This is a genomic window from Pseudomonas citronellolis (genome assembly GCF_900112375.1).
GTDB classification, from domain to species: Bacteria; Pseudomonadota; Gammaproteobacteria; order Pseudomonadales; family Pseudomonadaceae; genus Pseudomonas; species Pseudomonas citronellolis.
The window spans coordinates 57,390-112,846 of sequence record NZ_FOLS01000025.1; the positions used below are offsets into that span (position 1 = coordinate 57,390).

General features: G+C 67.8%; 50 protein-coding genes, 1 tRNA gene and 2 pseudogenes (2 of these 53 cut by a window edge). 31 read left to right on the forward strand and 22 right to left on the reverse strand.

Annotated features, from left to right (window positions below):
- From BM060_RS22085 to pcaC, 6 genes are all read left to right on the forward strand, one after another.
- Window positions 1–690 carry the 3' portion of a helix-turn-helix domain-containing protein gene (locus tag BM060_RS22085; RefSeq protein ID WP_043272423.1) on the forward strand. It extends 183 nt beyond the left edge of the window, so only the last 690 of its 873 coding nucleotides appear in the window; the start codon falls outside the window, past its left edge; it ends in the stop codon at window positions 688–690.
- Window positions 687–1,616, forward strand: a complete 930-nt coding sequence (gene pcaQ, locus BM060_RS22090) for a pca operon transcription factor PcaQ (protein ID WP_074983011.1) — start codon at window positions 687–689, stop codon at window positions 1,614–1,616. Before BM060_RS22085 ends, pcaQ begins: the two co-directional genes overlap by 4 nt.
- Before the next feature lie 120 nt (window positions 1,617–1,736).
- Window positions 1,737–2,456, forward strand: coding sequence for a protocatechuate 3,4-dioxygenase subunit beta (pcaH, locus tag BM060_RS22095; RefSeq protein ID WP_009618056.1), 720 nt, complete (start codon window positions 1,737–1,739; stop codon window positions 2,454–2,456).
- A gap of 11 nt (window positions 2,457–2,467) precedes the next feature.
- Complete coding sequence (pcaG, locus tag BM060_RS22100) at window positions 2,468–3,073, forward strand: protocatechuate 3,4-dioxygenase subunit alpha (protein ID WP_074983014.1); 606 nt, start codon at window positions 2,468–2,470, stop codon at window positions 3,071–3,073.
- Window positions 3,074–3,178: 105 nt separating this feature from the next.
- A complete protein-coding gene (locus BM060_RS22105) occupies window positions 3,179–4,528 on the forward strand; it encodes a 3-carboxy-cis,cis-muconate cycloisomerase (RefSeq protein WP_074983016.1) in 1,350 nt (449 codons plus the stop codon).
- Window positions 4,529–4,557: 29 nt separating this feature from the next.
- Window positions 4,558–4,953, forward strand: coding sequence for a 4-carboxymuconolactone decarboxylase (gene pcaC, locus BM060_RS22110; protein WP_058072711.1), 396 nt, complete (start codon window positions 4,558–4,560; stop codon window positions 4,951–4,953).
- 569 nt (window positions 4,954–5,522) lie between these two features.
- Here pcaC and BM060_RS22115 read toward each other — a convergent pair.
- Complete coding sequence (locus BM060_RS22115; protein ID WP_074983018.1) at window positions 5,523–6,929, reverse strand: DUF2252 domain-containing protein; 1,407 nt, start codon at window positions 6,927–6,929, stop codon at window positions 5,523–5,525.
- Between the two features lie 132 nt (window positions 6,930–7,061).
- On the opposite strand from BM060_RS22115, the gene BM060_RS22120 reads away from it, so the two are divergent.
- Together BM060_RS22120 and BM060_RS22125 are read left to right on the forward strand one after the other, a co-directional pair.
- On the forward strand, window positions 7,062–8,195 hold the full coding sequence (locus BM060_RS22120; protein WP_245322966.1) for a DUF1615 domain-containing protein: 1,134 nt from the start codon (window positions 7,062–7,064) through the stop codon (window positions 8,193–8,195).
- 75 nt (window positions 8,196–8,270) lie between these two features.
- The gene (locus BM060_RS22125) at window positions 8,271–9,050 is read left to right on the forward strand and encodes an SIR2 family NAD-dependent protein deacylase (RefSeq protein WP_074983021.1); all 780 of its coding nucleotides are present in this window, start codon (window positions 8,271–8,273) and stop codon (window positions 9,048–9,050) included.
- 20 nt (window positions 9,051–9,070) lie between these two features.
- Here the strand turns inward: BM060_RS22125 and BM060_RS22130 are convergent, their stop codons facing one another.
- The 5 genes from BM060_RS22130 to BM060_RS22150 form a co-directional block, all read right to left on the reverse strand.
- Window positions 9,071–9,742 carry a DUF2931 family protein gene (locus BM060_RS22130; RefSeq protein ID WP_083426812.1) on the reverse strand — a complete coding sequence of 224 codons (672 nt, stop codon included), beginning with the start codon at window positions 9,740–9,742 and terminating at the stop codon, window positions 9,071–9,073.
- Entirely contained in the window at window positions 9,729–10,400 is a 672-nt protein-coding gene (locus tag BM060_RS22135; RefSeq protein WP_083426813.1) for a DUF2931 family protein, read from the reverse strand. Before BM060_RS22135 ends, BM060_RS22130 begins: the two co-directional genes overlap by 14 nt.
- Window positions 10,387–11,013, reverse strand: coding sequence for a DUF2931 family protein (locus tag BM060_RS22140; protein WP_074983024.1), 627 nt, complete (start codon window positions 11,011–11,013; stop codon window positions 10,387–10,389). The genes BM060_RS22135 and BM060_RS22140 overlap by 14 nt, the downstream gene beginning before the upstream one ends.
- On the reverse strand, window positions 11,010–12,905 hold the full coding sequence (locus BM060_RS22145) for a type VI secretion system family protein (protein WP_074983027.1): 1,896 nt from the start codon (window positions 12,903–12,905) through the stop codon (window positions 11,010–11,012). The genes BM060_RS22140 and BM060_RS22145 overlap by 4 nt, the downstream gene beginning before the upstream one ends.
- Window positions 12,906–13,034: 129 nt before the next feature.
- A complete protein-coding gene (locus tag BM060_RS22150; RefSeq protein WP_074983030.1) occupies window positions 13,035–14,579 on the reverse strand; it encodes an MFS transporter in 1,545 nt (514 codons plus the stop codon).
- Between the two features lie 142 nt (window positions 14,580–14,721).
- On the opposite strand from BM060_RS22150, the gene BM060_RS22155 reads away from it, so the two are divergent.
- Entirely contained in the window at window positions 14,722–15,606 is an 885-nt protein-coding gene (locus BM060_RS22155) for a LysR family transcriptional regulator (RefSeq protein ID WP_074983033.1), read from the forward strand.
- Here the strand turns inward: BM060_RS22155 and BM060_RS22160 are convergent.
- The 3 genes and pseudogenes from BM060_RS22160 to BM060_RS22170 form a co-directional block, all read right to left on the reverse strand.
- Window positions 15,580–15,720 (reverse strand): annotated as a pseudogene (locus BM060_RS22160) (GNAT family N-acetyltransferase); the annotation flags it as partial. The gene BM060_RS22155 and the pseudogene BM060_RS22160 sit on opposite strands and share 27 nt — an antisense overlap.
- Before the next feature lie 343 nt (window positions 15,721–16,063).
- The gene (locus BM060_RS22165; protein ID WP_074983035.1) at window positions 16,064–17,104 is read right to left on the reverse strand and encodes an aldo/keto reductase; all 1,041 of its coding nucleotides are present in this window, start codon (window positions 17,102–17,104) and stop codon (window positions 16,064–16,066) included.
- A gap of 138 nt (window positions 17,105–17,242) precedes the next feature.
- On the reverse strand, window positions 17,243–17,680 hold the full coding sequence (locus BM060_RS22170) for an Lrp/AsnC family transcriptional regulator (protein ID WP_009618069.1): 438 nt from the start codon (window positions 17,678–17,680) through the stop codon (window positions 17,243–17,245).
- A 135-nt stretch (window positions 17,681–17,815) separates the two neighbouring features.
- On the opposite strand from BM060_RS22170, the gene BM060_RS22175 reads away from it, so the two are divergent.
- Entirely contained in the window at window positions 17,816–18,736 is a 921-nt protein-coding gene (locus BM060_RS22175) for a DMT family transporter (RefSeq protein ID WP_074983036.1), read from the forward strand.
- A 60-nt stretch (window positions 18,737–18,796) separates the two neighbouring features.
- Window positions 18,797–19,198, forward strand: coding sequence for a hypothetical protein (locus BM060_RS22180; protein ID WP_009618073.1), 402 nt, complete (start codon window positions 18,797–18,799; stop codon window positions 19,196–19,198).
- A gap of 609 nt (window positions 19,199–19,807) precedes the next feature.
- Here BM060_RS22180 and BM060_RS22185 read toward each other — a convergent pair.
- From BM060_RS22185 to BM060_RS22200, 4 genes are all read right to left on the reverse strand, one after another.
- Window positions 19,808–20,617: a gamma-glutamyl-gamma-aminobutyrate hydrolase family protein gene (locus tag BM060_RS22185; protein ID WP_074983038.1), complete on the reverse strand. Its 810-nt coding sequence runs from the start codon at window positions 20,615–20,617 to the stop codon at window positions 19,808–19,810.
- Window positions 20,618–21,020: 403 nt separating this feature from the next.
- Window positions 21,021–22,238: a GGDEF domain-containing protein gene (locus BM060_RS22190; RefSeq protein WP_009618077.1), complete on the reverse strand. Its 1,218-nt coding sequence runs from the start codon at window positions 22,236–22,238 to the stop codon at window positions 21,021–21,023.
- A 313-nt stretch (window positions 22,239–22,551) separates the two neighbouring features.
- The gene (locus BM060_RS22195; RefSeq protein WP_074983041.1) at window positions 22,552–23,652 is read right to left on the reverse strand and encodes a polyamine ABC transporter substrate-binding protein; all 1,101 of its coding nucleotides are present in this window, start codon (window positions 23,650–23,652) and stop codon (window positions 22,552–22,554) included.
- Window positions 23,653–23,867: 215 nt separating this feature from the next.
- Window positions 23,868–24,431 (reverse strand): COG3904 family protein, encoded by a 564-nt coding sequence (locus BM060_RS22200; RefSeq protein ID WP_074983044.1) that lies wholly within the window; start codon window positions 24,429–24,431, stop codon window positions 23,868–23,870.
- Between the two features lie 162 nt (window positions 24,432–24,593).
- On the opposite strand from BM060_RS22200, the gene BM060_RS22205 reads away from it, so the two are divergent.
- Window positions 24,594–24,667: transfer RNA gene (locus BM060_RS22205), tRNA-Gly, on the forward strand.
- 310 nt (window positions 24,668–24,977) lie between these two features.
- Here BM060_RS22205 and BM060_RS22210 read toward each other — a convergent pair.
- From BM060_RS22210 to BM060_RS22220, 3 genes are read right to left on the reverse strand one after another with little or no spacing between them, the layout of a single operon-like run.
- Complete coding sequence (locus BM060_RS22210; RefSeq protein WP_074983046.1) at window positions 24,978–25,265, reverse strand: hypothetical protein; 288 nt, start codon at window positions 25,263–25,265, stop codon at window positions 24,978–24,980.
- Complete coding sequence (locus BM060_RS22215; RefSeq protein ID WP_074983049.1) at window positions 25,262–25,978, reverse strand: N-acetylmuramoyl-L-alanine amidase; 717 nt, start codon at window positions 25,976–25,978, stop codon at window positions 25,262–25,264. Before BM060_RS22215 ends, BM060_RS22210 begins: the two co-directional genes overlap by 4 nt.
- Entirely contained in the window at window positions 25,975–26,520 is a 546-nt protein-coding gene (locus tag BM060_RS22220) for a PAAR domain-containing protein (protein ID WP_074983051.1), read from the reverse strand. Before BM060_RS22220 ends, BM060_RS22215 begins: the two co-directional genes overlap by 4 nt.
- Before the next feature lie 356 nt (window positions 26,521–26,876).
- On the opposite strand from BM060_RS22220, the gene BM060_RS22225 reads away from it, so the two are divergent.
- The 4 genes from BM060_RS22225 (at window position 26,877) to BM060_RS22240 (ending at window position 31,220) form a co-directional block, all read left to right on the forward strand.
- Window positions 26,877–28,292 (forward strand): amino acid permease, encoded by a 1,416-nt coding sequence (locus BM060_RS22225; RefSeq protein ID WP_074983055.1) that lies wholly within the window; start codon window positions 26,877–26,879, stop codon window positions 28,290–28,292.
- Between the two features lie 125 nt (window positions 28,293–28,417).
- A complete protein-coding gene (locus BM060_RS22230; RefSeq protein ID WP_009618259.1) occupies window positions 28,418–28,954 on the forward strand; it encodes a 2,4'-dihydroxyacetophenone dioxygenase family protein in 537 nt (178 codons plus the stop codon).
- A gap of 56 nt (window positions 28,955–29,010) precedes the next feature.
- The gene (locus tag BM060_RS22235; RefSeq protein WP_074983057.1) at window positions 29,011–29,916 is read left to right on the forward strand and encodes a LysR family transcriptional regulator; all 906 of its coding nucleotides are present in this window, start codon (window positions 29,011–29,013) and stop codon (window positions 29,914–29,916) included.
- Between the two features lie 62 nt (window positions 29,917–29,978).
- Entirely contained in the window at window positions 29,979–31,220 is a 1,242-nt protein-coding gene (locus tag BM060_RS22240; RefSeq protein WP_074983060.1) for an aspartate aminotransferase family protein, read from the forward strand.
- 556 nt (window positions 31,221–31,776) lie between these two features.
- On the opposite strand, the gene tatA is transcribed toward BM060_RS22240, so the two are convergent.
- Window positions 31,777–32,001 carry a twin-arginine translocase TatA/TatE family subunit gene (gene tatA / locus BM060_RS33605; RefSeq protein ID WP_074983062.1) on the reverse strand — a complete coding sequence of 75 codons (225 nt, stop codon included), beginning with the start codon at window positions 31,999–32,001 and terminating at the stop codon, window positions 31,777–31,779.
- 331 nt (window positions 32,002–32,332) lie between these two features.
- Here tatA and BM060_RS22250 point away from each other — a divergent pair, with 331 nt between their 5' ends.
- Window positions 32,333–33,238, forward strand: coding sequence for a SphA family protein (locus tag BM060_RS22250; protein ID WP_009618267.1), 906 nt, complete (start codon window positions 32,333–32,335; stop codon window positions 33,236–33,238).
- 380 nt (window positions 33,239–33,618) lie between these two features.
- Here the strand turns inward: BM060_RS22250 and BM060_RS22255 are convergent, their stop codons facing one another.
- Window positions 33,619–35,469 carry a sigma-54-dependent Fis family transcriptional regulator gene (locus tag BM060_RS22255; RefSeq protein ID WP_074983064.1) on the reverse strand — a complete coding sequence of 617 codons (1,851 nt, stop codon included), beginning with the start codon at window positions 35,467–35,469 and terminating at the stop codon, window positions 33,619–33,621.
- Window positions 35,470–35,998: 529 nt separating this feature from the next.
- Between BM060_RS22255 and BM060_RS22260 the strand changes: the two genes are divergently transcribed.
- From BM060_RS22260 to BM060_RS33760, 6 genes and pseudogenes are all read left to right on the forward strand, one after another.
- Window positions 35,999–37,474, forward strand: a complete 1,476-nt coding sequence (locus BM060_RS22260; protein WP_074983066.1) for an aldehyde dehydrogenase family protein — start codon at window positions 35,999–36,001, stop codon at window positions 37,472–37,474.
- A 44-nt stretch (window positions 37,475–37,518) separates the two neighbouring features.
- Window positions 37,519–37,854, forward strand: coding sequence for a c-type cytochrome (locus BM060_RS22265; protein ID WP_009618272.1), 336 nt, complete (start codon window positions 37,519–37,521; stop codon window positions 37,852–37,854).
- Window positions 37,855–37,864: 10 nt separating this feature from the next.
- Window positions 37,865–38,551, forward strand: coding sequence for a hypothetical protein (locus BM060_RS22270; RefSeq protein WP_064582160.1), 687 nt, complete (start codon window positions 37,865–37,867; stop codon window positions 38,549–38,551).
- Window positions 38,552–38,564: 13 nt separating this feature from the next.
- On the forward strand, window positions 38,565–40,133 hold the full coding sequence (locus BM060_RS22275; protein ID WP_074983068.1) for an FAD-binding oxidoreductase: 1,569 nt from the start codon (window positions 38,565–38,567) through the stop codon (window positions 40,131–40,133).
- Between the two features lie 117 nt (window positions 40,134–40,250).
- Window positions 40,251–41,321, forward strand: a pseudogene (locus BM060_RS33755) (methyl-accepting chemotaxis protein); the annotation flags it as partial.
- Complete coding sequence (locus BM060_RS33760; RefSeq protein WP_439895981.1) at window positions 41,316–42,179, forward strand: methyl-accepting chemotaxis protein; 864 nt, start codon at window positions 41,316–41,318, stop codon at window positions 42,177–42,179. The pseudogene BM060_RS33755 and the gene BM060_RS33760, both read left to right, overlap by 6 nt.
- Before the next feature lie 32 nt (window positions 42,180–42,211).
- Here BM060_RS33760 and BM060_RS22285 read toward each other — a convergent pair whose 3' ends face one another.
- The gene (locus BM060_RS22285; RefSeq protein ID WP_074983072.1) at window positions 42,212–43,486 is read right to left on the reverse strand and encodes an HD-GYP domain-containing protein; all 1,275 of its coding nucleotides are present in this window, start codon (window positions 43,484–43,486) and stop codon (window positions 42,212–42,214) included.
- 286 nt (window positions 43,487–43,772) lie between these two features.
- Between BM060_RS22285 and BM060_RS22290 the strand changes: the two genes are divergently transcribed.
- From BM060_RS22290 to BM060_RS22300, 3 genes are all read left to right on the forward strand, one after another.
- Window positions 43,773–44,564, forward strand: coding sequence for a response regulator transcription factor (locus tag BM060_RS22290; RefSeq protein ID WP_074983074.1), 792 nt, complete (start codon window positions 43,773–43,775; stop codon window positions 44,562–44,564).
- A complete protein-coding gene (locus BM060_RS22295; RefSeq protein WP_074983077.1) occupies window positions 44,554–47,229 on the forward strand; it encodes a hybrid sensor histidine kinase/response regulator in 2,676 nt (891 codons plus the stop codon). The genes BM060_RS22290 and BM060_RS22295 overlap by 11 nt, the downstream gene beginning before the upstream one ends.
- A gap of 74 nt (window positions 47,230–47,303) precedes the next feature.
- Window positions 47,304–48,116: a response regulator transcription factor gene (locus tag BM060_RS22300; RefSeq protein WP_074983080.1), complete on the forward strand. Its 813-nt coding sequence runs from the start codon at window positions 47,304–47,306 to the stop codon at window positions 48,114–48,116.
- Between the two features lie 18 nt (window positions 48,117–48,134).
- Here BM060_RS22300 and BM060_RS22305 read toward each other — a convergent pair whose 3' ends face one another.
- From BM060_RS22305 to BM060_RS22315, 3 genes are all read right to left on the reverse strand, one after another.
- A complete protein-coding gene (locus BM060_RS22305; protein ID WP_159458839.1) occupies window positions 48,135–48,947 on the reverse strand; it encodes a response regulator in 813 nt (270 codons plus the stop codon).
- A gap of 41 nt (window positions 48,948–48,988) precedes the next feature.
- Entirely contained in the window at window positions 48,989–49,447 is a 459-nt protein-coding gene (locus tag BM060_RS22310) for a response regulator (RefSeq protein WP_009618285.1), read from the reverse strand.
- A 169-nt stretch (window positions 49,448–49,616) separates the two neighbouring features.
- Complete coding sequence (locus tag BM060_RS22315) at window positions 49,617–49,805, reverse strand: Flp family type IVb pilin (protein WP_074983083.1); 189 nt, start codon at window positions 49,803–49,805, stop codon at window positions 49,617–49,619.
- Between the two features lie 203 nt (window positions 49,806–50,008).
- Between BM060_RS22315 and cpaB the strand changes: the two genes are divergently transcribed.
- The 5 genes in view from cpaB to BM060_RS22340 are tightly spaced (at most 35 nt apart) and all read left to right on the forward strand, a layout consistent with a single transcriptional unit that may run on beyond the window.
- Entirely contained in the window at window positions 50,009–50,926 is a 918-nt protein-coding gene (cpaB, locus tag BM060_RS22320) for a Flp pilus assembly protein CpaB (protein ID WP_074983085.1), read from the forward strand.
- 35 nt (window positions 50,927–50,961) lie between these two features.
- On the forward strand, window positions 50,962–52,230 hold the full coding sequence (locus BM060_RS22325; protein WP_083426816.1) for a type II and III secretion system protein family protein: 1,269 nt from the start codon (window positions 50,962–50,964) through the stop codon (window positions 52,228–52,230).
- A complete protein-coding gene (gene tadZ, locus BM060_RS22330; RefSeq protein WP_074983088.1) occupies window positions 52,230–53,474 on the forward strand; it encodes a type 4b pilus Flp biogenesis protein TadZ in 1,245 nt (414 codons plus the stop codon). The genes BM060_RS22325 and tadZ overlap by 1 nt, the downstream gene beginning before the upstream one ends.
- Window positions 53,471–54,712: a type 4b pilus Flp biogenesis ATPase TadA gene (gene tadA / locus BM060_RS22335; protein WP_009618290.1), complete on the forward strand. Its 1,242-nt coding sequence runs from the start codon at window positions 53,471–53,473 to the stop codon at window positions 54,710–54,712. Before tadZ ends, tadA begins: the two co-directional genes overlap by 4 nt.
- On the forward strand, window positions 54,709–55,457 hold the 5' portion of the coding sequence (locus BM060_RS22340) for a type II secretion system F family protein (RefSeq protein WP_074983089.1). 148 nt of this gene lie beyond the right edge of the window; only the first 749 of its 897 coding nucleotides appear in the window; it begins with the start codon at window positions 54,709–54,711; its stop codon lies beyond the right edge, outside the window. Before tadA ends, BM060_RS22340 begins: the two co-directional genes overlap by 4 nt.

Below are 55,457 nucleotides of genomic sequence, written 5' to 3' on the forward strand. Positions count from 1 at the left end.
GAAGCCGAGCTGGAAGTGGAGGGCAGCGTCACCCGCGTGCGCGAGGCCACAGTGCAGGTCTCGCCGCCCCTGTGCGTGCACGGCTTCCGCTTCACCGCGCAGATCGACGGCTACGTCCTCAGCCTGGCCCAGCCCTTCGCCGAGGAACTGCTGCGCCAGTTCGACCGCGCCGTGCTGGAACAGCCGCAGTGCTACGCGGTGGGTGAGGACGAGCGCTACCTGAGCACCCTGTTCGACTCCATCGAGCGTGAATACGCACGCCAGGAGCCGGGCCGTGAGCTGATGCTGCGCTCGCTGGTCAGCGCCCTGCTGGTGTGGCTGGGGCGCCGCCACCTGCAGGCCAGCCACGCCGCCAGCGCCGCGCCGGACCGTGGCCGCGAGCACCTGCAGGCGTTCCGCCGGCTGGTGGAGAAACACTTGCGCGAGCACCTGCCGATCGAGCGCTACGCCGAGCGCCTGGGCATCAGCGCGGCGCACCTCAACGCCCTGTGCCGGCGCCTGGCCGGCGTTTCGGCGCTGCAGCTGATCAGCCAGCGCCTGCTGCTGGAGGCCAAGCGCAACCTGGTGTACACGGACATGACCGTGCAGGAGGTCTCCGACCAACTGGGCTTCTCGGAGCCGGCGTATTTCTCGCGATTCTTCAAGCGCGGCACCGGGCAGTCGCCCAGGGCCTTCCGGGGTAACCGATGAACATCGACTCACGCATCAAGTTCCGCCACCTGCTGTGCTTCCTCGAAGTGGCCCGCCTGGGCAGCCTGGCGCGCGCCGCCGACCGCCTGGCGGTGAGCCAGCCGGCGGTGTCGAAGACGCTCAAGGAGCTGGAGGAAGTGCTCGACGCCAGCCTGTTCGAGCGCGGCAAGGGCGGCGCCGTGCTGACCGAGGCCGGCATCGCCTTCCTGCGCTATGCCGGGCCCTGCGTGCAGGCCCTGCGCGACGGCGTGGAGAGCCTGCGCGGCGGCGAATACGCGGCCAGCAGCGCGCGCCTGGGCGTGCTTTCCACGGTGGAGGGCGCCTTCCTCCCGGAAGTGGTGCGGCGCCTGCACGCGCGCCACGGGGCGCTGGTGGTCAGCGTGGTCACCGGGCCCAGCGCGCACCTGCTCTCGCAACTGCGCGTCGGCGAGCTGGACCTGGTGGTCGGGCGCATGACCGACAGCCCGCAGATCCAGGGCCTGACCTTCGAGCACCTGTACAACGAGCCGCTGACCCTGGTGGTGCGCGCCGGCCACCCGCTGCTGGGCCGGCCGCTGGACGCGGCGGAGCTGGAGGAATACCCGCTGGTGCTGCCCACCGCCGGCACCACCATCCGCAAGCGCGTCGACAGCCTGTTCGTCGAGCACGGCCTGCGCCAGTCGTCGCGGCGCCTGGAAACCCTCTCGCTGAGCCTGAGCCGGCGCTACGTCGATGACAGCGACGCAGTGTGGATGGCGCCGCTGGACGCGGTGCGCGCGGCCCTGGGCAAGGACGAGCTGGCCGAGCTGGCGCCGCAGTTGCAGGAGGCCGGCGGCTCGGTGGGCATCTGTAGCAACGCCTCGCTGCCGCTGTCCCTCGGCGCGCACTGGTGCCAGGAGGTGCTGCGCGAGGTGGGCCAGGAGTACCGCGAAGGAGTTTATCCATAACCATTTGGTTAAGGATGGCGGGCAGCTTTTCAATTTTCCTGCGCGCTGAGCTGGCGGAAACTGCGGAGCACATGCCTGATGCTCTACAGGCTCCTATAACTCCAACAACAGGAGACCGCCATGTCCGAAGTGGACAACAGCCGGTTCGTCATCCGTGACCGCAACTGGCACCCCAAAGCCCTCACCCCCGACTACAAGACCTCCGTCGCCCGCTCCCCGCGCCAGGCGCTGGTGAGCATCCCACAGTCGATCTCCGAGACCACCGGCCCGGACTTCTCGCACCTGAAGTTCGGCGAGCACGACAACGACCTGCTGCTCAACTTCAACACCGGCGCGCTGCCCATCGGCGAGCGCATCGTCGTCCACGGCCGCGTCGTCGACCAGTACGGCAAGCCGGTGCCCAACACCCTGGTGGAAATGTGGCAGGCCAACGCCGGCGGCCGCTACCGGCACAAGAACGACCGCTACCTGGCGCCGCTGGACCCGAACTTCGGCGGCGTCGGCCGCGCCATCACCGACAGCGACGGCCGCTACATCTTCCGCACCATCAAGCCCGGCCCCTACCCGTGGCGCAACGGCCCCAACGACTGGCGCCCGGCGCACATCCACTTCTCCATCAGCGGCCCATCCATCGCCACCCGGCTGATCACTCAGCTGTACTTCGAGGGCGACCCGCTGATCCCCATGTGCCCCATCGTCAAGTCGATCGCCAACCCCGAGGCGGTGCAGAGCCTGATCGCGCGCCTGGACATGGGCATGGCCAACCCCATGGACTGCCTGGCCTACCGCTTCGACATCGTCCTGCGCGGCCAGCGCCAGACCCACTTCGAGAATCGCTGAGGAGCTTCGCCATGCCCGTTCAACTGCTCCCCGAAACCCCCTCGCAGACCGCCGGCCCGTACGTGCACATCGGCCTGGCCCTGGAAGCGGCCGGCAACCCGACCCGCGACCTGGAAATCTGGAACCAGATGGCCAAGCCCGGTGCCGCCGGCGAGCACATCCTGCTGCTGGGCCACGTCTACGACGGCAACGGCCACCTGGTGCGCGACTCCTTCCTGGAGTTCTGGCAGGCCGACCACGAAGGCCACTACGACAGCCGCTACGACGCGGAGAAGGCGTTCAACGGCTTCGGCCGCACCGCCACCACCTTCGATGCCGGTGAGTGGACGCTGAAGACCATCAAGCCGGGCGTGACCAAGGCCGCCGACGGCCGCCCGCAGGCGCCGCACATCAACGTGTCGCTGTTCGCCCGCGGCATCAACATCCACCTGCAGACGCGCCTGTACTTCGAGGACGAGGCCGAGGCCAACGCCAAGGACCCGGTGCTCAACCTGATCGAACAGGCGCCGCGCCGCGAGACCCTGGTGGCCCGCCGCTGCGAGGTGAACGGCCAGCTGGCCTATCGTTTCGACATCCGCATCCAGGGCGAAGGCGAGACGGTGTTCTTCGATTTCTGATGCGTTCCGACGCCTGAGCGGGCGGGCCGCGCGAGCGGTCCGCCCGTCGGCGTTCACGGCATGGCGTAGGCTGTGCCTGATGACGAAGAAAACTGGAGCCCTTGCGTGAGCAACCGACTTTTCGACGCCTACTTCACCCAGCCGGCGATGCGCGAGCTGTTCTGCGACCGCGCGCGCCTGCAGGGCATGCTCGACTTCGAGGCCGCCCTGGCCCGCGCCGAGGCGCGCTGCGGGGTGATCCCGGCCAGCGCGGTGGCGCCCATCGAGGCCGCCTGCCGCGCCGAGCTGTACGACTTCGACGCCCTGGCCACGGCCATCTGCAGCGCCGGCAACTCGGCCATCCCCATGGCCAAGGCGCTGGGCCGCCAGGTCGCCGCGACGGACGTGGAGGCCGAGCGCTACGTGCATTTCGGCGCCACCAGCCAGGACGCCATGGACAGCGGCCTGGTGCTGCAACTGCGCGCCGCCGTCGGCCTGCTGGAAGACGACCTGGCGCGCCTGGGCGCGGCCCTGGCCGAGCAGGCGCGCCAGCACGCCGACGTGCCCATGGCCGGGCGCACCTGGCTGCAGCACGCCACCCCGGTGACCCTGGGCATGAAGATCGCCGGCTGGCTCGGCGCGGTCACCCGCCACCGCGAACGCCTGGCCGAACTCAAGCCGCGCCTGCTCAGCCTGCAGTTCGGCGGCGCCTCCGGCAGCCTGGCGGCGCTGGGCGACGACGGCTTCGCCGTGGCCGAGGCGCTGGCCGAGGAACTGCGCCTGCAACTGCCGGAACAGCCCTGGCACACCCAGCGCGACCGCCTCGTCGAATTCGCCGCCTGGCTCGGCCTGGTGGCCGGCAGCCTGGGCAAGCTCGGCCGCGACCTCAGCCTGCTGATGCAGACCGAGGCCGGCGAAGTCTTCGAACCTTCCGCGCCGGGCAAGGGCGGCTCCTCGACCATGCCGCACAAGCGCAACCCGGTGGGCGCCGCCGTGCTGATCGGCGCCGCCACCCGAGCGCCGGGCCTGGTGGCGACGATGCTGAGCGCCATGCCCCAGGAGCACGAGCGCAGCCTCGGCCTGTGGCACGCCGAATGGGAAAGCCTGCCGGAACTCTGCTGCCTGGTCTCCGGCGCGCTGCAGCAGGCGCTGCTGGTGGTGCCGGGCCTGGAAGTGGACGCCCAGCGCATGGCCCGCAACCTCGACCTGACCCGCGGCCTGGTGCTGGCCGAGGCGGTGAGCATCGCCCTGGCCCGGCGCATCGGCCGCGACGCCGCGCACCACCTGGTGGAGCAATGCTGCCGCCAGGCCGTGGCCGAAGGCGCGCACCTGCGCCAGGTGCTGGGCGGCAACGCCGAGGTCCGCGCGCAATTGAGCGAAGCCGAGCTGGATCGACTGCTCGACCCGGCCCATTACCTGGGCCAGTGCCGCCGCTGGGTGGAACGCGCCCTGGAAGAACACGCGCGCCTCGGCTGAAGCGCGACAGACAAGCGAGAGAGAACCCGATGGACGAGAAACAACGCTACGAAGCCGGCATGCAGGTCCGCCGCGCGGTGCTGGGCGACGCCCACGTCGACCGCAGCCTGCAGAACCGCACCGCCTTCAACGAAGAATTCCAGGAAATGATCACCCGCCACGCCTGGGGCGACATCTGGACCCGCCCCGGCCTGCCGCGCCATACCCGCAGCCTGGTGACCATCGCCATGCTCATCGGCATGAACCGCGAAGGCGAACTGAAACTGCACCTGCGCGCCGCCCGCAACAACGGCGTGAGCCGCGAGGAGATCAAGGAAGTGCTGCTGCAGAGCGCGATCTACTGCGGCATCCCGGCGGCCAACGCTACCTTCCACCTGGCGGAGGAAGTGTGGAACGAGCTGGGGACGGAGTCGCTGGAGGGGTGAGCCTGATCTAACGGCGTATAACCGCGAACGGTTATACGCCCTACGCTATGGCGCTTTTCGTAGGAGCGAGCTTGCTCGCGAATGGAGTTTGTCGGTGGCTGCGGTGTTGGGTTCAAGAGCACCCTCTCCCCGGCCCTCTCCCTGAAGGGAGAGGGGGCTTGTCCGTGCCGGCGGAGGCTATGGCGTTCGCCGGCTATTTCCGCAACTGCCGGCTAACTCCAGCGTTCCCGTTTCTGCCCAACGGTCCCCTCTCCCTTCAGGGAGAGGGTCAGGGAGAGGGCGTTCTTGAGGATGCGCTCCGGACCTCCCGGTAGAACTCCATTCGCGAGCAAGCTCGCTCCTACAACCACCAATCCCCCTCACGGCATCCGATCCGCCACGAAATCCGCCTTCGAACGCGCCTCCAACTCCACAACTGCCGGCTAACTCCAGCGTTCCCGTTTCTGCCCAACGGTCCCCTCTCCCTTCAGGGAGAGGGTTAGGGAGAGGGCGTTCTTGAGGATGCGCTCCGGACCTCCCGGTAGAACTCCATTCGCGAGCAAGCTCGCTCCTACAACCACCAATCCCCCTCACGGCATCCGATCCGCCACGAAATCCGCCTCCGAACGCGCCTCCAACTGCCCCTTGCGGCAAGCGCGCTGGAACCGCTCGAAGTCCCGCTCGTTCTGCAGCGCATAAGCCTTGGCGTAATGCACCAGCGCATCGTTCAGCGCATCGCTCTTGCCGATGTAGCCGGCGATCCGCGCCGCCTGGCCGCCGGACTTGGCGTGGGCGCACGCCAGGGCGCGGCCGCAGACGCGAGCGTAGGCGAGGAAGGCGTTTTCGTCGAAGGTCTCCAGTTCCGCCGAAACCTTCATGTCGCGCAACTGGCGCACGTAGAAGTGGCGGCCGCCGGGGCCGGTGGTCCAGCCGAGGAAGAGGTCGCTGGCCGACTGCATCAGGCGCTGGCCGTCCACCACCCGCTGGCCCTGGTGGCGGGTGCGCAGCTTGCTGCGCACGTAGCCGGCCAGCACCGAGGGACGGGCTTCCTTGTACTGCAGGAACAGCGGCTGCTCCTGGGGATCGATCAGCAGCGCCACCAGGCAGCGGGTGCCGACGCTGCCCACGCCCACCACCTTGAACACCAGGTCCTGCGCCTCGAAGCGGTCCAGCAGGTCGCGGCGGTCGGCCTGCAGGGTGGAGCGGTAGTCGCGCATGAAGGTGTCGTGCAGGTCCTGCCAGTGCTCCAGGTCCATCCAGTCGTCGTCCTTGTCCAGCAGCGAGGTCGAGGCGTGCAGGTGGAAGATTTCCGGCAGGTCGTCGCGGATCTGCAGGCGGCCCTTGGCGTCGCGCTCGGCGATCTTCGGCAGCAGTTCGGCGTGGGTGCGCCGGTTGGCCTTCTCGATGGCGCGCTGCACGTGCTCGCGCAGGTCCTTTTCCTTCTCCTGCTCCAGCGCCACCTCGTAGTCGATGCGCCCGTACCACAGCTCCAGGGCGCCCATCTCGGCGCATTCGGCCATGTTCTGCTGGTAGGAAGCGACCAGTTCGTGGCAGGCGTTCTCCTCCACGGTCTCGCCGTGGCGCAGGTCGCGGGCGGCGATCAGGAAGCTCGCCACCAGGCGCTTGAGGTCCCATTCCCAGGGGCCGGGGTGGACCTCGTCGAAGTCGTTGACGTTGAACAGCAGGTTGCGCTCGGGGGAGGCGAAGCCGCCGAAGTTCATCAGGTGGCAGTCGCCGCAGATCGGCAGCTCCATGCCCATGTCCGGGGTGCCCGAGAGGTCGTGGGCCTGGAGCAGGGCGCTGCCGCGGAAGAAGGTGAAGGGCGACACCAGCATGCGCCCGTAGCGCAGCGCCACCAGCGACTGCACGCGGCCGGCGCTGGAGGCCTCGATCAGCGGCAGCGGGTCGCGGTCGATCTTCCCGGGTTCGGCGTGGCTGCTGCGCGGGCACTTGTCGCGGGCGTCCTTGCCCTGTTTGCGGAGTTCCTTGATGTCCATCGTTCACCTCCAATCCCGGGGCCATGAATTCGAGCTTAGAGGCTGGCCAGGGGCCTGCAAGTCGGCGCCTTGGGCTGGCCTGGAAAGGGCATTTCTGCGATGGTCGCGGCGTCTCGTCGTCAGGAAGCGTCCATGTCCGCCATCGCCATTCCGCTCGCCCGTCCCGCCAGCCTGCCCTGGCGCGCCCTGGGCATCGCCCTTGGTCTGCTGGCCCTGGCCGGCTGCAGTTCGCAGTCCGCCCGTCAGGCGCCGGAGCCGACGCCGGCGCAGGTGCGCGCCACCCTGGCGCAACTGATGCCGGCCAAGGTGAGCGACCGCAGCGGCTGGGCCACGGACATCCAGGCGGCCTTCGCCGCCCAGCGCATCCGCCCGAGCACCGAGAACCTCTGCTCGGTGCTGGCGATCACCGAGCAGGAATCCAACTTCCAGGCCGACCCGCAGGTGCCGGGCCTGGGCCGCATCGCCCGCGGCGAGATGCAGAAGCGCGCCGCGCGCCTGCACGTCCCCAACTTCCTGCTCGACGCCGCGCTGGCGCTGAAGTCGCCCACCGGCAAGAGCTACAGCCAGCGCCTGGACGCGGTGCGCAGCGAGCGCGAGCTGAGCGCCATCTTCGACGACTTCATCGGCATGGTGCCGCTCGGCCAGCAGCTGTTCGGCCGCTTCAACCCGGTGCGCACCGGCGGGCCGATGCAGGTCAGCGTGGCCTTCGCCGAGCAGCACGCCGAGGGCTACCCGTACCCGATGAAGGGCAGCGTGCGCCAGGAAGTGTTCAGCCGCCGCGGCGGCATGTACTTCGGCATCGCCCACCTGCTGGGCTACCCGGCGGACTACCAGCGGCCGCTGTACCGCTTCGCCGACTTCAACGCCGGCTGGTACGCCAGCCGCAACGCCGCCTTCCAGCGCGCCGTGAGCCTGGCCACCGGCATCCCGTTGGCGCTGGACGGCGACCTGATCCGCTACGACTCCAGCGCCGCCGGCGCCACCGAACTGGCGGTGCGCACCCTGGGCCCGCGCCTGGGCCTGAGCGACAGCCAGGTCCGCCGCGACCTGGAGCAGGGCGAGCGCGCCGAATTCGGCGAGACGAAGCTCTACGCCAAGGTCTTCGCCCTGGCCGAGAAGAACGAAGGCAAGCCCCTGGCCCGGGCGGTGCTGCCGGGCATCACCCTGCACAGCCCGAAGATCACCCGCAACCTCACCACCGCCTGGTTCGCCCAGCGCGTGGACGAGCGCTACCAGCGCTGCCTGGCTCGGGCCGGCAAGCGCTGACCGCCGCAGGCCGCCTTGCGCTGGCCGCCCGGCGCCGCGAATAATCCCGGGCCCACTCCCGACGAGGCGCCCGGCATGCCCGCATCCTTCCCTCCCGTCCTGCTCGATGCCCTGCGCCAGGCGCGGCACCTTGTGGTGTTCACCGGCGCCGGGGTTTCCGCAGAGAGCGGTATCCCCACCTTCCGCGATGCCCTGAGTGGCCTGTGGCAGCGCTTCGATCCCGCCCAGTTGGCCACCCCCGAAGCCTTCGCCGAAGACCCGGCGCTGGTCTGGGGCTGGTACGAATGGCGGCGCATGAAGGTGCTGGCCGCGCAGCCCAACCCGGCGCACCGGGCCATCGCCGAACTGGCCGCGCGGGTACCGCGCCTGAGCCTGGTGACGCAGAACGTCGACGACCTCCACGAACGCGCCGGCAGCCCGGCGGCGATCCACCTGCACGGCAGCCTGCACCAGCCGCGCTGCGTGGCCTGCGGCCGGGTCCACGACGGCCTTTCGACGAGCCTGCGGGAACCGGAAGAGGGCCGCCGTCTGGAACCACCACGCTGCGTCCATTGCGGCGAGCGGGTGCGCCCCGGCGTGGTGTGGTTCGGTGAAATGCTCCCGGAAGCCGCATTGGAGGAAGCCTTCGCCGCCGCCGGGGCTTGTGACTGCCTGCTCTCCATCGGCACCTCCGGCGTGGTCCAGCCCGCCGCGATGATTCCGCAACTGGCCGCGGAAAGCGGCGCCGTGGTCGCCCACGTCAACCCGCAGCCGGTGAGCGTGCGCGGGCCGCGGCAGTTCAGCCTGGAAGGGCCTGCCGGGGTGGTGTTGCCGGCGTTGAGCGAGGCGGCTTTTGGTTATCGGAGTCAGGTCTGAAGGAGGGGGGCTTCGGGTAGCTACCAGGAGTCATAGGGAATGCCTTGTTCTCGGATATAGGCCTGGGCGGCTTCGGTCGGCGGGCGGTAATAGATCCCCTTTGAATGCCCTTCATAGGGGCCCCGCTTATCGATGACTCCCTTGAAACGCCCGATTTCCTTCTCCTCGAGGCAGGGGCCGCCGACCCAGGCCTTGGCGATGCCGCCAGGGGCCATGCCAATGGAGATCATCTTGCGGTAGTCAGTTACCCAACTCCTGTCGCCCAGGCAGTAGGCCTGCTGGGGTTTGAGCATTTCATCGCGGACCCACTGCGGGATGTTGATGCGCACGTTGTAGGTCTGGGGTTCCACGAGGGACTGCCAGCGGACGAAGATGATTTCCGGCAGATCGACGCCTGTTACCGGCTTCAATTTGCCCATGCCGTTCTTGGGCCAGCCGACAGGGCTTCCGCTGTAGCCGACGACCCCCCCATGTACGTGTTCGTAGGCCAGCCCGCGCCTGTCCACCACATCGACGCTTTCGACCCAGACTTCCATGTATTTCGGCGCACCTATGCCGACGGACCAGGCGTTGTAGGGCAGCTTGGGGCGACCTTGGCTTGTGCTGCAGCCCGTAAGTGTGGCTGCTGTAATGCAGAGCAGGAGCGCGTTCGTGATGAGGAGTCTCCTTTGACGCCGATTACCAGGAGTCATAAGGAATACCGTGCTGGTCGATGTAGTTCCTGGACGCTGGTTCCAGGGATGGCCACGCATATTGCCCGTTGGTCTTGCCTTGCGATGGGCCGAGTTTTTCAATCACCGCCTTGTAGCGGCCGATTTCCTTCTCTTCGAGGCAGGGGCCGCCGACCCAGGCCTTGGCGATGCCGCCAGGGGCCATGCCGATGGAGATCATCTTGCGGTAGTCAGTTACCCAACTCCTGTCGCCCAGGCAGTAGGTCCACTGGGGTTTGAGCATCTCATCGCGGACCCACTGCGGGATGTTGATGCGCACGTTGTAGGTTTGGGGTTCCACGAGGGACTGCCAGCGGACGAAGATGATTTCCGGCAGATCGACGCCCGTAACGGGCTTCATCTTGCCGCTGCCGTTCCACCAGCCCGCGGTCTTGTTGTTGTAGGCCACGACGCCGGCATGAACGCGTTCATAGGCCAGCCCACGTCTGTCCACCACATCGACGCTTTCGACCCAGACTTCCATGTATTTCGGCGCACCTATGCCGACGGACCAGGCGTTGTAGGGCAGCTTGGGGCGACCTTGGCTTGTGCTGCAGCCCGTAAGCGTGGCTGCTGTAATGCAGAGCAGGAGCGCGTTCGTGATGGGCAGTCGCCTTTGTCGCCGATTACCAGGAGTCATAGGGAATGCCGTGGTCTTTGACATACGCCTCGGCTTTCTCGGAAAGGTAGTAATACTTGCCGCCCGAGAGACCTTCGTATGGTCCACGCTTGTCGATAACGGCCTTGTATCGGCCGATTTCCTTTTCCTCCAGGCAAGGTCCGCCGATCCAGGCCTTGGCGATGCCGCCAGGGGCCATGCCAATGGAGATCATCTTTCGGTAGTCGGTTTCCCAACTCTTGGTGCCCAGGCAGTAGGCCTGCTGAGGTTTGAGCATCTCATCGCGGACCCACTGCGGGATGTTGATGCGCACGTTATAGGTCTGGGGCTCCACAAGGGACTGCCAACGGACAAAGATAATTTCCGGTAGGTCGACGCCTGTCACGGGCTTCATCTTGCCGCCGCCGCTCCACCAGCCAGCGGTCTTGTTGTTGTAGGCCACGACGCCGGCATGAACGCGTTCATAGGCTAGCCCGCGCCTGTCCACCACATCGACGCTTTCGACCCAGACTTCCATGTATTTCGGCGCACCTATGCCGATGGACCAGGCGTTGTAGGGCAACTTGGGGCGACCTTGGCTTGTGCTGCAGCCCGTAAGCGTGGCTGCGAGGGCAATACATAAAAGCTTTTTCATTGTGGCTGGCCTTCCTCTGGCTTGTTGCTATAGGTCAGGCGCCGATTCGGCGCGGGCTTGTTGATCATTGCTCCGTAGCTGGGCGACCAGTGGGCAGACAAGTGGATATAGCGAGCCTTGAGCAGGCGATTTTCTGCTTTGCTCAATCGAAAGGGCGCGCCTTGGGCATAGGCGAGAAGGCTGGCGGATATGGTCTGTAACTCCATGGGTAACCTGAGATTCGGATCATCTTCGAGAATCCGGCCAAATGGCACGTCATGTAGCAGGGCCAATTCACGCATCACCCGAAGCGCCACTCGCGACAGTTCGCCTCGTACCCGACGCTGAATGGCTATGGCAACCAACGCCCTTTGCGACACGTCATGTTCATTGGCGTTGGGGAAATGCCAGCCGACCGGCTCCATCTGGCCATCGCCGGGCAGTCCGTCCAGTTCCAGCCGGGCGACTTCAAGCTGGGCCTCCCGCCATACCGAGCTGCGTTCCAGGGGCATGTTGGGGCTGACCCGGGTGGCGCGTGGCCGGCTCAGCAGCAGTTTCTCCTGCATCAGGGCCGGGTAGCCGCCGCCGATGTCCGAATGTGCGCCGGGCAGGGAAATCTCCTGGTGGTGCGGGGCTACGCTGGTCAGGGGAAAGTTCCAGCGGCGTTCGTCGGCCGCGGTCAATTGCACGACCTTGCGCGCGCAACCGGGGGGCAGGTAGAGGTTGATGCCGGGGTTGAGGTCGTTGGCTGGGCTCCAGTCGCCGCGCAGTGGGTCGACGATGGCGGCCACGGTATCGAACAGGCCGATGAAGTTGATGCGGACGTCGGTAGTCCAGTCGAAATCCGCCAGCAGGCCGAACTGCCCGGGCTTTAATACTTCGCCCAGGATGCCGCCATCGGGCTTGAGCACTTCGTTGGCGAAGTGGCGGGCTGCTGCCGCGCCGCGGCTGAAACCGAAGAGGTCGAATTCGAGACGGGCTACATGGATGCCTGGGTTGGTTCTTACGAATAGCAGCAGTTGGTCTTTGATCGCCGCAGGGCTTTGTATTACGCGTTGCAGTACGCCGGTTTCCCCCCGCCCCGTCGCCTGGCTGACACGCGAATCCGGCGCGCCGCTGGTGGTGCCTATGCCTTCGATGTATATCGGCACGTAACCGATAGTCGCATCTGGCTCCAGGGGAATGCTGGTGTTGTCCAAGTAGAGTTCGGATAGCAGGGCCACATTGCTCGGTGCATTCCCGTAGCTGTCGTTCGGATGGCTCTGGAAGACGCCATGCTCGTCCGGGGCGCTGAAGCCGAAGCGTTCGCAGATGGCGATGGTGTCCAGCAGGGTTTCCTCGCCGAGCTGCTGACGGTCGTCTTGGCGGCAGCGCTCGGTCAGTGCCGCGTTGGCCAGGTTGTTGCCGGTGCCGTCGAAGAAGGCTGCCAGGCGCAGGGTCAGGCCTGGCGTCTCGTCCAGCTCTTCTTCTTCGTCTTCCTCTTCCGGTTCTTCCTGGTCAGTGGCTACTCGCACGGCCTGGCCGTCGAGCTCGAGTTGCTGGAATGCCTGCAAGGCCTCCAGGCTGGGGAAGCGCAGGTGTACGCCGCTGGCCATTTCGCCTGGCGGCTGCCAGTCCAGGCCGACGCTTTCCTCGGCCATCAGGGTGTGGGTCTGGCTGGCGATCAGTCGATGGCTGCCGGGCGGGCAGCCGCAGCTGACTACATGGTCATGGCCGGCCACCGGTTCACCGTTGGCCAGCCAGGTCGGGTTGCCTTCTGCGATCAGCCCGACGCTGCCACATCTCGGACAGCGCACCGGGTCGTTGCGCCTCGCCGCGAGGCGATGGCCGATGATCAGGTCGGGGGAGCCGGCGAGCACCTGGCCGCCGGTGGTAGTGCTGTCGTCCTTGCGAACGACGAAACGCTGGCCCATGTTGCAGCTCCTGCAAGCATTCGGATGAGTCCGGCTGGCAGGAAATGCCTTTGTCGAGGGTTTGGCTGTCGGTGGTTTCTTGGCTGGGTGAGAGGCTTTTCCGGTTGTTTGCAGATTCGATCACAGTGCTCAGGCAATGCCGTCCGGCCGGGCGATTTCCAACTCCGGCAACGGCTTGCCCAGCAGCACCCCGACCAGCACGGCGAACGCCAGCGCTGCAATGCCGGCCACCTGCAGCAGCGTCTCGAAACCACCGATGAAGGCCTGCCGCGCCAGCGGCGCCAGGGCCTCGCGCAGGGCCGGGTCGACCAGCGCCAGGGCCGCCGGCAGGTCACCGGCTGCTACGCGGGTGGCCATGTCCGCGGCCTTGTCCAGTTGCGCCGGCGCCACGTTGGCGAGGGCTTCGCGCAGCAGTTGGGCGCTGCGCGCGGCGAGCACGCCGCCGAGGATGCCGATGGCCAGGACGATGGCGCCGAAGCGCGTGGTGGTGCTCAGGCCCGAGGCCATGCCGGTGCGTTCGCGGGGCACGCAGGCCATGATGTTCTTCTGGGTGTCGCCGTTGAGCAGCCCGGCGCCGGCGCCCAGCAGCAGGCTGGCCAGGGCGAAGGCCGGGTAGCCGCCGTGGCCCGCCGCCACGGCGCAGAGCAGGTTGCCCGTGCCGACCAGGGCCAGGCCCAGGGCGAACAGCTGCGCCGGACTCAGGTGCGCGGCCAGGCGCAGGCCCAGGCGCGGGGCCAGCAGCATGGCCAGGGCGAAGGGCAGCATGCCGGCGCCCGCGGCCACCGCCGTCAGTTGCAGGCCGTTCTGCAGGTACAGCGGCAGCAGCGTCATCATCACCTGGGCGCAGGCTGCGTAGGCGAACATGCCCAGCAGCGCGCCGATGAAGCGGGCATTGCGCAGCAGGTGCAGGTCGACCATGGGCCGCGCCTGGCTGCGCTCCACCAGCACGAACAGGCTGAGCAGGAAGCCGCCCAGCAGCAGGCGCGCGAGGGTCGGGGCGCTGTCCCAGCCGGCGCGGTTGGCGTCGATCAGCGCCCAGATCAGGTAGCCCAGGCCGCCGGCGAAGGTCAGGCTGCCCAGTGGGTCGAGGCGCGCGGCGGCGCTGTCGCGGGATTCCTCGATGCTGCGCAGGGCCATGGCGCCCAGCAGCGCCACCAGTGGCAGGTTGAGGTAGAAGATCCAGCGCCAGCCCAGGCTGGCGGCGATCAGCCCGCCCAGCAGCGGGGCGAAGGTGATGGTGGCGCCCATGCAGGCGCCCCAGAAGGCCCAGGCGCGCAGGCGCTCCCGTGGCTCGTGGAAGCGGTGGCCGATGGCGGCCAGGGCGGAGGTCAGCAGCAGCGCCGCGCCGATGCCCTTGGCCGCCCGCGCCAGGTCGAGGAACGCCAGGTTGGGCGCGGCGCCGCAGGCCAGCGAGGCGGCGCCGAACAGCGCCAGGCCGAGCAACAGCATGCGCCGGCGGCCGAAGCGGTCGGCCAGGCTGCCGGCCGGCAGCAGGCAGGCGGCGAAGGCCAGCAGATAGGCGCTGACCACCCATTCGATGTCGGCGAAGGCGCCGGACAGGTCGCGGGCGATGCTCGGCAGGGCGACGGCGACTATGTTGGTGTCGAGGATGATCAGCGCGCACACCGCCGAGGCGGTCAGCAGGGTGAAGCGCGCGGAAGGGCGGCTGGACATGGCGAGGCTCCGGAGCGGTGCCGGCGCCGGACTTTGCCGTGCGGCGCCGGCCTTGTAGTGTTGCTGCCACGGTAACGCCAGCGCGCGCCGGGCTTGTTAGGCGCGGCGGCCTGCGTCATTAGCCCGCAGCTAACGAGGCCCCATGGAAATCCGCCATTTCCGCTATTTCATCAGCGTCGCCCGCCACGGCCACTTCACCCGTGCGGCCGAGCAGCTGGGCATCGCCCCGCCGACCCTGAGCCGGCAGATACAGGACATGGAGAAGGAGCTGGGCGTGCGCCTGTTCCAGCGCAGCCAGCGCGAGGTGCGCCTGACCGCCGCCGGCGAGGCGCTGCTGGCCGAGGCCGAGCAGACGGTGCGCCAGTTCGATGCGGCGCAGCTGGGCGCGCAGCGCGCCGGGCGCGGCGAGGCCGGGCACATCGAACTGGGCTACGTGGCCTCGGCGGCCTATTCCGGGGTGCTGCAGCGCCAGGTGAGCGATTTCGCCGCGGCGTACCCGGCGGTGCTGCTGAACATCCGCGAGGCGCCCATGGCCGAGCTGCCGGCGCTGGTGCGCGACGGCCAGCTGGACCTGGCCTACGTGCGCTCGCCCATGGAGCTGCCGGCGGAGCTGGAGGCCATCCGCCTGCACGACGAGGGTTTCGTCCTGGCGTTGCCGGAGGCCTCGCGGCTCAACGAGCTGGCGGAGATTCCCGCGGCGCGCCTGGCGGGCGAGACCTTCATCCTCCCCGAGCAGATTTCCGGCACCCTGGAGGTGGCCGCCCAGGGCGGCTTCGTGCCGCGCCTGGGGCCGCAGCCGGGCAGCCTGGTGGCGGTGATCGCCCTGGTGTCCCTGGGCCAGGGCGTGGCCCTGGTGCCGGAGTCGGTGCTGCGGCGCATCAGCCTGCCGCAGGTGAACTACCGACGTGTCGCCGGCAGCCGGGCCAGTTCCTGGCTGTCGCTGCTGCACCGGCGCTTCGAGAAGGCGCCGGCGGTGGCGCGCTACATCGAGCGGGTGCGCCTAGCCGCGGCCCAGGCGCGCCAGTAGCGCGGCCTTCACCACCGGCCACTCGTCGTCGATGATGCTGAAGCGCAGCGAGTCGCGCTTGCGCCCGTCGGACATGATCCGTTCGTGGCGGACGATGCCTTCCTGCGCCGCGCCCTGGGGCAGGCGCTTGCCGGTTTCGCCCGCGCCTGGAAAGCCGGGGCGGTGGTTGCGAATCGCGCGCAGGAGGGGGCTGACCAGTCGGCTGCGCCGAGGTGCTCTTCGTAGGAGCGAGCTTGCTCGCGAATGAACCCCGCTGCGGAGTCTGTTCGCGAGCAAGCTCGCTCCTACGAGAAGCCATGCGAGCGGGCTCTGCCCGCGATTTCGCGCGCAGGGCGCGCTCCTATAGGAGGCATCGAGGTGGTTTTCGTAGGATGGGTTGAGTTTGCGAAACCCATGCGGTTGCGGCGATGGGTATCGCTGCGCTCCACCCATCCTACGAGAGGCCATGCTCGCCTGCTCAGCGCCCGCCCAACTGGCCGCGGCGGTACTCGCCCTGGCGTTCGAGCATCCAGCCGGGGTACTCGGCCGGCAGGGCGCTGACCTGGTCGAGGGTGGCCAGTTCTTCGGCATTCAGCTCGACCTGGGTGGCGGCTATGTTGTCCTCGAGCTGCTCCAGGCGCTTGGCGCCGATGATCACGCTGGTCACCGCTTCCTGGTGCAGCAGCCAGGCCAGGGCCACCTGCGCCACCGATACGCCCTTGGCTTCGGCGATGCCGCGCATGGCGTCGATGCAGTCGTAGGCGCGTTCGCGGTTCACCGGCGGGAAGTCGAACTGGGTGCGCCGGCTGCCGGCCTCGGCCTCGCCGCCGCGGCCGTACTTGCCGCTGAGCAGGCCGCCGGCCAGGGGGCTCCAGACCATCAGACCGACCTTCTCGCTGCGCAGCAGCGGCACCAGTTCGCGCTCCAGGTCGCGGCCGGCGATGCTGTAGTAGGCCTGCAGCGACTCGAAGCGGGCCAGGCCGAGGCGCTCGGCGGTGCCCAGGGCCTTCATGATCTGCCAGGCCGCCCAGTTGGAGACGCCGACGTAGCGCACCAGGCCCTGGCGCACCAGGTCGTCGAGGGCGCGCAGGGTTTCCTCGATCGGCGTGGCCGGGTCGAAGCCGTGCACCTGGTAGAGGTCGATGTGGTCCAGCTGCAGGCGCTCCAGGCTGGCCTGCACGCCGCCGGCGATGTGGTAGCGCGACAGGCCGCGGGAGTTGGCACCGCGGGTGCCGGTCTCGCCGAACACCTTGGTGGCGACCACCACGTCCTCGCGGGGCACGCCGAGGTTCTTCAGGGCCTGGCCGGTGATGACCTCGGAGCGGCCCTCGGAATACACGTCGGCGGTGTCGATGAAGTTGATGCCGGCCGCCAGGGCCGCGCCGACCAGCTGCTCGGCCTCGGCCTGCTGCAGCTTGCCGATCTGGCTCCACAGCTGGCCTTCGCCGCCGAAGGTCATGGTGCCCAGGCAGAGTTCCGAGACGAACAGACCGGTGTTGCCGAACTTTCTGTAGCGCATGGCGAGCAATCCTCGGGAGGGGGCAGGGAAGGCGCCGCTGCCTCGCGCAGCGGCGGACGCCACCAGTATGGGCGCCGCGCCCTGGAAGGACGGCGCTCGATGCTGCCGCATTCTTGCCTATTGCTGCCGGCGCCCGCCTCAGGCCATGGGCGGCAGGCGGCGCTTGACCGGGGTCTTCTTGACGATGGCGGTGCTGGTCTCGGCGTAGGCGTTGAGGCGGTCGAGCAGGGTGTCCAGTTGCTCCATGTCGCGCACGCACAGGCGGGCGACGAAGCAGTCGTCGCCGGTGATCTTGTCGCACTCGGTGAACTCGGGGATGGCCTGGATCTGCCGTTCCACCTCGTGCAGCCGGCCGGGCAGCGGGCGCACGCGGACGATGGCCTGGAGCAGGTAGCCGAAGGCCTTCGGGTCCACCTCCAGGGTGTAGCCGCGAATCACCCCGCGGTCCTCCAGTTTGCGCAGGCGCTCGCCGACGCTGGGCGCGGAGAGGCCGCTGACCTGGGCCAGGGCCTTGAGCGACAGGCGCGAGTCTTCCATCAGGGCGGCGATCAGCAATTGGTCGATTTCGTCGGTCATTTTTTGGCTCGTTAGGCGATTGCGGGTGGATGCCTTGATAGTAAAGGCGATATTTGGTGGATGCCTTCCGTTTGCGATGGAAGGACGGGGTGACGCCTTGTCATGCTGTAGGCACACCTTGCAGGAGGAAGCCCCATGGACAAGTCCCTTCAACGCGGCACTCTGGAGATGACCGCGGCCATGCTGATCTGCGGCACCATCGGTTGGCTGGTGCTGGTGTCCGGCCAGCCGGTGCTGGACGTGGTGTTCTGGCGCTGCGTGTTCGGCGCCGCCACCTTGCTGGTCGCCTGCGCCCTGCTCGGGATGCTGCGCCCTGGCGTGCTGAGCCTTTCCGCCTTCGGCCTGGCGCTGCTCAGCGGGGTGGCCATCGTCGGCAACTGGGTGCTGCTGTTCGCCTCCTATTCGCGGGCGTCCATCGCCATCGGTACCGCGGTGTACAACACCCAGCCCTTCATGCTGGTGTTGCTGGCCGCCGTGTTCCTCGGCGAAAAGCTCAGCGCGCGCAAGCTCGGCTGGCTGGGGTTGTCCTTCGCCGGCATGCTGGCCATCGTCAGCGCCCACGGCAGCGGCGGGCCGGGCAGCGACTACCTGGGCGGCATCGCCCTGGCCCTGGGCGCGGCGCTGCTGTATGCCTTTGCCGCGCTGATCGTCAAACGCCTGCAGGCGGTGCCGCCGCATGTGATCGCGCTGGTGCAGGTTTGCAGCGGCGTGCTGCTGCTGGCGCCCCTGGCCAACCTCTCGGCGCTGCCGCAGCAGCCCTCGGCCTGGGCCTGCCTGGCCACCCTCGGCATCGTCCACACCGGGCTGATGTACGTGCTGCTCTACGGCGCCATCCAGAAACTGCCGACGGCGCTGACCGGCGCGCTGTCGTTCATCTACCCGGTGGCGGCGATCCTGGTGGACTGGGTGGTGTTCGGCCACCGCCTGGGCCTGGCGCAGTGGCTGGGCGTGGCGGCCATCCTCCTGGCCGCGGCCGGCATGCAGCGCGACTGGGGGCTGCCGCGGCGGTTGGCTGCGCGCTTCGCGCTGCGCGGGACGGATTACGGAAAGCGCTGAGGCGTGGGAATTTTTCCCCAGGCGGTGACTCCAACTCCCACCAAGTCACGCCATGGGTGAATGATGAACTACAAGCTGTTGCCAATGATCGGTGTCGCGGTGCTGCTCGGCGCCTGCGGCGGCAAGGAGGCGGAGGTGTGCGCCAGCAAGGACATGCGCGACCAGTTGGTGAAGGTGTTCACCGACGGCCCGCTGTCCGGCCGCGGCGACCTGCTCAAGGACGTGGAGCTGCGCGACGCGGCCATCCTCGAGAAGGACCCGGACAGCGGCGTGCTCGAATGCGTGGCCACCTTCCGCGTGCCGGTGGGGCAGCAGGTGGTGCAGGGGCCGCTGGAGTACCGCATCGCCCCGGCTGCGAAGTCCGATCATGACTATCTGTTGCTGTTCACCAAGAGCGAGCGGGCGTTGGCGCTGGCCGATCGGATTCAGCGGGTGTTCCCGGCGGCGGGGACGTCGCAGTGATGATGAGGGTGTAGGAGCGAGCTTGCTCGCGAACCTCCTGGCGGCTGCGGTGTATTCGGTTGACTCCGTTCCCTCACCCCAGCCCTCTCCCGGAGGGAGAGGGGGCCGTTCGGCGTGAGTGGTGAATCCAGAGTCAGCCTGAAATGCCTATCTGTCCCTGCGTTCGCGGGAATGGTGAGGGTAGGAGCGAGCTTGCTCGCGAAGGGTGCTTCCTTGCGACTGCGGTGTATTCGGTTGACTCCGTTCCCTCACCCCAGCCCTCTCCCGGAGGGAGAGGGGGCCGTTTGGCGCGAGTGGTGAATCCAGAGTCAGCCTGAAACGCCTGTCTGTCCCTGCGTTCGCGAGAGTGGCGAAGGGGAAGGATAGTGCCTGACCTCCAGGCCGCTCAGGACAGTCCCCTCTCCCGCTTGCGGGAGAGGGTTGGGGTGAGGGCGCTCTTGAGTCAGGCGCCTGCGCCACCGGCAGCTTCCATTCGCGAGCAAGCTCGCTCCTACGAAAAGCCATGCCCGCTCATACAGTCGGAGCGGACTCGGTCAATGCCGCACAAACGAAAAAGCCGCTCCCCCGTGAGGAGGAGCGGCTTTTTCATCAGCGCCTTTCGGCGCCCGCTCAGGCAGCGTTGCCGTAGCGGGCCTGCTTCTTCTTGACCTGCTGGCGGCACGCGTCGCCGAAGGCCTGGAAGATCTTCACCGAGTCGGGGTTCTTCAGCGCCTGCCATTCCGGGTGCCATTGCACCGCGAAGAGGAAGGGCGACAGGCTCGGCGCGTGGACCGCCTCGACCAGGCCGTCTTCGGCGTGGGCGATGGGCTCCAGGCCCTTGCCGAGGTTCTTCAGGCCCTGGCCGTGCAGCGAGTTGACCTGGATCGAGTCGGTCTGCAGCAGCTTGTGCAGCCAGGTGTTCTGCGCCACGCGCACGCTGTGCGCCGGGGCGTACTGCACCTCGACCGGGTCTTCGGGGTTTTCCCGGTGGTCGTTGAAGCCGGGCTCGGCGTAGACCTTCTGATACATGTCGCCGCCCAGCGCCACGTTGATTTCCTGCATGCCGCGGCAGATGCCGAAGATCGGCAGGCCACGGGCGATGGCGGCCTTGATCAGGGGCAGGTCGAAGAGGTCGCGCTGCCTGTCCTGGGCCTTGCCGGGGGTTTCGTTTTCCTGGCCGTAGAGGGCCGGGTCGATGTTGCTGCCGGCGCCGGTGAGGTAGACGCCGTCGGCCATGTCGAGGTACTGCTCGAGATCGTCGATGCCGCAGCAGGTCGGCACCAGGACCGGCACGCAACCGGCGATGTCGGTGATCGGGGTGATGTACTTGTGGGTCATCACCTGATAGTCGTGGCCCTTGCGTTCCTGGGCGCCCATGGACATCAGGACGACGGGCTTGCGGAGTTTCTGATTGTTATTGCCAATGTTGCTGTTGGACATATGTCACCTTGGGACAGGCTCGGCCTGTCGTTTATGTGCAGGCGCGGCCGGGAGGGCGCTACCTGGGGCTCCGAGCACTGCCGTAGCGGGGCTGGAAGCGCCCGCAAACGGTCGAAGCCTGCCCACCAGCCTGCCAGAGCCGTAAAATATGTCAAACAATTTCGCTTTCGATCGTTAAAAATAATGGCCGAAATTCACGGCGATTTCATTTTCAAGCTGCTGTATTTAAAGGATTTTTTCTTTAATTCGATAAATATCGGTCCATTATTTTTTACGGATCCGGCCTTTTCGTGAAAATTATACTGAACATTTTCACGGGAAATCGCCGGGCACGCGCCGGCCGCGCTCTTGAGCGGGCGCCGCGTCTGAAGCTTTCCTGCGGGGGCGCTGGCGCCCCGGCCCGTCAGCCGGGCAGTTCGACCTTGCCGGGCGGCAGCGGCGCCTTGGCCGGGTCGCCGCTGAAGGCTTCCACCCGGTTGCGCCCGCCGTGCTTGGCGGCGTACAGGGCCACGTCGGCGTTGCCCACCAGGGCTTCCTGGCTGGCCACCGGGCCCTGGGCGGTGGAGGCCACGCCGATGCTCACCGTCAGGTGGCCGCGGGCAGCCCAGGCGTGGGGCAGCTGCAGGGCCTCGACGGCGGCGCGGATGCGTTCGCCGATGGCGCAGGCGCTGGCCAGGTCGGCGCCGGGCATGACCACGGTGAACTCCTCGCCGCCGAAGCGCGCGACGAAGTCGCAGTGCTCGCGCACGTTGTCGCGGATGGCCTCGGCCACGCGGCGGATGCCGACGTCGCCGGCGAGGTGGCCGTAGCCGTCGTTGTAGAGCTTGAAGTGGTCGATATCCAGCATCAGCACGCTCAGCGGCTCGGCGTGCCGCGCGCAGCGGTGCCATTCGCGCTTGAGCGTCTCGTCCAGGTGGCGCTTGTTGGCGATGCGGGTGAGGTCGTCGGTGCGGCTGAGCACCGCCAGCTCCTGGTTGGCCAGCGCGTACTTGTGCGCCAGCACCTGGTGTTCCCAGGCCAGCTTGAGCGCCTCGTTGAAGCGGATCTGCAGGCGCCGGCCCATCTCCGCGATGAACGGGCAGACCACCCAGGCGGAGACCGCCAGGAAGGTCGCCTGGGGTTCGGGGTCGCGGAAATAGGCGATGCCCAGGAAGAAGAACATGGGCACGTGGAAGGCCAGGTGCGCCGGCCAGTAGGACACGTTGCTCATGGCCACCATCACCGAGGCCAGGGCGATGCAGCCGTAGATCACGTCCTCGTAGGGCGTGCCGTAGCTCATCAGCCAGATGGCGCCGATGCCCCAGGCCAGCCCCACGGCGCCGCACTGCAGCATGGTCAGGCGCGCCCAGGTCTGCGGCGCCAGGCGCTGCGGGTTGCGCCGCCAGGCGTACACCAGGCCCAGGCGCACGCTCATCAGCAGCACCAGCACGGCGAGCCACAGGCAGCGCCCGAGCAGGGGCGCGCTGGCATGGTAGACGCCGAACACCATGGTGCCGGAGAACACGTTGCCCACCGCGGTGGACGGGCTGGTGGAGAACAGCGTGGCGACGCGCTCGGCCAGGTAGTCCTCGGCGGGGCGCTCGGGCAGCGGTGGCGGGTTGGTGTCGGGGTAGGCGGTCATGCCTGGGCTCCTGGGTTCGCCCCGGGACGGTGCGGCGGGGGCGGGCGCAGGCACGCGCCGGCCCGGCGCGCTGGCGCCTCGGTCCATGGCGGTGCGGTTGCCCGGCCCGACCGATGGCTTCCGTTGCGCGGGAAAATGCAGTGATGTCTCGGTGCCATCATGCCTGGAGTGCGATGGGAATTCGAGCCCGCGGACGACGGAAGGCAGCGCCGCCGGGCGGGAAGCGGAAAGCGAGACGCCCCCTCTCGCTGGGCGAAAAGGGGGCGTTTTTCTTGCCGTGGCACCATCCTGGTGCGTTATCTCCCGGGGCGGCTTACTTGCCGGTCTTGATGGTGGTCCAGCTGCGGGTCATCAGGCGCTGGGTGTTGGCCGGCAGGTCCGGGAAGGCGTACAGCTTCTTCATCACCTCTTCCTTCGGATAGATGCCCGGGTCGTTGCGGATTTCCTCGTTCACCAGCGCGGTGGCGGCAGCGTTGCCGTTGGGGAAGGAGGTGACGTTGCTGATCTCGGCGATCACCTGCGGCTCGAGCAGGAAGTTGAGCCACTGCAGCGCGCCTTCGGGGTTCTCGGCGTCCTTCGGAATGGCCACGGTGTCGAAGAAGGCGCCGGCGCCTTCCTTCGGAATGTTGTAGAGCACGTGGACGTTGTTCTTCGCTTCCGCGGCGCGGGCCTTGGCCTGGTAGACGTCGCCCGAGTAGCCGACGGCGACGCAGATGTTGCCGTTGGCCAGGTCCGAGATGTACTTGGAGGAGTGGAAGTAGGTGATGTACGGACGGATCTTCTGGTACAGCGCGGTGGCCGCCTTGATCTCCTTCGGATCATTGCTGTCGGGCTTGTAGCCCAGGTAGTGCAGGGCCGCCGGCAGCATCTCGGTGGGCGAGTCGAGGAAGCTCACGCCGCACTGCTTGAGCTTCTGGATGTTCTCGGGCTTGAACACCAGGTCCCAGGAATCCACCGGGGCGTTGTCGCCGAGCACGGCCTTGACCTTGTCCGGGTTGTAGCCCAGGCCGATGGTGCCCCACATGTAGGGGATGGCGAACTTGTTGCCCGGGTCGCTGATCTCGAGGGTCTTCATCAGGTCCGGGTTGAGGTTCTTCCAGTTCGGCAGCTTGGACTTGTCCAGCGGCATGTAGACGCCGGCCTTGATCTGCTTGGCGAGGAAGTTGTTCGACGGCACCACCACGTCGTAGCCGGACTTGCCGGCCAGCAGCTTGGCTTCCAGCACTTCGTTGCTGTCGTAGACGTCGTAGACGACCTTGATGCCGGTGGCCTTGGTGAACTTGTCGACCGTGTCAGGGGCGATGTAGTCGGACCAGTTGTAAACGTGCAGCACTTTGTTGTCCGCCTGCGCCATACCAGCCACAGCGCCCGCCAGAGTCACGGCGAGCAGGGTCTTGCCGAAGGTCTTGAACATGCAGGTTGCTCCGATTTTCTTCTATCCGTGCGTAAGTTGGGTCTTCCGCACGGATCGACAGCAAGAACCATTCCCGATAATGGCCCCCGGCCATTTACCGGCGGCCGGCCCCCGGTGGCTCTAGCCTGGCGCCAAGGGGCGGGAGGAGGGCAGGCGGGCGCGGCGACGGAATCCCGGCGCGGGCTGTTACAAGGCGTACCGTCGTACCAGGTGGCTCAATCGAGCCGGTAACGCGCGAGGTCCTGCGTGGAAAGCACGCGCATGCGCCCCGGCTCGATGGCCGCCATGTCGTCCAGCAGGGCGACGGGCACGTCCATCTCGCGCAGGTAGGCGGCCGGGCTGTAGCGGCTGGCGCCATCGGCCAGCCAGGAGTCGCCGCCGGGGAAGTACGGACGGTGCAGGCCGACATAGCCGCGCACCCGCCGCGTGTGCCCGGCGGCCAGCAGATAGACGCAACTGCCCTGGCACACGCTGTTGCGCGGCACCCAGGTATCGAACCCGGCCTCGCGCAGCAGCCGGCCCATCTTGATGGCCTCGCCCAGGCTGCCGCCGATGGAGTCGAGCAGGGCGATCCTGCGGGCGAACTTGCCGGGGTTGCGCTTCAGCCCTTGCAGCAGGCGCTCGTAGTCCCCCGGCGCGATGTCCTCGGTGACGCGCACCGCCAGGGTGAGCCCCAGCGACTTGTTCTGCACCGGCGCAACCTCGACCCGCGCGAACGCCGCCGTCGAACACAGCACCGAAAGACCGAGCACGGCCGCGCGCACCAGGGTATTGCCCATGAACCTGCCTCGCCTTGAACCCAGCGGGAAATCGATGGGAGCGGAAGATACCGCCGATGCTGGCATTTGGCATCCCCCGGCACAGCCGAATCGGTGAATGCCCCGAAGTGCAGCACCAAGGCTTCACTCCGCCCGCGCCTTCTGGTAAAAAGGCACCCCCAAGCGGGCGTCGTATAATGGCATTACCTGAGCTTCCCAAGCTCATGACGAGGGTTCGATTCCCTTCGCCCGCTCCAGAACACCCTGCCAAGCCCCTGAAATGCCTAGCGTTTCGGGGGCTTTGCTTTTTCGGGGCCAGGAAGGTGTCGAAAAAGTGTCGAAGAGTCTGGCCAGGCGGAGGTCACTGAGCCTTGCAGGCGTTGAGCTCTTCCTGAGTCTCCAGATGTGTTTCGATGCCCAAGCGGTATTTGCAGTAATCACGCACCGTGGCCCGCTCCAGTGGGCTCAACTGCTCCAGGGGCTTGTCATCCGCATCGCTGGTAACTCAACCTGCTGGGATGGCGCGGATATTTCTCACGAGTTCCATGCCTCTGCTGCCAGAGCAACCTATCTCTTTTTGCAAGCGTCTAGCTCGGTTTGCGATTGAAGCCTGGTCTCGATGCCCAGCCGATAATGGCAATAATCGATCACCAACTGTCGCTCTTCGGCGGAGAGCTCTTGCAGGGGCTTGCTGTCCGCATCGTTGGCGAAAAGATTTACAAACTCCATCTGAAACGTTGGATGTCGTTTGATGAAGAAATTGGTATTCAGCTCGGCGTCGTCAATGGACTCGTAGTAGCCCAAAAAGAGCCGCGCGACGACTAGCAGCACCACTGGATAGATCAGTTTTTTCATGAGCTTGGAGGTGGCAGCAGTTGGGTTTTGGTGCGGATATTGCGGACCAGCTCCATCCCCACATTGCCAGGGCAGACCTTTCCTTCTGCGCGCTGGCCTGGATACTCTCGATGTCCACCGAAGTGCCTGATCACGAACACGCTCCTGATGGCGTCGATCAAGTCCAGGACGGCATCGATCTGTGGACCGGGTATTTGGTTTGTAGTGTTTAGCCCCAAGGCTTCCGCAGTCTTCCTGCCCAAAGCCAGTAAGTCGTCACCTTCTTCGGCGGTAGTCAGGTTGTTCAGCATAACGACGCCGATAACACCTGTGTTGTAGTCCAGAATGCTCGATCCCTTGAACCTGATGTCTCGCCCCTCATAGATCACCCCCGCACAATCGATTCCGAAGTGATATCCGATGTCGTCGTACCGTCCAGCGAGGTGGTCGTCTTGGGTATCGGCCATCTGTTCTGCCCCTGGGGCGCAGGAATAGCTACGGCCAGCATGGTGCAGCGCAATCATGCTGTAGTTCCAATCTTCAACCAGCGGCTTTTGGGGCGACTTCGCTTTCCACTGGGACCGTTCAACGAACCTGCGTCCGAGCGACCGAACCTTGCGGATAACTGCTTCGCGGGTGGCGGCACGATCGTCGACCTTGATGGGGATAGGCTGAACAAGTTGGCCGGGCTTAACCTCCTGGGCCTTTGCCTTTGTCGTGAAGGTCCCGGTCATGCAGTAGCCTCCGAGAACTCGGTCAGGTCGCGGGCGGGGGACCGGAACATGATATGAAGCTCAATCACCGAATCTGCCGAAGGAGCCTCAATAGTGGCCATACCGCTGGAGTCGGTCACGCCAGTTCGACGGTAGCCAGCAACCAGTACGATGTATTCGCGATTAGCGAGAGGCTGGCCAGTTTGACTGTCCGTGATGACAAATGACTGGGCGAAAGTCTTCGCGAAATGCACAGGGGTAGGCGCCTCAAAGGGAGCCGGAGTATGGCTGTCACCAATGATCACAGTGCCCGAACCGGAGATAACGACATTTCCGTGAGCGCCAATACTGCCAACAGTCGCAGCATTGCGACCATTGATGAAGACAGTCCCCGAAAGGTTCCCGGTCATCGCACCACCGCAGGCGCTCGGGTCTCCTTGACGCGCAGCCGGAAGGCCATCGAACAAGACATCCGGAGAGCCGGCAGCGATCGGATTCACCCCATGACCGGGCAAGGGGCAGGCTGTCGGATCGGTAAGACGAGCAGCAGGTTTTCCACTCATAACGCTAATCCTTGCATGGCGCATTGATGGCAGCAGAAAGTTGGCCAAGCAGCCGTCTTCCTCTTCAACCGCCAGACGTTAGCAGGGGCAAAGCGCGCAACTTCTTGCGCATACGGGACATAACCCGCATGGAGTCTGGGGCGGTGTCGTTTGTAATAATTTAATTCAGGTGTCCGCATGTTCATGATGAAGGGACTGGCAAACCCCATCTCATCTCTTGCTGTGAACCCAGTTCACAGCCCCTATGCCACCAACGGGGATTATCACCCCGCCCCCGGCTCCCTACCCTGCGCAGACCAGGGCCCATGAGGCCCTGGACAATCACAAGAACAATCCTGCGTGCCGAGGTGCTGTCGATGAACGCGACGCCTGAGAACCCACCCAAGAACCGCCTGGGCCACGGCCTGAAGAGCCGCCAGGTGACCATGATTTCCATCGGCGGCGTGATCGGCGCCGGGCTTTTCGTCGGTTCCTCCAATGCCATCGCCACCGCCGGGCCGGCGGTGTTGCTGGCCTATCTGCTGGCTGCGGTCATCGTCGTGCTGGTGATGCAGATGCTGGGCGAGATGGCCACCGCGCGGCCGGACACCGGCTCCTTCTCGTCCTATGCCGACCAGGCCATGGGGCGCTGGGCCGGGTTTTCCATCGGCTGGCTGTACTGGTGGTTCTACGTGCTGGTGATCAGCATCGAGGCCATAGTCGCCGGCAACATCCTCGCGCCCTGGCTGGGCGTGGCGCCCTGGGTGGCGGCGCTGGGCATCACCCTGGCGCTGACGCTGTGCAACTGCCTGAGCGTCGGCAACTTCGGCGAGCTGGAGTACTGGCTGGCGTTGTTCAAGGTGGTTTCCATCGTCGGCTTCATCGTCCTCGGCGTGCTGGCGATCTTCGGCTTGCTGCCGGGTTCTTCCACTTCCGGCGTGCAGCATCTGTATGCCGACGGCGGCTTCATGCCCAAGGGGCCGGTGTCGGTGGTGGCGGCCATGCTCACCGCGATGTTCAGCTTCCAGGGCAGCGAGATCGTGACCATCGCCGCCGCCGAGACCAAGGAGCCGCGCGCCAATATCCGCAAGGCGATCCGCGCCGTGGTCTGGCGCCTGGGGCTGTTCTACCTCGGCTCGATGCTGGTGGTGGTGTGCCTGGTGCCGTGGAACGCGCCGGGGCTGGCGCAGGGTTCCTACCAGTCGGTGCTGGCGGCGATGAACATTCCCTACGCGCCGCAGATCATGAGCGTGGTGGTGCTGGTGGCGGTGAGCAGTTGCCTGAATTCGGCGATCTACACCGCCTCGCGCATGGCCTACTCGCTGGCCTGCCGCGGCGATGCGCCGCGTGCCTGGGGCCGCACCAACCGCCGCGGCGTGCCGCTGGGCGCGGTGCTGAGCACCGCCGGCGTGGCCCTGCTGGCGCTGGGCGCGAACTACCTGCTGCCCAAGGAGGTGTTCGACTTCCTGCTCGCCTCCAGTGGCGCCATCGCCCTGCTGATGTACCTGGTGATCGCCATCACCCAACTGTGCATGCGCCGCAAGCTGCGCGCCAGCGGCGAGCCCCTGGCGGTGGAGATGTGGGCCTTCCCCTGGCTGACCCTGGCGACCATCGCACTGATCGTCGGCATCCTGGCGATCATGTCGGTGTTCCCCGGCCACCGCGGCGAGCTGCTCACCACCCTGGGCCTGAGCGCCGTGCTGGCGGGCATCGGCCTGTACCTGCAGAAGCGCCAGCCGCAGCTCTCCGCGCAGCGCGCGCAGGGCGGCTTCGGCGAACTGGCGGCGTTGTGACGCCGCTTCACAACGCCTGTGCCGGCGGCCCGGTTTTTCCGCCGCCGGCGCCCACCTAACCTGCCCGTGGCGGGGCTCGCCGAGCCCGCCGTGGCCTTCCCCAACCGCCTGATAGAGAGTGATCGATGAGCATCGCGATGAAGCCGGACGAACTGGCGATTCCCTACCAACTGCCGCAGGTGCCGTTCATGGCGCCGGACATGGTCCTGCCCGGCGTGCTGGACCAGTGGCTGGAAGACGACCGGCTGTGGGTCCCGGTGACCGCCAGCGTCTCCTTCAAGCCGCTGCTGCTGAGCGTGAGCGGCGGCTACTACATCAACCTGCTGCGCGTGCGCCAGAGCGGCGTGCTGTCGCGCCATCGCCACACTGGTGGCGTGCACGCGCTGGTGCTCAAGGGCCGCTGGTGGTACCTGGAGCACGACTGGATCGCCGAGCAGGGCTCCTTCGCCTTCGAGCCGCCGGGCGAGACCCACACCCTGTTCGTGCCCGAGGACGTCGAGGAAATGATCACCTGGTTCCACGTCCAGGGCGGCTACACCTACGTCGACCCGCAAGGCGTGGCGGTGGGCTACGAGGACGTCTTCACCAAGCTGGAGGCAGCGCGCCGGCACTATGCGTCCATCGGCCTGGGCGAGGACTACGTCGAGCGCTTCATCCGCTGAAGCGGGCCGGCACGGCGGGCGCTATGCTCGCCGCCACGGCGCATCGAGGACCGGACATGGACAACTATTCGCAACTGCTGGCCTTCATCTGGGCGGTCGAACACGGCAATTTCTCCGCCGCGGCGCGCGCCCACGAGATGACGCCTTCGGCGATCAGCAAGCTGATCAGCCGCCTGGAGGATCGCCTGCAGGTGCGCCTGTTCCAGCGCGGCACGCGGAGCCTGACGCTGACCGAGGAGGGCGCCGCCTACCTGCGCAGCGCCCGCGCCGTGGTGGAGGCGATGGCCGAGGCGGACTCGCTGGCCGAGGCGCTGCCGACGCGGGTCAGCGGCACCCTGCGCATCCACACCATGACCACCTTCGCCAAGCACCAGATAGCGCCTTGGCTGCCGGAGTTCCTCGACCGCTACCCGGCGCTGCAGGTGGAGATCCAGGTCGGCGCGCAGTACGTCGACCAGTTCGAGCAGGGCCTGGACCTGGCCATCCACAGCGGCGTGCTGCCGGACTCCAGCCGGGTGACCCGGCGCCTGGGCGAGACGCAGTGGATCACCTGCGCCGCCCCGGCCTACCTGGCGCGCTGCGGCACGCCGCGCCACCCGCAGGAGTTGCTGCGCCACCGCTGCTTCCAGTTCAGCTTCGACAGCCCGTGGAACCGCTGGAGCTTCCGCGCAGGCCCGGAGCGCCTGAGCGTGCCGGTGACGCCCGCGGCGACCTTTGCCCAGGGCGACCTGCTGCGCGACATGGCCCTGGCCGGCGCCGGCATCGTGCGCCTGGCCGACTTCCACATCGGTGCCGACATCCGCGCCGGCCGCCTGGTGCAGGTGCTGGAGGAATACCCCAGCGACCTGCGCGAGCCGGTGTACCTGATCTATGCCAACCGCAAGCACCTGAGCCCGAGGATAAAGGTCTTTCGCGACTTCCTCGAACAGCGCCTGCGGGAGGCTCCCTGGAGCCTGTCCTAGGGCAGGCCGTTACGACCCATTCACGAGGCGCCCGCACGGCGGGCGCGATGCAGGAGTAGACCATGGCCCATCTGGTGGGTGACGTATCCAGCGCCGCGCGCATTCTTCCCGACCTGGACGGCGAGAAGCTGTTCATCCAGCGGGGCAGGGGAGCCTACCTCTGGGATGCCCAGGGGCGGCGCTACATCGATACCGCGCTGGGCTTCGGCGCGGTGCTGCTCGGCCATTCCGAGCCGGCGGTGATCGAGGCGGTGGGCGCCGCCTTGCAGGACGCCGCCGCGCCGTCCTGGGCCCACGTGCGCGAGCATGCCGCCGCCGACTGCCTGGCGCGCCACGGCGGCGCGCTCGACAAGGTGATCTTCACCAACTCCGGCAGCGAGGCGGTGCACCTGGCCTGCCGCGCGGCGCGCGCCTACACCGGCCGGCCGCGCATCGCCAAGATGGCCGCCGGCTTCGACGGCTGGTTCGACGAGGTGACACTGGGCAACGTCGGCTCCGCCGAAGCCACCTTCGCCCCTGGCGAGCGCCCGGCGAGCGAGCGCATGACGCTGCTGCGCTACAACGACTTCGACGACGTCGAGCGGCTGTTCGCCGAGCACAGCGACATCGCCGCCGTGCTGCTCGAACCCATGCTGGCCAACGCCGGCTGCATCATGGCCGCGCCCGGCTATCTGGCGCACGTGCAGCGCGTGGCCCACGCCCATGGCGCGCTGGTGATCAGCGACGAGGTGCTGATGGGCTTCCGCCGTCACGCCGGCCTGAGCAGCCTGTACGAGGGGCTGGACCCGGACCTGGCCAGCGTCGGCAAGGCCATCGGCAACGGCGTGCCGGTCTCGGCGGTGCTGGGCAAGGCGCACATCCTGGCCGGCTTCGAGGAAGGCCGGGTACTGCGCGGCGGCACCTTCAGCGGCAACCCCATGGCCTGCGCGGCCGTGCAGGCGACCCTGGCGCAGCTCGAAGACGCCGACTATGCCGCGCTGATGGCGCGTGGCGAGGCGCTTCGCAGCTGGATCGAGCGGCTTTTCCGCGAACACGGCCTGCCCCTGTCCACCAGCGGCTACGGCAACGTCTTCGGCCTCTGGCCGGCCGAGCGGGCGCCGCGGGATTTCGACGAAGCCGCGCGCATCGCCAACCCCGGCTTCAGCAAGGCGCTGCACCTGGAACTGCGCCGCGCGGGCCTGCTGCTGATGCCGTCGCCCTATGGCCGGTTGTACCTGTCCTTCGCCCACACCGATGCGGTGGTCGAGGAGATGAAGGCTGCGTTCGAGCAGGCGGTGGGGCGTTTGGTCGAGGTGCTCTTGTAGGAGCGAGCTTGCTCGCGAACAAGCGCGGTGCCATGCGGTTCGCGAGCAAGCTCGCTCCTACGAAAAGCCGTGCTCGCCTGCAACGTAGGAGCGGAGCTTCTCCGCGATAGCCGGATGTATCGGCGCGATTCGCGGATAGGATCCGCTCCTACGCTGCCCCACCTGCGCCATTCCCATGTAGGAGCGCGCCCTGCGCGCGAAATCGCGGGCAGGGCCCGTGCGGGAATGCGTGGTGTTTTTCCCGTAGGAGCGGAGCTTCTCCGCGATAGCCGGATGTATCGGCGCGCTTCGCGGATGAGATCCGCTCCTACGCTGCCCCACCTGCGCCATTCCCTTGTAGGAGCGCGCCCTGCGCGCGAAATCGCGGGCAGGGCCCGTGCGGGAATGCGTGGTGTTTTTCCTGTAGGAGCGGAGCTTCTCCGCGATAGCCGGATGTATCGGCGCGCTTCGCGGATGAGATCCGCTCCTACGCTGCCCCACCTGCGCCATTCCCCTGTAGGAGCGCGCCCTGCGCGCGATTTCGCGGGCAGGGCCCGCTCCTACAGGTTGTGGGCTTTCAGGCTTGCTGGCGGGCGCTTTCCTGCAGTCGCCGGGGCTCGGCGGCGGCTTCTTCGCCGGCCAGCTTCTGCGCCGCCGGCTCGTCTTCGGCGTTGACCGAGCGGCGGAAGCCCTTGATGGCTTCGCCGAGGTCGCTGCCCAGGTGCTTCACCCGCTTGCTGCCGAATACCAGCAGCGCCACCAGCAGCAGGACCAGCCAGTGTTTCCAGTCGAATATGCCCATCGCCATGTCTCCAGATCGCGGTTCGGTTGTTGTTATTGGCGCCTGCATTTTTGGTGGGTGGGTTCTGCTGCAGAAGGCACTATCCAACAGATAACCTGGACTTTTCGTGGATCGTGCGGGTGGCCGATCTACGGCGGGAGGGCAGGGCTGGAGACTTTTCCGCGAGGAGTGGAATTTTCTTAAGAGTATTCGCTTGGCTTGTCCGCTGAATATTTATAACTAATTGATTTTTAAGTATTTAATTCGTGGCATGGTAATTGATTGGGGGTCGCCGGCGCGGCACGCAAGTGGCCGCGCGCCAATCCGATAACAACAAAAGGCCGGCACTCCCATGTTCGATCAATCCGTTCGCCTTCGCGTATCCCGCCTCGCCTGCGCCATGCTCCTGGCCGGCGCCGCCACCTCGGCCCTCGCCACGGAGGGCGGCACCTCCTCCTGGCCCATGGGCATCGAGATCTACGGGATGGGCATCCTTCCACCGCCTGGCACCTACGCCCAGCTGTTCGCGGGCAACTACCTGGCCGATACGTTGCGCGACAACGGCGGCCACAAGGCCGCCGACATCGACCTGCGGGTCTCCACCCTGGTGCCGCGTTTCGTCTGGGTGACGGAGCAGAAGGTGCTGGGCGGCGACCTCGGCTTCCATGCCCTGCTGCCGCTCACCGACATGCGCCTGAACATCAAGAATGGCCCCCACGACCACAAGCGCGGCATCGGCGACGCCCACCTGGGCCCGGTGATCGGCTTCCACCCGAGCGAGAAGTTCCACGTGGCCACCGGCGTCGACTTCGTGCTGCCCACCGGCAGCTACGACAAGGACGACATCATCAACCTGGGCACCCACTACTACACAGTGCAGGCGGTGCTGGCGATGACCTACGTGGACCCGGCGGGGCCCAACGCCGACATCCGCCTGATGCACGACTACAACTTCGAGAACCGCGCCACCGACTACCAGTCCGGCCGTGAACTGCACGCCGACTACACCCTCGGCTGGGGCATGGGCAACGGCTGGGTGCTCGGCGTCGGCGGCCACGCCTACCAGCAGATCAGCGACGACAAGCTCGATGGCCATACCGTCGAGGACTCCCGCGGGCGGACCTTCTCCATCGGCCCGGCGGTGCAGTATGCGAGCAAGGACGGCTGGTTCTTCAGCGCCAAGTGGCAGGACGATACGGGCGTGCGCAACCGGCCGGATGGGCAGACCTTCTGGTTCAAGTTCACTACGCCGCTTTGAAGGGGCGGGGGTTCTTCGTAGGAGCGAGCTTGCTCGCGAACAGATTCCGCAGCGGGGCTCATTCGCGAGCAAGCTCGCTCCTACGAGAAGCCGTGCCTGCCTGAACCGTAGGAGCGGAGCTTCTCCGCGATAGCCGGAACCACCGGCGCGATTCGCGGATGAGATCCGCTCCTACGCTGCCCCGCCTACGCCATTCCCCTGTAGGAGCGCGCCCTGCGCGCGAATCGCGGGCAGGGCCCGCTCCTACACTCTCCGGCAAACACAACGCCCGTAGGATGGGTTGAGCGAAGCGATACCCATCACCATGGCCCGATGGGTATCGCAAGCTCAACCCATCCTACGAAAAGCGCCTCGGCGCAGTTCGCAAGACAGCTGCGGCTTCAGCGCCCCTTCAACCGGTAGCTGACCTGGGCGCGGCTCATGCCGAGCATCTGCGCGGCGGCGGTGATGTTGCCGCCGGTGCGTTCCATCGCCACCTGCACCAGGCGTCTTTCCACGTCTTCCAGGGAGATGCCGAGGGTCGGGTTGCGGCCGGAGACGAAGGCGAGCAGGCTGGCCAGTTCGGGTTCTTCCACGGCCTTGCCGGGCGCTGCTTCGGGCGTCGCTGGCGCCTGCTCGGGCTGTTCGCCGCCGGCTTCGGCCAGGGGGCGCGTCAGCCGGCCTTCCGCCGTCAGCCCTATGGGCGCGGCGATCGGTGCGGCGCCGCCTTCGGCCAGGTGGATGACATCCATCACCTCGCCATCGGCGGCGGCGATGACGCCGCGTTCGATGAGGTTCTGCAGCTCGCGGATGTTGCCCGGGAAGCGGTAGGTCAGCAGCGCGTTGACCAGGCGTGTGCTGAAGCCCGCCAGTTGCCGGCCGTGGCGCAGGCTGAACTTGCGCAGGAAGTAGCTCATCAGCAGCGGGATGTCTTCCCGGCGCTCGCGCAGCGGCGGCAGGTGGATGGGGAAGACGTTCAGGCGGTAGAACAGGTCCTCGCGGAAGCGCCCGGCCTCCACCTCGCGGCGCAGGTCGAGGTTGGTGGCCGCGACCACCCGCACGTCCACGCGGATCGCCGTGGTGCCGCCGACCCGCTCCAGCTCGCCCTCCTGCAGCACGCGCAGGATCTTGCTCTGCGCGGCCAGGCTGAGGGTGGCGATCTCGTCGAGGAACAGGGTGCCGCCGTTGGCCCTTTCGAAGCGCCCGGGCCGCGAGCGTTCCGCGCCGGTGAAGGCCCCGCGCTCGACGCCGAACAGCTCGGCCTCCACCAGGTTCTCCGGCAGGGTCGCGCAGTTCAGCGCCACCAGCGGCCCCTGGCTGCGCTTGCTGGCCTGGTGCAGGGTGCGGGCGAAGAGTTCCTTGCCCACGCCGGATTCCCCGGTCAGCAGCACCGTCGCCTGGGTCGGCGCCACGCGCTGCAGCAGTTGGCTGGCGGCCATGAAGGCGGCGGAAATGCCGACCATCGGCTGGTCATCGTCGGGGCTGGGCAGCGTGGCGACCGTGGTCGCCTGGCTGCTGCCGTAGGTGCTGCGGCCGAGGAAGTCGCTGGCGTCCAGGTGGGCCAGGTCGGCGTCGATGTCGTCCCATTCCTCCGCCGGCTTGCCGATGATGCGGCAGGCGTGGTGGCCCATGGCGCGGCACTCCACCTCGCGGAACACCACCAGGCGCCCGAGCAGCGACGAGGCATAGCCGCTGGCGTAGCCGATGCCCATCCAGCACGAGGGCTCGCTGCCCAGGCCGTAGGTGGCGATGTGTTCGTCGGCCTCCAGCGAGTTGTGCCAGAAGAACTCGGAGTAGAAGTGGCCGATGCTGGTGTCGATCTCGAAGTTGATCGGCTCGACGTTGACCATCCCTTCGAGCATGTGCAGGCGCGGCCCGGCGCTGTACAGGCTGGCGTGGTCGCCCTCGGGCCACTGCTCGCTGACCTGCGCCGCGTCGCGCGCGCCGGCCTGCCAGCCGATGCGGGTGAGCAGGCCGCGGGCCTTGTCCAGCCCCTGGGCCTCGATCAGTTCGCGGCGGATGGCGCCGAAGGCGGAGCCCTGCAGCAGCATCATGCGCTGGCCGCACAGCCAGATGCTGCCGTCCTGGGGAGAGAAGGCCACGGTCTCGGCCAGTTGCTCGGCAGAAGGCAGGCCCCGTGGATCGAATTGGCAGGCGCGGTCGACGATCAGGCGTTTCTGCCGGCTGAGCATGTGCCGGAAGAACTCTTCGTCCACCGCGCGCCCGTGTTTGCCCGGATTTGTAATAGTCATAAGGCAGTTCAAGAAGACGCAGGCTGGTCTGGGGAGTATGCCGGCCCGGCCACGGCGGTCAATCGGATTCCAGTCCGAGGGGGAGGGGCGGCGAGCGCAAAACGTACGATAACCGCACGAAATCCCGTTTTTGGCCGCGTCCGTCGAGCTTTCTCCAGCGCCGCGATTTTCTCTGCACAAAATTCCGCGGCCGCCGTGCCGCCAGCGCGAAAGGCGCCGTAGAAGTCTTCCGATAAAATCACAACTATTTGTTTTTAAAGGATATTTTTACGGATAGCGCAGCTGGCACGATAGTTGTTAATGCCGAAACACTTGCAACTGAAAAATCCATAACAAGAAACCGGTGATTTCGACATGAACATCCTCCGCGCTTTCCGCCATGCCCGTGCACTAGCCCATCCCGCCCTTGCCCGGCGCCGCCCGGCCCGCCCCGGCGACTGACCTTCGCCCAGCCCGTTTCCCTGTTTCCGTGGCCTTCGCCCAGGCCGGCGGCGGCCGTCCCTCGTCCAGACAAGAGGCACCAGCAACGATGAGCACCAGACCCCAGCCCTACCAGAACCTCGACCTGCAGCCGATCGCCGGCGCCTGGCGCGCCGGCGGCAGCGGCCGGCACATGGAGGTCCTCGACCCCTACAGCGGGCAGAGCCTGCTGCGCCTGGCCCTGGCTGACCGCGCCGACCTTGACGCCGCCTATGCCAAGGCCGCCGAGGCCCAGGTGGCGTGGGCCGCCAGCGCGCCCGCCGAACGCGCCCGGGTGATGCTCGAAGCGGTGCGCATCCTCGATGCGCGCCGCGAGGAGATCATCGACTGGCTGGTCCGCGAATCCGGCAGCACCCTGCTCAAGGCGCAGATCGAATGGGGCGCGGCGCGCGCCATCACCCTGGAGGCGGCCAGCCTGCCGAACCGCGTGCACGGGCGCATCGTCGCCTCCAACGTGCCGGGCAAGGAAAGCCGCGTGTACCGCGTGCCGCTCGGGGTGGTCGGGGTGATCAGCCCGTGGAACTTCCCGCTGCACCTCACCCAGCGTTCGCTGGCCCCGGCCCTGGCCCTGGGCAACGCCGTGGTGGTCAAGCCGGCCAGCGACACCCCGGTGTCCGGCGGCCTGCTGCTGGCGCGCGTGTTCGAGGAGGCCGGGCTGCCGGCCGGCGTGCTCAGCGTGGTGGTCGGCGCCGGCAGCGAGATCGGCGACGCCTTCGTCGAGCACCCGGTGCCGGCCTTCATCTCCTTCACCGGCTCGACCCAGGTCGGGCGCAACATCGGCCGCATCGCCAGCGGCGGCGCGCACCTCAAGCACGTGGCCCTGGAGCTGGGCGGCAACAGCCCCTTCGTGGTCCTGGCCGACGCCGACATCGAGCAGGCGGTGAACGCCGCGGTGGTGGGCAAGTTCCTCCACCAGGGGCAGATCTGCATGGCGATCAACCGCATCATCGTCGAGCAGCCGGCGCTGGAGGCCTTCACCCGGCGCTTCGTCGAGCGCGTCCAGGCGCTGCCCTATGGCGATCCGCGCAAGCCGGAAACCGTGGTCGGCCCGGTGATCAACGACCGCCAGCTGCAGGGCCTGCGCGAGAAGGTCGCCAAGGCCCTCGACGAGGGCGCGCGCCTGCTGGTCGGCGGCGAGCCCCAGGGCAACGTCATGCCGCCCCACGTGTTTGGCGACGTGCACGCCGGCATGGAGATCGCCCGCGAGGAAATCTTCGGCCCGCTGGTGGGCATCCAGGCCGCGCGCGACGCCGAGCATGCGCTGGAGCTGGCCAACGGCAGCGAATACGGCCTGTCCAGCGCGGTGTTCACGTCGAGCCTGGAGCGCGGCGTGCAGTTCGCCCAGCGCATCCACGCGGGCATGACCCACGTCAACGACATGCCGGTCAACGACGAACCCAACGCGCCCTTCGGCGGCGAGAAGAACTCCGGCCTGGGCCGCTTCAACGGCGACTGGGCGATCGAGGAATTCACCACCGACCACTGGATCACCCTGCAGCACTCGCCGCGGCCCTATCCCTTCTGAGCGGCCGGCGGCCCCACCAATCCAATAACAAGATGGAGTACGAAATGTCCTTATCCTTCGACAGCCCGGCTGTGAAACGGACCTTCGCTGCTTGCCTTTGCGTGCCCTTGCTCGTGCTGGCCGGTAGCGCCTTCGCCGACGGTGACGGCGTGTGGAAAGGCGGCGCCAACGTCTACGAGAAAGTCTGCGGCCGCTGCCACGAGACCGGCATCGGGCCGGAGCTGAAGGGGCGCCAGCTGCCGTCGCCCTACATAGTCGCGGTGGCGCGCAACGGCCTGCGGGCGATGCCGGCCTGGCCCGCCTCCTTCATCGACGACAAGGCGCTGCAACAGGTCGCCGACTACATCTCGCAGGCGCCCGCGCCGGCGGCCAAGCCCTGAGGAGCGCGCCATGAATCTCGAACGTCGTTCCCTGCTCAAGGGCATGGCCCTGGGCGGGCTGGCGGGCATCGCCATGGGCGGCTCCGGCCTGGCCCTGGCGCGTGGCGTCGCCGGCAGCGCCGTGGCACAGCCGACGCTGGTGCTCATCAGCCCGGCCGTGGCCGGCTCGGCCTTCCTCCAGGGCCTCGCCGCCAACCCGGCCGCGGCCCGGGCCGAGCTGCTGCGCAGCGATGCCAGCCTGGCTTTCGTCCGTGAACTGCAACAGCGCCTGGAGGCCGGACGGCCGCAGCGCATCGTCGGCCTGCTGGACGACGCCAGCGCCGCGCTGGTGGTCGACCTGGCGCGCAGCGCCGGCGCCCGCGTGCAGTGGCTCGGTGAGCACAGCGCCGATGCGCGCGCCTCGCGGCACCGGCTGATCACCGCGGACGCCGCCCACGGCCACGCCCTGCAACTGGGCCTGCAGCTGGACGCCTGCGGCGCCGGCTTCGACCTGCGCGAGCAGTGCCCGCTGGGCAGCCGCCAGCCCCTGCGCCTGGGCGCCGCCGGCCGCAGCGCCGGCAACGCCGAGCAATGGGCCGCCACCCTCGGCTACGGCCTGGCCTCGCTCGGCGCGCAGCCGCCGGCGCCCGCGCCGCTGGTGGCCGGCCGCCCGAGCCCGCTGGCCGGGCATTTCGTTTCGTTCTCGATCCAGGCTTGAAGGAGCACCTCCCATGACTGACGCAACCAACAAGGCCGTGCTCCCGCGCGGAGTCGACGCGAACCACTTCCAGCAGGCGCTGGCCAAGTTCCGCAAGCTGCTGGGCGAGGACAACGTCCTGGTCAAGGACGACCAGCTGATCCCCTACGGCAAGATCATGATGCCGGTGGACAACGCCGAGCACGCGCCTTCCGCCGCCGTCACCGCCACCAGCGTCGAGCAGGTGCAGGGCGTGGTGAAGATCTGCAACGAGTTCAAGATCCCGCTGTGGACCATCTCCACCGGCCGCAACTTCGGCTACGGCTCGGCGGCCCCGGCGCAACGCGGCCAGGTCATCCTCGACCTGAAGAAGATGAACAGGATCATCCACATCGACCCGGAGCTGTGCACCGCCCTGGTCGAGCCCGGCGTCACCTACGGCCAGCTCTACGACTACCTGCAGGAAAATAATCTGCCGCTGATGCTGTCGTTCTCCGCGCCCTCGGCCATCGCCGGCCCGGTGGGCAACACCATGGACCGCGGCGTGGGCTACACCCCCTACGGCGAGCACTTCCTCATGCAGTGCGGCATGGAAGTGGTGCTGGCCAACGGCGACGTCTACCGCACCGGCATGGGCGGGGTACCGGGCGACAAGGCCTGGCAGGTGTTCAAGTGGGGCTACGGCCCGACCCTGGACGGCATGTTCACCCAGGCCAACTACGGCATCTGCACCAAGATGGGCTTCTGGCTGATGCCCAAGCCGCCGGTGTTCAAGCCCTTCAGCATCGTCTACGACGACGAGGCGGATATCGCCGACATCGTCGAGATGATCCGTCCGCTGCGCATCGCCCAGATCATCCCCAACGCGGTGGTGATCGCCAACGCGCTGTGGGAGGCCGCCGGCATCAGCGTGCGCCGCTCGGACTACATCAAGGAGAAGGGCGCGACGCCCGACTCGGTGATCCAGCAGGTCGTCAAGGACAAGGGCCTGGGCCAGTGGAACGTCTACGCGGCGCTGTATGGCACCCCCGAGCAGGTGGAGGTGAACTGGAAGATCGTCACCGAGACCGTGAAGAAGTCCGGCAAAGGCCGCATCGTCACCCAGGAGCAGGCCGGCGACACCCAGCCGTTCAAGTACCGCGCCGAGCTGATGAGCGGCGTGCCCAACCTGCAGGAATTCGGCCTGTACAACTGGCGCGGCGGCGGTGGCTCGATGTGGTTCGCCCCGGTCAGCCAGGCCCGCGGCAGCGAGTGCGACAAGCAGAAGGTGCTGGCCAAGCGCATCCTCAACAAGCACGGTCTGGACTACACCGGCGAGTTCATCGTCGGCTGGCGCGACATGCACCACGTGATCGACGTGCTCTACGACCGCACCGACCCCGAGGAGACCCAGCGCGCCCACGACTGCTTCGCCGAGCTGCTGGACGAGTTCGCCAAGGAGGGCTACGCGGTGTACCGCGTGAACACCGCCTTCCAGGACCGCGTGGCGCAGATCTACGGCCCGGTCAAGCGCCGGGTGGAGCACGCCATCAAGCGCGCCCTGGACCCGAACAACATCCTCTCGCCGGGCAAGTCCGGCATCGACCTCGCCAACAACTTCTAGCAACCGCAACAGGCCCCGCCGGCAATCGCCGGCGGGGCCGTTTCGCACAGCTGAATCCACTGGCCCGTTCCGCGCACGCCGGGTGCCGGGGGCCCCGGAACGGGAGCGACTCGCGCCATGCGCAACTGGTTTGACAACCTCGGCGTCACCTACAAGCTGGGGCTGGGCTTCGGCCTGGTCCTGTGCCTCACCGCGCTGCTCGCGGTGGGCGACTGGATCAGCCGCGAGAGCCTGCTGGAGCGCAGCCGGGCCCAGGAGGTCTACGGCGCGCTCAACGAATCGCTGGCGGAACTGCGCCTGTCGCTGCAGGACTATTTGCTGGACGGCGCCAAGGCGGCCAGCGAGCAGCGCCTGGGCGCGGCGCTGGACGACTTCGAGCGCCAGCAGGCGGCGATGCGCGCGCGCAAGCTGTTCGCCCGCGCGGACCTGCTCGCCCTGGAGCAGCAACAGGGCGAACTGGTCGGCGACTACCGCCAGGCCCTTGGCAAGCTGCAGGCCGCCAACCATGCGGCCAGCGCCGTTCGCGACGAGATGGCCGAGCGCGCCGAGCGGGCCTTCAAGGCGCTCAGCGCCCTGCAAGCGCTGGCGGCGGGCCTGGACGAACACGACGAACGCCGCTTCGCCTACTACCAGGCCGGCACGCAGCTGATGCAGGACCTGCTGCTGGTCCGCTACCGCGCGGCGGGCTACGTGGCCCACCCCGGGCCGGAATCCGAGCGGCTGCTGAACGAACAGATGCGCCTGGCCATGGAAAACTTCCCGCGCCAGGCCAAGGTCTTCGGCGCACAGCCCCCCGCCGAACTGCTGGCGGTGGCGGCGGACCAGCAGAGCTACGCCAAGTGCATCGAGGCCTACCGGGCCGCCACCGCCACGGTGGAACAGGCCCGCCAGGTGCTGGTCAAGGTCGCCGAGCAGACCCGCGAGATCACCCAGACGCTGACCCGCCAGCAGATCGAACTGCGCGACGAGGTGGCGGCCTTCAGCCGCATGGCCCAGGCCAGCGTGGCCTTGCTGGCGATACTGGCCAGCGCCCTGGCCGCCTGGTTCATCACCCGCCGCATCACCCGGCCGCTGCACGACACCATGCAGGTGGTCGAGCGCATCGCCTCGGGCGACCTGTCGCAGAACATCCAGGTTCGCCGCCGCGACGAGCTGGGCAGCCTGCAGCAGAGCATGCAGCGCATGAGCTGGAACCTGCGCGACCTGATCGGCGGCATCCGCGATGGCGTGACACAGATCGCCAGCGCCGCCGAGCAGCTCTCGGCGGTCACCGAACAGACCAGCGCCGGCGCCAATAGCCAGAAGGTCGAGACCGACCAGGTGGCCACCGCCATGCACGAGATGTCCGCCACCGTGCAGGAAGTGGCGCGCAACGCCGAGCAGGCCTCCCAGGCCGCCTCCGCCGCCGACCGCGAGGCCCACGACGGCGACCGCGTGGTGAACCAGGCGGTGGAGCGCATCGAGCGCCTGGCCCGGGAAGTGGAACGCTCGGCCGACGCCATGCAGCGCCTGGAGCAGGAGAGCGAGAAGATCGGCAAGGTGATGGACGTGATCAAGTCGGTGGCCGAACAGACCAACCTGCTGGCGCTCAACGCCGCCATCGAGGCGGCCCGCGCCGGGGAAGCCGGCCGCGGCTTCGCCGTGGTGGCCGACGAGGTGCGCGGCCTGGCCCTGCGCACCCGGCAGTCCACCGAGGAGATCGAAGCCCTGGTCGCCGGCCTGCAGAACGGCACCCGCCAGGTCTCCAATGCCATGCTCGGCAGCCGCGAGCTGACCGCCAGCAGCGTGGCCCTCAGCCGCCAGGCCGGCGAGTCGCTGGGCAGCATCACCCGCACGGTGTCCAGCATCCAGGCGATGAACCAGCAGATCGCCACGGCGGCGGAGGAACAGAGCGCCGTGGCCGAGGAGATCAGCCGCAGCGTGGTCAGCGTGCGCGACGTGTCCGAGCAGACTGCCGCGGCCAGCGAGCAGGTCGCCGCTTCCAGCGTGGAGCTGGCGCGGCTGGGCGGCGAGCTGCAGGCGCTGGTCGGCCGCTTCCACGTCTGAGCCCCGAACGCCGCCGGGGCCTGGGCACGCCCTCAGTCGTGCCCGTCGTCGTGGCCCCGGCTCGGCACCATCCCGGGCGGCACCAGGCCCTCGGGCAGCCAGAGCCGCTCCAGGTTCCTGAAGCCCCAGCGCAGCGGGTCCTCGCGCTGGACGATGCGGTCGTAGATGCGCACGTCGGCCAGGTCGCGCAGTTCCTTGGCGATGGCCTGGCGCCGGTGGGAACAGAAGAACACCTGCACCTGCGGGCGCGTCAGGTTCTCCGGGTTCTGCTGGACCACCACCCCGAGGTGCCCGGACTCCAGGCGCACCAGGCTGCCGATGGGGTAGATGCCGATGGTCTTGACGAAGGCCTGGAACAACTGCGGGTCGAAATGCCCCTCCCAGCTGGCCATGCGCGCCAGGGAGCCGGCGGCTTCCCAGGCGCACTTGTACGGGCGGTCCGAGGTGATGGCGTCGTAGACGTCGCAGATCGCCGCCATGCGCGCCAGCAGGCTGATCTGGTTGCCGGCCAGGCGGTGCGGGTAGCCGGTGCCGTCGTAGCGTTCGTGGTGGTGCAGGCAGACGTCCAGCACCTGGGGCGACAGCCGGGTGTGCTGGCGCAGCATCTCGTGGCCGCGTTCGGGGTGGGTGCGCATGATGGCGAGCTCGGCCTCGTCGAGCTTGCCGGGCTTGTTGAGGATCGCCGGCGGCATGGCCATCTTGCCGATGTCGTGGAGCATCCCGGCCAGGCCGGCCTCGCGCTGGGCCTCGACGTCCAGGCCGAGCTGGCGGGCCAGGGCGACCATCAGCGCGCACACCGTCACCGAGTGCATGTAGGTGTATTCGTCCTTGTTCTTCAGCCGCGCCAGGCTGATCAGCGCCGAGGCGTCGCGGGCCAGCGAGGCGCAGATGTCCTCCACCAGCGGCAGGCACAGGTCCAGGTCGATCGCCCGGCCCATGCGCGCCTCGCGGAACAGTTCCATCAGCGTCAGCTTGGAGCGTTCGAGGATGCGCGCGGCTTCGAAGAACTCGTTCGGATAGATGGCCGGCGGCGCCTCGCCGACAAGCGCCACGACCGGCTCGGCGATGCCTGTGGCGGGCGCCGCGCCGGGGCCCTGCGCCGCCGGCGCGACGGCGTCGGTGACGCCCAGGCCGCGGGCGTCGTCGATCCACAGCCATTGCACGCCGCTGTTCTGCAGGGCGCGCAGGTCGCCGGGGTTCTCCAGCATGAAGCGGGTCTTCCAGAAGGGGTGGGACAGCCAGCTGCCCTCCAGCGACTGGATGAACATGCCCAGGCGAACCTGGTCGGTGCGAATCCGCTTAAGCATGGGGCAGGCTCCGTGGCGGCGGCGCCGGGCTGCGGCAGCCCTCCGGGGAACGCCGGCCGGGGCGGGCGGGCGAGACAGTCACGCACTCTGCTGGCATGGGGTACCTACGGGCCAAGGGGCCTCTCCTTCGTTCGGTGCCATTATCTCGGCGCCAGGAAGTAGCGCTTCTGCTGGAGTGCTGTGGCCCTTTGCCAGCAGGCAAAATATTTTCGTCGTATACGGAAAATTCCCTCTGTAATGGCAAAGTAACGGTCGGGCGGGGACTGACGTGTAGGAACTCATCGGAATGCCGAGCTTTATTCCCGATGCGCTGGAGGGGCAGCGCATCCTGGTCGTCGATGATCTGGAGAGCGAGCGTCGCCTGCTCGCCGAATACCTGCAGCAGCAGGGCTGCCGCATCTACCTGGCGAGCAACGGCCAGGACGCCTTCAAGAAAGTCCAGATGATCAACCCGGACCTGGTGCTGATGGACGTGCTGATGCCCGTGTGGGACGGCCTGACCTGCTGCCGGATGATGCAGGCGAACACCCATACGCGGGACATCCCGGTGGTGTTCCTGAGCGGGGCGAACACCCCCGAGGAGCGCGTCCAGGGGCTGCTGGTGGGCGCCGTCGACTACATCACCAAGCCCTTCAACCTCGAGGAAATCCGCCTGCGCCTGGCCATCCACCTGCGCCGCTGGGGCACCGACCGGCAGGCCTCGCCCATGCCGCCCAGCCACGCCGGCAACCTCGACAGCATCCTCTTCCAGTCGGCCCGCCAGGTACTGCTGCGCACCCTGTCGCACACCCCGGAACTGCAGGAGCTGGCCGAGGCCGTGGGCACCAACAGCAAACGCCTGAACGAGGCCTTCCGCCAGTGCGTGGGCGTGACGGTCTTCGAGTACCTGCGCGAGGAACGCATGAAGGAGGCCTGCGTGCTGCTCAGCGGCACCGGCCTGCCGATCCAGGCCATCGCATTGGAGGTGGGCTTCACCAGCGGGGCCAACTTCTCCACCGCCTTCCGCGAGCGCTATGGCCTGTCGCCCAGCCAGTTCCGCCAGTCGCGCCTGGACCTGGAGCCCGGCGATGCGCCCTGACCCGCGCGCCGCCTTCACGGCCCTGCTGGGGAGCCTGGCGCTGCTGCTGGTCATGGGCGTGTCGCTGTTCCTCAACCGCGGCGACCTGCAGGCGCCCTACATCGACCTGACCCGCAGCGCCCAGGTGTTCGAGGAGGCCCCCGGCCAGGCGCTGACGCCCGAGCAAGCCTGGCGCCAGGCCGACTGGCGGCCGGCCGATGCCAGCAGCCTGGCGGCGCCGCGGCGGGAGTCGACGCTCTGGCTGCGCCTGCGGCTGGAAAACCCCGACGCCCTCGCCTGGGAGCGCTGGCTGGAAGTGGCGCCCTGGCGCGTCGGCGAGGTCGATCTGTACCGCCTGGACGCTGCCGGCGGGCGCGTCGACGGGCACTGGCGCATCGGCCTGTCGGTGCCCCTGGCCGAGCGTTCGCTGCACAGCCGGCGCAACCTGCTGCCGGTGGCGCTGGCCCCGGGGGAGAGCCGCGAGCTGCTGCTGCGGGTGCGCAGCGAGAGCCGCCCGGGCCTGGCCCTGAACCTGTGGGACATGGGCGCCGTGCTGGCCCAGGACAACGTCGAGCAACTGACCCATGCGATGCTGTTCGGCTGCGTGCTCACCCTGACCGTGCTGCTGTTGCTGCGCCTGGACTGGAGCTTCGCCATGCTCGCCGTGTGGCTGGGCGCGGCCTACGCCCTGGAGGCGGAAAAGGAGGGCTACCTGGCCTTCCACCTGTTCAGCGGGCAGTTCATCCACGGCCCGGGCATGCGCATCGCCTTCTGGCTGGTTTCCCTGGTCGGCTTCCTGGTCGCCGCCCGGCGCCTGCTCGGCCTGGCCGGGCAGGGCGCATGGCGGCGCCTGTACCTGGCCGGCGTGTTCGCCTGCCTGGCGCTGGCCGTCGCCCTGCCGCTGCTGCCGAACAACCTGGCGCGCACGCTGAACCTATCGCTGAGCTTCTGCCTCCTGGCCTGCTGGCCGCTGTCGCTGTTCTCGCTGCGGCTGCGCGGCGACTTCTGCCGGCAGGTGCTGGCGGGGCTGTTCCTGCTGAGCTGGGCGGAAAGTTCCTGGTTCATCCTTCGCTACCTGCTCAACCTGGGCTACAGCGGGCAGTTCAGCGTGGACGTGGTGATGCTCAGGCTGAGCATCATCATCGGCATCATCGGCCTGTTCACCCTGCAGCAGCAGATGCGCAAGCAACGCCTGGAAACCGAGAGCCTGCAGAGCGAACGCCGGCAGAAGGCGCAGCTGGAAGAGGCGGTATCCCGGCGCACCGCAGAGCTGCAGGCCGCGCTGGTGAAGGCCAAGGACGCCAACCAGGCGAAGATCGACTTCCTCGGGCGCGTCAGCCACGACCTGCGCTCGCCGCTGACCTCCATCATCGGCTACGCCCAGCTGCTGCAGGAGGAGGGCGGGCGCAGCACCCGCAAGGCCGGTGTCATCCTGCGCAGCGCCGGCCACATGCTGACCCTGATCAACGACCTGATCGACCACGCCCGCGGCGTTTCCAGCGACCGCCTGGACATCCAGCCGGTGTACATCCACGGCCTGCTCGACGCGGTGGCGATGGATGCGCACATCCTCGCCCAGCGCAACCGCAACGCCTTCCGCCTGACGCTGTGCGGCGACATTCCCACGGTGCTGCAACTGGATGCCAAGCGCCTGCGCCAGGTGCTGACCAACCTGCTGGACAATGCCGCCAAGTTCACCCGCGACGGGCGCATCGCCCTGCAGGTGCAGGCCGCCGGGCAGCCGCCCAAGGCGGGCCTGGCGCAGCTGCGCTTCTGCGTCAGCGACACCGGCTGCGGCATCCCCGAGCAGGACCTGCCCAAGCTCTTCACCCCGTTCTTCCGCTGCGACGCCACCGGCGTGGAAGGCGCCGGGCTCGGCCTGGCCATCGTCGAGCACTGGGTCCAGCTCATGGGCGGGCGGGTGACGGTGCAGAGCGCGCCCGGCGAAGGCACCCGGGTTTCCTTCGAGCTGACCCTGGCCGTCGGCACCGAGCAGGACATGGCCCAGCCGCAGCTGTTCGACCTGCCGATGAAGAGCCTGCCGGTGCGCGGCGAGGGGCAACGGGTCTGGGTCGTCGAGGACAACGCCGACATCCGCGACATGCTGGTGGACCTGCTCGAGGCCAGCCGCTTCCGCGTCGAGGCCGCCGTCGACGGGCAGGACTGCCTGGAGCGCCTGATGGGCCCGGGCGGGCAGCGGCCGGACCTGGTCCTGACCGACTACCTGATGCCGCGCTGCAACGGCGTCGAACTCCTGCTGGCGCTGCGCGAGCGCTGGCCCGGGCTGCCGGTGGTGCTGATGTCCGCCACCCAGCAGACCATGCAGTCCCTCGGCCAGGCGGGCGGCCTGCCGTTCGACGCCAGCCTGGTTAAGCCCATCAGCCTGGCCGACCTGGGCGTGACCCTGGCCCAGTTGCTGCGCCTGCGCGGCGGCCTGGCCGGCGTGACCGAAAAGCCTGACCGCCGTCAGCAAGCGCTGGCCGAGCAGTTGGAATCCTTGAGCCGAGGGCAGCGGCAACAACTTCAGGCGCTCGTGGAATCGGGCGCCATCACCGACCTCATCGAATGGAGTCGAACACTCGCCGATGCCTCTGGGGAGTTGGCGGTGTACTTGCGAGAACTGGCAGAAACAGGGGACTTGGACTCCATGGAAGAAATGATGGGGTTACTGGGAAGCAACCCGTGAAGTCCCGCGTTTTATTTTTGGAAAGGAAAGGCCCTGGCGGCTTGCGGGCTTAGGGGGCGAGTGTGGGGAGTCAAATGAAAAACAAACAACACCGGGCGTTCGAGGTGCTCGTCATCGACGATGAGCCGCTGGTCGCATCGGAGCTTTCCGAAGTGCTGGAGAGCGTCGGTTTCTCCTCGGTCGGTTGCAGTTCCATCGCCGAGGCGGTCGCGCTGTTCAAGAAGAACGCCAAGTTGCGCATCCTGGTGTGCGACCTGAACCTGGGCAGCGAATGGGGCCTGGACGCCATCAAGGAAATCCACGGCGCGGTGGGCGACGACTACATCTTCGAAGTCATCGTCCTCACCGGGTACGGCGAAAGCGACAAGGTGGTCGAGGCGATGCGCGCCGGGGCCTCGGACTTCCTGATGAAGCCGGTGGCGCCGCAGGAGCTGATCGAGTCGGTGGAGCGGGTGGAGAGCAAGCTGCTGCAGAGCATCCGCCGGCAACGCAGGATCCTTCACCTCAACGGCCGGCTGGAGCATATCGCGGAGTCGCTGAACTCGCTGTTTCAGGACGTCAGCGCGATCAAGATGGACGTCCACGGCGGCCCGAACGTCTTCGACCTGGACGATGACGAGCGCGCCGCTCCGGACAAGGTCGACATCAGCAGCCCGCTGTTCTTCAACCTGACGCAGCGCCAGCAGGAAGTCGCGCAGTTGATCTGCAAGGGCTATTCGAACTACCGGGTGGCCCATGAGCTGGGCATTTCCGAGAACACGGTGAAGCTCTACATCACCCAGATATTCAAGCTGCTGCGGGTCAGCAACCGCACCCAGCTGGCCATGCTGCTGGCCGCCTCCTCCGGCGCGCCTGGAGGCTTGGATGCCAGGGGGGCGCTGAGGTAACCCGCAATAAGCGGGCGCCTACAGGTCGTGGTTCGCCTTGCGCCTGGGCGATGACTTGAGCGCCAGCTGCGTGCGGTTGCTCAGCCCGGTGAGGCGCAGCGACTGGGAGACGTAGAGCTTCACCGTATGCTCGCTGATGCCCAGCTTGCAGGCGATCTGGTAGTTGCTCAGGCCCTTGCCGATCAGCCTGACCACGTCGAGCTGGCGCAGGGAGAGCTTGGCGAAGAAGGGGTTGGCCAACTGGTCTTCCGGCGTGTTCAACAGGGCCTCGTCGTCCTTCGAGGGCTCGCCCCTGGCGGGCCTGGACGCAGTGCTCGCGTAGTTGATGGCCTTCTTCGCATCGCTGGCCAGGGACTTCAGGCTCTCGGTCAGCACGTCCAGGCGGGACTCCGCGCGGATGACCCGCTGCCGGTCGCGGGCCCGTTCCTCCAGCTTTTCGGCCAGCTTCTCCAGCGCGGCCAGCAGGTGCTCGGGGTTCAGCGGCTTGGCGAGGAAGTCGCAGAAGCCGCTGCGCAGCACGTCGATCAGTTCGTCCTTGCCGGCCCGCCCGCTGATGGTGATGGCCTCGAACAGCCGCTCGCTGCCGGCCAGCGCCTGCATGCGCTCCAGCACCCGCGGGCCCTGGCTGTCCTGCAGGTCGAAGTCGAGGATCAGCATGTCGATGCCGGGGTTGGCCTGGAACAGCGCCAGGGCCTGTTCCGCCGTGTGCGCGCCCAGGCAGGGGTAGCCGGCGCAGTTCAGCAGGTCGACGACCTCTTCGACGATGTCGGGCTCGTCGTCGAGGATGAGTGCCTGGTGCCCGCGCAGGTTCGCTTTTCTTGTTGTAGCCACTGTGTTCAGACCTTGTTGCGCAGGCGCCGGGCCCCGGCGGTTCAGCTGGATTGCGTGAGGTTTCGCGAGCGCAGTTCGAGGTATTCGCTCAGGTCCTGGAGCCTGTCGCGCTCCAGCTTCCTGCGCATGTGCGACCTGATCCGGCTGACGAAGGTGCGGGGCTCCACCGGCTTGGGGATGAAATCGGCCGCGCCCAGCTCGAACCCTTCCAGCTCGGCTTCGGTGGTGTCCTCGCCGGTGAGGAAGATGATGGTGATGTCGCGGGTGCGGGCGTCGGACTTGATCGCTTCGCACAACTGATGTCCGTTCATGCCCGGCATGCCCAGGTCGGCGATGACGATGTCCGGCAGGGGCGTTTCCTCCAGCGTGCCGAGGGCCTCGTGGCCGGAGCCTGCGGTTTTTATATTGAAGAGACTTTCGAACAACTCCGCCGTCGAGGCCAGTGCGTCCGGGTCATCGTCAACGAGCAATATCAGGGGAAGTTCCGAACGGGTCAGCATCGCTTTTACCGAAGTTCTGCGGAGAGTGGTGTTCGCCTGTTTCCTTTTTGATTTCCGCTGGGCAGGTTTTATTGATTAAAGCTGCCCAGTGCGCGCGCGGATATTCATGAATTTGCCCCACTTCAATTGCGGATATGAAGTGGGGCGGTGCGATTGCCGCGGCGAGAAATCAGAGCGCGTCGGAGATCTGCTGGAAGACCGAGACCAGCTTGGGACCGAGGATCTTCAGGGTGGCGATGATGGCCACGGAGATCAGGCCGGCGATGACCGCGTACTCGATCGCGGTGGCCCCTTCCTTGTCCTTGGCGAATGCCTTTGCGGAAGAGATGAGTTTCTGGATTTTCAACTTGAAGTTCATGGTGCCTCCGTTGCGGGTATATCTTCCGATTCTTTTATGGGGAGTAACTTTTTACAACTAGTAGGAAGGGCCTAGTAGCTTTTGGTCGTTTTATTTATCGGGGCATCAAGGTAGCTTGCCGGCCTTCTCGCGAGATCGACGAGTCTGCTTTCGATACTTGCTTCCCGAATGTGCTTTCCGCTGGCTGCAACGAAATAATCATCATGAAAAGTAAATTGTTGATGGCGTTTGCCGGGCTTCTGTTACTGGGGGCGGTGGTGGTCGGTTACCTGGGGTTGTCCATCGGCAGGCCCGAGGCGCCGGTGGTCGCCAGCGAACCCGTTCCCACCGTGCTCCCCACCGATCCGGACAAGCTGCAGCGCACCCCCGTGGTGGTGGTCACCCGCGACCTGCCGGCGCTGGCGCTGCTGGGCAAGGACGACCTGCGCCTGGAATACCTGCAGACCGCGCCGGCGGGCAGCTACACCCAGGTCGAGGCCTTGCTCGGCCAGCGCGTGTGGGTGCCGGTGGCGGCCGGCAACATCCTCTCCGGCGCCGTGCTCGAACCCGGCGGCCCGCTGGCCCGGACCATCCGCGCAGACGAGCGGGCCATGGCCATCGCCGTGGACGACGTGGTCGGCGGCGGCGGCTTCGTGCTGCCGGGCGACTATGTCGACGTGGTGCTCTACGTCGCCGACCAGCAGGGCATCCAGCGCGACGTCCGCGCCCAGCTGGTGCTGCCGGGCGTGCGCGTCCTCACTTATGGCGAGCAGATCGCCGTGGCCGGCGACGGCCAACTGCGCAATGCCGACGACGGCCAGGGCAAGGAACGCAAGGTGGCGCGCACCGCGGTGCTGGCGGTGCCGGCGAACGCCACCGCGCGGCTGATGTTGGCCAGCCAGGCCGGCTCGTTGCGCCTGGCGGTGCGCAGCAAGGACGAGAAGCTCTACGAGAAAGAGCAGCAGGGCAGCTACCAGCACACCGCCCTGAGCGCCGCGAACACCGAGTCCATCACGCTGGAGCAACTGCTCGGCCGCCGCCAGCCGGTGGCCGCGGCGGCTCCGCGCAGCCCGGCCCGGCCGCGGGCCGCTGCGGGCGTGACGGTCTACCGCGGCGGCACGGTCGCGCACGAGGCGCCTTGAATCAGCCCCTGAAGCAGGGAGAGGGAGTAGTTAGGATGGCTTGCAATATGGGATACCGGCGTCCGGCTGGTGGGGTGGGCGTTTGCCTGGCGGGCGTCATGGCATGGGCGCTGCTGGGTTCGGCGCAGGCCGCGCCCAAGGCCTGCGAAGGGCTGGTGCAACTGCCGCAGAAGCTGGTGCTGGCGCTGCAGCAGGGCGCCCAGCAGGACCAGCAACTGCCGCTGCCGATCAAGCGCCTGGCCATTGGCGACCCGCAGATCGCCGACGTGCAGCTGCTGGACAAGCGCAACTTCCTGGTCACCGGCAAGGCCCAGGGCGAGACCAGCCTGCTGGTCTGGACCGGTTGCCCGGGCGACCCGCTGCGGGCCCAGGTGCAGGTGGCCGGGCGTTCGATCCGCGACGTGGGCGCGACCAGCGACGCCGTTGCCGCCGCCAACCTGGCCAGCCAGGTGCAGACCGACATCCGCTTCGTCGAGGTCAGCCGCAGCAAGCTCAAGCAGGCCAGCACCTCGCTGGTGCGGCGCGGCTCCAACCTGTTCATGCTCGGCGCGCCGGGCAGCCTGAGCGGCATCAGCGTGGGCTCCGACGGCGGCGTGACGGGCAACTTCGGCACCAGCGACAGCGGCTTCAACGTCATCTGGGGCGGCGGCAGCAGCAAGGTGCTGGGCTTCCTCAACATGCTCGAAGGCAGCGGCTTCGCCTACACCCTGGCGCGCCCCAGCCTGGTGGCCACCAGCGGGCAGAGCGCGTCCTTCCTGGCCGGCGGCGAGTTCCCCATCCCGGTGCCCAACGGCGATAACAACAACATCACCATCGAGTACAAGGAATACGGCGTGCGCCTGACCCTGACGCCGACGGTGATGTCCACCGGGCGCATCGCCCTGAAGGTGGCGCCGGAGGTCAGCGAGCTGGACTTCTCCGCCGGCATCCAGACCAACGGCATCGCGGTGCCGGCGCTCAACGTGCGGCGCACCGACACCAGCGTGATCCTCGCCGACGGCGAGAGCTTCGTGATCAGCGGCCTGATCAGCAGTAACACGGTGAGCAACGTCGACAAGTTCCCCGGCCTGGGCAACCTGCCGGTGCTGGGCGCGTTCTTCCGCTCCTCGCAGCTGGACAAGGACGACCGCGAACTGCTGATGGTGGTCACCCCGCACCTGGTCCAGCCGCTGGCGGCCAATGCCGCGCTGCCCAAGCTGCCCGGCGAGGGCCTGCGCAAGTACGACCCCGGCTTCGGCGAGTTCTATTTCCTGGAGAACGGCCAGTACGACGGCCGCGCTTCGGCCAGCGGGATGTCCCAGTGATGGCCGGCGATCCGTTGGGCCGCAGCGGCAGCCGCGTGCCCGCCGCGCAGGGTCGCAACGTCGCCCAGACCTTCGTCGCGCTGACCCAGCACGCCGGCGAGCTGGAATGGCTGCAGAGCAGCCTGGCCAGCGCCGGCCAGGTGGTCGCCGCCACCAGCGGCACCCTGGAGGAGCTGCTGGCGCTGCTGGAAGTGACCGGCGCCGGCGTGCTCTTCATCAGCCTGAACAAGGCCAACCTGATGGTCCACGGCGCCCTGATCGAGGGCCTGGTGTCGGCGCGGCCGATGCTGGCGGTGGTGGCCGTGGGCGATGGCCTGGACAACCAATTGGTGCTGGCGGCCATGCGCGCCGGCGCCCGCGACTTCGTCACCTACGGCGCCCGCGCCAGCGAACTGGGCGGGCTGGTCCGGCGCCTGGGCGGGCGCCTGCCCAGCGTGCCGGTGAGCGCCGTGCAGCAGGGCGAGCTGTTCGCCCTGGCCAGCGCCCGGCCGGACGCCGACGGCGCCTTCGTCGCCCTGCACCTGGCGTTGGCGTTGCAGGCCCGGGAGGGCAACCGGGTGCTGCTGGTGGACATCGGCCAGCCGGCCGGCGAGGCCCTGGCCATCCTCGGCATGGATGCGCCCTTCACCTTCGCCGACGCCATGCGCAACCTGCGCCGCCTCGACCAGACGCTGATCGACAGCGCCTTCAGCCGCCACGACTCCGGCCTGCGCCTGCTCAGCCTGACCGACGAGCCCGGGGTGCTGGAGCGCATGACCACCGCCGAGCTGTACCTGCTGCTGGGCAACCTGCGCACGGCCTTCAGCCACGTGCTGATCAACTTCACCGCCATGCCCGAAGGCGAACTCGCCCGCCAGTTGCTGCAGCAGGCCAGCCGCGTGCTGTGGCTGGTGGACCAGAGCGTGCCCTCGTGCCGGAAGGGCCTGGAAAGCCTGCGCCGCCTGCGCGAGAACAGCCAGGCGCTGCCGCGCATCGAACTGCTGGTGGAGCGCTACCTGCCCGCGGTGCCGCCGGACGAGCAGGCCCTGTGCCGCATGTTCGGCCTGGAACTCTTCGGCGTGTTGCCGGCCTCGGCCGAGGCGCGCCTGCGGGCGAAGAACCTCGGGCGCAGCCTGTTCGAGGTGGCCCCGCGCGACCCCCTGGCGCTCAAGCTGCGCGTCCTGGCCGAGCCGCTCGGCGCGGTGGGCGGCCAGGCGCGGCGGCGCTTCCCCTGGTTCGGCCGCTTCCGGGGCGCGCGTCCATGAGCTACGCCAGCAGCCTCGGCGCGCACGAGCAGGAAATGCAGCTGCTGAAGATGCGCTTGCACCGCTACATCATCGACGAGATCGACGAAGACGGCGTGAACCTGCTGGAAGGCGCGCGCCCGGCGGTGGCCCAGTACGTCGCCGAGAAGGTCGGCGAATACGCTGCGCGGCGCCAGCTGGCGATCTCCCGCTACGAGCTGGACCGCCTGGCCGAGGAAGTGGTGGACGAGCTGACCGGCTTCGGCCCGCTGGAAGTGCTGCTGCGCGACCCGGACATCAGCGAAATCCTGGTCAACGGCCCCGACCGCGTTTTCATCGAGCAGCGCGGCCGCCTGTACCAGAGCGACCTGCGCTTCATCGACGACCACCACGTGTACCGCGTCATCCAGCGCATCCTGGCGCCCCTGGGGCGGCGCCTGGACGAATCCAGCCCGATGGTCGACGCGCGCCTGCCCGACGGCAGCCGGGTCAACGCCATCATCCCGCCGGTGGCCCTGGACGGCCCGTGCATCTCCATCCGCAAGTTCAGCAAGGAGCTGCTGCAGAGCGCCGACCTGCTGGCCTACCAGAGCGTCGACGAGGCGCTGCTGGGGTTCCTCCGCCAGGCCGTGGAGAACCGCTGCAACATCCTCATCAGCGGCGGCACCGGCACCGGCAAGACCACGCTGCTCAACGTGCTGAGCGGCTTCATCGACGCGCGCGAGCGCATCGTCACCATCGAGGACACCGCCGAACTGCAGCTGGGCCACGACCACGTGGTGCGCCTGGAGACGCGCCCGCCGAACGCCGAGGGCTATGGCGAGGTGACCGCCCGCGACCTGATCCGCAACGCCCTGCGCATGCGCCCGGACCGCATCATCCTCGGCGAAATCCGCGGGGTGGAAGTGCTCGACGTGCTGCAGGCGATGAACACCGGCCACGACGGCTCGATGAGCACGGTGCACGCCAACTCGGCGATGGACTCGCTGCTGCGCATGGAAATGCTGGTGGGCCTGGCCGGGCACAAGCTGCCCGAGCAGACGCTGCGGCAGATGATCTGCGCGGCGCTGGACATCGTGGTGCAGATCACCCGCCAGGCCAACGGCCGGCGCTGCATCAGCGAAGTGCTGGAAGTGCTGGAGGTGCGCGACGGCATCTACGTCACCAACTCACTGTTCAGCCTGGACCGGCGCGCCAGCGGCAGGTTCGTGCGCACCGGCGTGCCGTCGGGGCTGAAGCTGCGCCAGGTGGCGGCATGAGCGCCGGGGCACTGTTGCTGGCGGTGGCCAGCCTGGCGCTGGTGGGCCTGGCCGTGCTGCTGCTCGGCCTGGGCCTGCGCGCGCGCAACAACGAACAGGTGGTGCGCCGCCTGGTGCCCGGCCAGGCCCTGGGCGACCTCGCCGCGGCGCGGCCGCGCACCCAGCACTGGCTGGTGCGGCGCATGCGCCGCGCCGGCATCGTGCACATGCGCCCCTGGCTGGTCGGGGCGGGGCTGGCGATGCTGGCGCTGGCCGTGCCGGGCTGGCGCCTGCTCAACGTGTTCGGCGTGCTGCTGGCCGTGCTGCTGGTGCTGCTGCTGTTCAACGGCCTGCTCGGCCTGCTGTACCAGCGCCGCCTGCAGAAGATGATCCGGCAGATGCCGGCCTTCCTCGACCAGGTGGTGCGCAGCCTGCAGGCCGGGCGCACCCTGGGCGACGCCATCGAACAGGCGGTGGTGGCGGCCGACGACCCGCTGCGCTCGATCTTCGCCCGCGCCAGCAGCCACGTGCAGCTGGGCATCAGCCTGCCCGAGGCGCTGCAGGACATCGCCGAACTCTACGACGTGGAAGAGTTGCACATCCTCGCCCTGGGCGTGACGGTCAACTACCGCTACGGCGGCAACACCACGGACCTGCTGGACAACATCATCAAGGTCATCCACGAGCGCGAGAAGATCGGCCGCCAGCTGCGCGCCATGACCGGCGAGACGCGCTTCAGCGCCCTGGTGCTGGCGGTGCTGCCGCT

Coding starts and splice junctions, on each gene's coding strand:
- BM060_RS22260 (WP_074983066.1), top strand. CDS start 35,999: ATGAGCACCAGACCCCAGCCCTACCAGAACCTCGACCTGCAGCCGATC.
- BM060_RS22175 (WP_074983036.1), top strand. CDS start 17,816: ATGGACAAGTCCCTTCAACGCGGCACTCTGGAGATGACCGCGGCCATG.
- pcaH (WP_009618056.1), top strand. CDS start 1,737: ATGTCCGAAGTGGACAACAGCCGGTTCGTCATCCGTGACCGCAACTGG.
- BM060_RS22220 (WP_074983051.1), bottom strand. CDS start 26,520: ATGAGTGGAAAACCTGCTGCTCGTCTTACCGATCCGACAGCCTGCCCC.
- BM060_RS33760 (WP_439895981.1), top strand. CDS start 41,316: ATGAGCTGGAACCTGCGCGACCTGATCGGCGGCATCCGCGATGGCGTG.
- tadA (WP_009618290.1), top strand. CDS start 53,471: ATGAGCTACGCCAGCAGCCTCGGCGCGCACGAGCAGGAAATGCAGCTG.
- BM060_RS22120 (WP_245322966.1), top strand. CDS start 7,062: ATGTCCGCCATCGCCATTCCGCTCGCCCGTCCCGCCAGCCTGCCCTGG.
- BM060_RS22325 (WP_083426816.1), top strand. CDS start 50,962: ATGGCTTGCAATATGGGATACCGGCGTCCGGCTGGTGGGGTGGGCGTT.
- BM060_RS22310 (WP_009618285.1), bottom strand. CDS start 49,447: ATGCTGACCCGTTCGGAACTTCCCCTGATATTGCTCGTTGACGATGAC.
- BM060_RS22150 (WP_074983030.1), bottom strand. CDS start 14,579: ATGTCCAGCCGCCCTTCCGCGCGCTTCACCCTGCTGACCGCCTCGGCG.
- BM060_RS22290 (WP_074983074.1), top strand. CDS start 43,773: ATGCCGAGCTTTATTCCCGATGCGCTGGAGGGGCAGCGCATCCTGGTC.
- BM060_RS22190 (WP_009618077.1), bottom strand. CDS start 22,238: ATGACCGCCTACCCCGACACCAACCCGCCACCGCTGCCCGAGCGCCCC.
- pcaG (WP_074983014.1), top strand. CDS start 2,468: ATGCCCGTTCAACTGCTCCCCGAAACCCCCTCGCAGACCGCCGGCCCG.
- BM060_RS22265 (WP_009618272.1), top strand. CDS start 37,519: ATGTCCTTATCCTTCGACAGCCCGGCTGTGAAACGGACCTTCGCTGCT.
- BM060_RS22200 (WP_074983044.1), bottom strand. CDS start 24,431: ATGGGCAATACCCTGGTGCGCGCGGCCGTGCTCGGTCTTTCGGTGCTG.
- BM060_RS22270 (WP_064582160.1), top strand. CDS start 37,865: ATGAATCTCGAACGTCGTTCCCTGCTCAAGGGCATGGCCCTGGGCGGG.
- BM060_RS22165 (WP_074983035.1), bottom strand. CDS start 17,104: ATGCGCTACAGAAAGTTCGGCAACACCGGTCTGTTCGTCTCGGAACTC.
- cpaB (WP_074983085.1), top strand. CDS start 50,009: ATGAAAAGTAAATTGTTGATGGCGTTTGCCGGGCTTCTGTTACTGGGG.
- BM060_RS22215 (WP_074983049.1), bottom strand. CDS start 25,978: ATGACCGGGACCTTCACGACAAAGGCAAAGGCCCAGGAGGTTAAGCCC.
- BM060_RS22115 (WP_074983018.1), bottom strand. CDS start 6,929: ATGGACATCAAGGAACTCCGCAAACAGGGCAAGGACGCCCGCGACAAG.
- BM060_RS22255 (WP_074983064.1), bottom strand. CDS start 35,469: ATGACTATTACAAATCCGGGCAAACACGGGCGCGCGGTGGACGAAGAG.
- BM060_RS22155 (WP_074983033.1), top strand. CDS start 14,722: ATGGAAATCCGCCATTTCCGCTATTTCATCAGCGTCGCCCGCCACGGC.
- BM060_RS22285 (WP_074983072.1), bottom strand. CDS start 43,486: ATGCTTAAGCGGATTCGCACCGACCAGGTTCGCCTGGGCATGTTCATC.
- BM060_RS22235 (WP_074983057.1), top strand. CDS start 29,011: ATGGACAACTATTCGCAACTGCTGGCCTTCATCTGGGCGGTCGAACAC.
- BM060_RS22170 (WP_009618069.1), bottom strand. CDS start 17,680: ATGACCGACGAAATCGACCAATTGCTGATCGCCGCCCTGATGGAAGAC.
- BM060_RS22125 (WP_074983021.1), top strand. CDS start 8,271: ATGCCCGCATCCTTCCCTCCCGTCCTGCTCGATGCCCTGCGCCAGGCG.
- BM060_RS22185 (WP_074983038.1), bottom strand. CDS start 20,617: ATGTCCAACAGCAACATTGGCAATAACAATCAGAAACTCCGCAAGCCC.
- BM060_RS22240 (WP_074983060.1), top strand. CDS start 29,979: ATGGCCCATCTGGTGGGTGACGTATCCAGCGCCGCGCGCATTCTTCCC.
- pcaC (WP_058072711.1), top strand. CDS start 4,558: ATGGACGAGAAACAACGCTACGAAGCCGGCATGCAGGTCCGCCGCGCG.
- tadZ (WP_074983088.1), top strand. CDS start 52,230: ATGGCCGGCGATCCGTTGGGCCGCAGCGGCAGCCGCGTGCCCGCCGCG.
- BM060_RS22225 (WP_074983055.1), top strand. CDS start 26,877: ATGAACGCGACGCCTGAGAACCCACCCAAGAACCGCCTGGGCCACGGC.
- BM060_RS22195 (WP_074983041.1), bottom strand. CDS start 23,652: ATGTTCAAGACCTTCGGCAAGACCCTGCTCGCCGTGACTCTGGCGGGC.
- BM060_RS22295 (WP_074983077.1), top strand. CDS start 44,554: ATGCGCCCTGACCCGCGCGCCGCCTTCACGGCCCTGCTGGGGAGCCTG.
- tatA (WP_074983062.1), bottom strand. CDS start 32,001: ATGGGCATATTCGACTGGAAACACTGGCTGGTCCTGCTGCTGGTGGCG.
- BM060_RS22275 (WP_074983068.1), top strand. CDS start 38,565: ATGACTGACGCAACCAACAAGGCCGTGCTCCCGCGCGGAGTCGACGCG.
- BM060_RS22130 (WP_083426812.1), bottom strand. CDS start 9,742: ATGACTCCTGGTAATCGGCGTCAAAGGAGACTCCTCATCACGAACGCG.
- BM060_RS22315 (WP_074983083.1), bottom strand. CDS start 49,805: ATGAACTTCAAGTTGAAAATCCAGAAACTCATCTCTTCCGCAAAGGCA.
- BM060_RS22180 (WP_009618073.1), top strand. CDS start 18,797: ATGATGAACTACAAGCTGTTGCCAATGATCGGTGTCGCGGTGCTGCTC.
- BM060_RS22210 (WP_074983046.1), bottom strand. CDS start 25,265: ATGAAAAAACTGATCTATCCAGTGGTGCTGCTAGTCGTCGCGCGGCTC.
- BM060_RS22135 (WP_083426813.1), bottom strand. CDS start 10,400: ATGACTCCTGGTAATCGGCGACAAAGGCGACTGCCCATCACGAACGCG.
- BM060_RS22300 (WP_074983080.1), top strand. CDS start 47,304: ATGAAAAACAAACAACACCGGGCGTTCGAGGTGCTCGTCATCGACGAT.
- BM060_RS22250 (WP_009618267.1), top strand. CDS start 32,333: ATGTTCGATCAATCCGTTCGCCTTCGCGTATCCCGCCTCGCCTGCGCC.
- BM060_RS22145 (WP_074983027.1), bottom strand. CDS start 12,905: ATGGGCCAGCGTTTCGTCGTTCGCAAGGACGACAGCACTACCACCGGC.
- pcaQ (WP_074983011.1), top strand. CDS start 687: ATGAACATCGACTCACGCATCAAGTTCCGCCACCTGCTGTGCTTCCTC.
- BM060_RS22140 (WP_074983024.1), bottom strand. CDS start 11,013: ATGAAAAAGCTTTTATGTATTGCCCTCGCAGCCACGCTTACGGGCTGC.
- BM060_RS22230 (WP_009618259.1), top strand. CDS start 28,418: ATGAGCATCGCGATGAAGCCGGACGAACTGGCGATTCCCTACCAACTG.